Source organism: Gluconobacter sp. P1D12_c (genome assembly GCF_018812105.1).
GTDB classification, from domain to species: domain Bacteria; phylum Pseudomonadota; class Alphaproteobacteria; order Acetobacterales; family Acetobacteraceae; genus Gluconobacter; species Gluconobacter oxydans_A.
In genome coordinates, this window is record NZ_JACSIQ010000007.1 from 113,325 (window position 1) to 170,995 (window position 57,671).

Sequence of the window (57,671 nt, forward strand, 5' to 3'; positions counted from 1 at the left end):
CGGTCAATGAGCAGAACCCGTACACCTTCGGCTGCCAGGCGACAGGCCAGTGTCGCGCCAACAGGACCAGCTCCGTTAATGCACAGGTCGTAATGTGTCTTGGTCATCGTGCTCATCTCCCTGCCCCTGTCCTACTCCTGTGACGTGTGGAGCGGAAGAGGGCAGAAAGGGGCAGAAAAGATCAGAGATCGAAGCGTGCGTTCAGGAAGACAGCGCGCGGTGTCCCGACAAAGAAGTAATCAGAGGCCAGAAAGCCCCAGTAATGAAGGTTCGTGGCGTTATCGAGTTCAGCGCGTAGCGTCACCTTGTGACGGCCGATGCTGGTGCGATAGCTGGCCCGCAGATTGAGCAGCGTATAGCTCGGGACATGGAAGCTGTTGGAACTGTCCCCCCACATTGACGCGGTATAATGAACTTCCGCAGTTGCCGAGAGACCCGGCACGCCCGGGATACGGTCCGTCAGCTGAAAGACATTCTGGAACAGCGGAATGCCCTCGATCTTGTTCCCTTTAACGCTGGCATCTGCCTTGCTGTATTTTCCGCCTTCGGCACCCAGACTGTCCGTGAGGGTAATGCCAAACGGCAGATCGACATGACCACTGAGTTCTGCGCCCTGATATGTGACGGTGCCGTTCGACACATAAACATTGTCCGCATTGGCATACTGCGCCCCTCGCGTGATGCGATAGAGCGCGCCTGTCAGGTCCCAGGTCTGGCGCGCAATCTTTGCACCCACTTCAACCTGATCGGAACGGATGGGCGGAAGGGTCTCGCGTGCGTTCTTATAGGTGTCTCCCACGGTCCCACCGTTTTCCAGCGCCTGAACGTAGCTGGCGTAAATGGTGGTGTCTTTCCATGGATGGAACATCAGGGCGGCAGTTGGTGTCAGTGGCGTAGTGCGCAGCGCTGTTTTTGTCCCGGCGGACGTCCAGGTCAGCTGGTGGAAATCGGTAAAGCGAATGCCGGCGAGCAGTGACCAGTGTTTGTCAAATGTCAGGGTGTCGCTGCCGAAAAGACCGACCTGATCGGAACGATAATTCCGATAGGTCGCGGTGTCCCAGCTTCCGCTATAAGAACGGCTAGTGATCGGCGAGTAGAGGTTCTGGCCTCCGATATTCACGTAATCAGAGTCATATGGCAGATATTTGCTGAGTCCCTGCCAGGCCGCTCCCATCGTGAAATCATGCCGGATAAAACCCGTCCGGAACTTGCCTTCCAGAATGGCCTGAACCTGATCATATTGTGCCCAGCTTCCAGGATTGGTGCTCATATAAGTGTCATAGTTGCCACCCTGATCCTGCAGGGACATCCACTCTCCGCGGTAGCGGCGATAGTCCATGCTGTGGCTGTAATCGATGCGCGCCGTCCAGTTTTTTGTAATATCCCAATGCAGCCCGGTTGAGACAAACAGGGTGTGGGACGTAAACATACTTGCCGGAGATGCCGTCAGGTTCTTATGTCCGCTGATGGCATCGGGAAGACGGTTGCTGCCATAGGCGGACGGATCATCAATAAAGAAGTCCTGCACGCCACCACGGACCTGACGGTCCTGATAAATGGCGTCAGCTGTCCACAGAAGGTTGTGAGCGAGCCGCACATCCGTGGATAGGGAGCCTGAAAAGCGCGTGACGTGCGATCCGTTATAGGTTTCGCCATTTTCATGGGTGAGGTTGAGGCGATATCCAACAATATCGTTTCGGAAAAGGCGCCCACCCGTGTCGATGTGCTGACTGCCCACGGCGCCTGAGCTGTATCCGGCATCAAAGGAAAATGTGCGGGCGTCGGTTGGCTTTTTCGTCTGGAAATCGATGATGCCGCCGGGCGCGTTGAAGCCGTACATGAAACCGGAAGCACCCTTGAGAAGCTGCACCGCTTCGAATGATTCAAGCGGGAGTTCCACGGTTGTCATGAAGAAGGGCGTACCGTTGATCTTGTAGCCGTTGTAATCGTCAAGCGGTACGCCCCGGACCGTGACGGAATAGGCGTTGAACGAATACGTGTCGCCGTTTGAAATGACCGATGCATCCTGTGAAAAAACGCGTGCCAACGATTTGACCTGCCGTTCCTGAAGTTCTGCTGCCGTCACGACCTTGATCGAAAATGGCGTATCCAGAAGGCGGCGCGTCCCTAGCGCTCCGCCGTCAGCCTGATGGGCATGACCGAGAACCGTCACGCTTTCGCTTTTTGCACTGGGCTGCTTATGGGGCGTGGGGACTGGTTTGGAATGTCCGTTATGATGGGGTGCGACAGAGGGTTTTCGCTCGGATTGAGAATGCTCGTCCTGAGCGTCTGCTGCCAGGGCAATGGCCGAGGTCCCTGACATGAGCAGAGCAAACGAAAACACAGATGACAGAACGGAAGTGGCGGCGGCCATAAAACTACACCAAATAGTTATAATATGAAACAACCACTAAAATATGTTTATAATTATAAATTACAACATGAATCGGTGTTTGTAGTTTGTTGTGATAAGGAACTGAAAAGGCTTAAAAATACTGATTTTCTCTTAAAATTTTCGCTTCGGCTGTTTGGTATCTGTGGGGCCGAAAAGACGGGTAAATCAGTGTCTCATTTCGGCAACATAAATCGTACAACAATATAATAACAAATTAAAATAGTGAAAATGGAACTGTTCGTATTTCGGGAACAGTTGGGTCTGCCTGCTGTTGTAGTCTGACGTCCTTGGCCAAATGCGGGCTGGTGGACGCCGCTTACAGCATTTCATTCGCTCAGGATGCAGCCTCCGCGTGACCTGATGGTGGATGACAGGTGATCGTCTAGGGAGACCAATGTTCAGACAGAATTATGTGGACTCAATGTCCAGCCTTCGTCACCAGTTCGACTGGCTGCCTGACCCGCTGGGTTCTGTTCTTCTGCTGATTGCAGCGGCGCTGATTGCTCTTCTGTTCAGCCGGATCATCACGGATGCGCTGCCCCGCCTGCCGGGCCTGAGGAAGATCCAGTTCATTCATGCTTTAACCATCAGGTTAAGGATGAATGTCCGCTATTTTCTGATGATCATAGCCGCCAGCGCAGCTTTGCCAGCGACGGAGGGCTTCTCTCCCGAGACTGAAAAGCTTCTCGCGCACGTGCTCGCTTGCCTGTTCATTATGAACCTGGGCTTCGGCATTATCAGGGCGTTTCGTCTGGCGACCGATCAGTACCTGAACCGGATCAGTGCCAAGGAAAACGTGGATGACATCACGGTCCGGTCTCATCAGACGCAGATCCGGGTGCTCCGTCGTCTGATTGAGATCACCTTCGGGGTGCTGACCGTCGCTGCGTCTCTGATGGTTTTCAATTCCGTTCAGAAATTTGGCGTTTCGCTCTTTGCCTCTGCCGGTGCCGCCTCCCTGATCGTGGGTCTCTCCGCCCGACCGGCCTTGTCCAATCTGATTGCAGGTATTCAGATCGCCATTACGCAGCCGATCCGTATGGAAGATATGCTGATCCTGAACGGAGATTGGGCCTGGGTTGAGGAGATTAATGCGACCTATGTCGTCCTGCGGACATGGGATCGCCGCCGCTATATCGTGCCTATTTCCTATTTCCTCGAAAATCCGTTCCAGAACTGGACGCATAGTTCACAGTCTTTGATCGGCTCCATCTTTCTCTGGTTGGATTACCGGACACCGATGGATCGCTTGCGGGCAATGTTCATGGAAGAAATCGAGCATTGTCCGGACTGGGACAAGGATCGTTCCTCCATCGCCTGCCAGATTGCAGACAGTAATGCTCAGGTCATTTCCATCCGCATGATCGCAGGGGCGGCGGATGCAGGAAACATGTGGAACCTGTCGTGCGATATCCGCGAACGCATGCTGCGCCGTATCCAGGTAGAAATGCCGGAATGTCTGCCGCGCGGACGGACTGCGGTCGTATCGGATTCTCCGTCTGACACGCCGTGGCCCGAAAGCCTCATGTCGCCGCCCGTCAACCGGCCAGGCGACGGAAAATATCGCGGACCGGACCTGAACACATCAGCGGTTTCCTGAAATTTCTCAGTGCCATACTTCTGGGTTCAAAAATTTCGTTTTGAACCCACAGGAGTGTGGCATTTATGCACTGGAAATCCTGTGATACATTCTGACAAAGGAATAATCGTAGACACATTTTAAAACGTTTCTAATCTGAACCGAACACCGGATCTGATTAGGACTGCCTGAATGCGCCTCAAGTCACTTCTTCTCGCCACTACAATCGTTACGGTTTTGCACCCAGCACATCAGGCCTCTGCTGCCGTGCATAAAACGACCAAGGCCACGGCGCCTGCAAAGGTGACGGCCAAGACCACAGGGAAGAAAACAGTCGTCCGTCAGGCTGCCGCCACGCCGCGTCGCCCTCATGCCGTTGATAGCAATACAAATGAGCAGATGATCGTGACGGGAACGCATGCGTTCAACCGCCGCGCCCGGGATTCGACGAGCCCTATCAGTGTTCTCACGGCTGCGACGCTGCGCCGTTCAGGGCAGATGAATCTTGCAGACGCTATCGTCCGTACGGACCCGTCCATCACGGTCAACGCCATGGGAGCCGATGCCGGTGCGCTGACGTCTTCAATCCGTATGCGTGGTCTGAACCCGAACGAAGTTCTGGTTCTCGTGGATGGAAAGCGTCGTCATACGACTGCCAACATTTACGCCGATGCCGGTCCGCAGCAGGGCTCAACGCCGGTCGATCTGAATATGATCCCGGCTTCTGCAATTGATCACATCGAAATTCTGCGTGATGGCGCGGCCGCCATGTATGGCTCAGACGCCATTGCAGGTGTTGTGAACATCATTCTGAAAAAGACGCCGCATGGCCTGAACATGACCGCGCAGACGGGTGCAAACGCCTATAACGGCGATGGCTGGCAGTATCAGCTTGGCGCGGATGGTGGCTTCGGCTTCCTGGGGGACGGGTATGTCCACATCAGCGGACAGATGTACCACACCGATCACATGGTCCCGAACACGACGGACGTGCGAACTGTTCCGGGGAATTCTGAATACAAGGGCTATAATGTCCCGCACGATTCCAACAAGATCCTGAGCACACCAGAAGAAACCCGCGAAAATCTCAGCATCGAGTTTGGCAAGACGCTGACGGAAGGTGTGAATGGCTATGGCCTCATCACCTATGCTCACCGTCATTCCGAGGCTTACGAAAACTATCGTATGCCGTCTGTTGCCCCGACGCTGTATCCTTATGGTTTCTCTCCGCTCGAAACCATTGAAGAGAACGATTATGCTGCGACCCTGGGTCTGAAGGGGGATAATTTCTTCGGTTTCTCCTGGGACCTGAGCTCCACTTATGGTGCGGATGAAGACGATATCGGCAACAAGAACACCGCCAACCCGAATCTGATTGCAGCTACGGGAACATCCCCAACGACGGTTCGTGCCGAGACGTATCGCCTGTCCCAGTGGACCAACAATCTGGATTTCCGCCGGCAGTTGAAAATCGCTGATCTCGTACCGGTCACGGTGGCTTTCGGTGGCGAGCATCGTCTTGAAACCTACCAGATCTGGCCAGGCGAAGTTGGGTCTTATGCTGACGGTGGAACGCAGGGTTATGCGGGCCTGATGCCAGAGAACGCCGGTAAGTGGAGCCGTGACGTCTGGGCTGCCTATCTTGATGGTGACTTCCATCCGCTGAAGCACTGGGATCTCGATTTTGCAGGCCGTTTTGAGCACTACACGGACGTTGGCAATACCGAGAATGGCAAGGTTTCCACACGGTACGACATCACCAAGCGCATTGCCGTTCGTGCCACGATCAGCAACGGTTTCCGTGCGCCAACGCTGCCGGAAGAAAATTTCAGCTCTCTGAATGTGTCGCCGACGGGTGCATCCGGTCTGCTGTCCACGTCCGGTGCGGCTGGCAAGAGCCTTGGCGCGCAGCATCTGAAGCCTGAACGCTCCACGAGTGCCGAGGGTGGTATTATTCTTGAGCCCGTTGATGGCTGGCATCTCTCGGCGGACGTCTATCAGATCAACATTCGTGATCGGATTTCCGGCGCCGGTTCTGTTTATGGTGACTCCGCCATCTCGGCGATTGCAATGACGGGCGCAACACTGCCAACGGGTATTACGACGTCTGACGTGTCTGCCAATTACTTTGCCAACGTTGGCAGCACCCGGACCCAGGGCCTTGATATCCAGTCTGACTATCTGCTGCACATGCATCAGTATGGCAACCTGGACCTGACCATGGCTCTCAACCTCAACCGGACCCGTGTCAGCCACATCAACACGAACTCTCAGGGCAATCCTTATCTCAACGAACAGAGCATTGCGTATCTGACGTCCACCTCTCCGCGCAGCAAGATCATCCTGAACGCGTATTGGACGATCGGGAAGTGGGATGTGAACCTCCGTCAGACGCGCTACGGCGAAACGACGTCCATGCTGACCTATCAGGATCAGACGCCTGCCAGCCTGACCTGCAAGGGGCAGAGCCTTCAGTATTCCAACGTCTGCTGGGGACAGTTCAAGAATACGCCAGTCTGGCTGACGGATCTTGAGGTTGGGTACCGTCTCAATCACATGTGGCACTTCGCTGTGGGCGCTAATAACATCTTCAACCAGCGTCCGCGCCGTCTGACCAAGTATCTGAACTACCTCGGGGCGAATGCTTACGACACGGACTCTTCCGGTATTGGCATTGCTGGCGGTTATTATTACGGCCGTATCAACGCCACGTTCTGATTGTCCTTCAAGACCCAGACGGAGCAGAAATGCCCGGAGGTGCCGGTTTTCCGGTGCCTCCGGGCCGTTTCGTATATTGTTGTTGAACTGGTACAATCTGGGCCATACTGGCCACCAGTCTTCTGATTCCCAACGAGGATATGCCGTTCGTGAAGCTCGTCACCGCAATTATCAAACCCTTCAAGCTTGACGATGTCCGGGAGGCGCTGACGCCACTGGGCGTGCAAGGTCTGACCGTGACGGAAGTCAAAGGTTTTGGCCGTCAGAAAGGCCAGACGGAAATCTACCGCGGCGCCGAGTATCACGTCAGTTTTCTTCCGAAGCTCAAGATCGAGATCGCAGTGGCGGATTCCGTTGTGGAAGATGTTATTGAAGCAATCATGACGGCAGCACGTACCGGGAAGATCGGGGACGGCAAGATCATGGTCTCCAATCTCGACCAGCTCATTCGCATCCGCACGGGAGAGACCGGGGAGGGCGCTCTGTGATGAGACGTTCCGGTCTTTCGATCATGGCTGCTGGCGCACTTCTGCCAGTATCCGCGATGGCTGCTGATGCGCCTGCGGCCATCGACACAGGTGATACAGCCTGGATGCTGATCAGCACGGCACTTGTTTTGATGATGACGGTGCCTGGTCTTGCATTGTTCTACGGCGGCATGGTTCGCAAGAAGAACGTTCTTGCGACCCTGATCCAGTCTTTTGCCATCTGTTGTATCGCCAGCCTCGTCTGGATGGTTGCGGGTTACAGTCTGGCCTTTTCGAACGGTACGCCGTGGATTGGTGATCTGTCCCGCGCGTTGCTGAACGGTGTGGCAGCAAACTTCCACAACGGCGTTGATTCCGCTTTCACACTTGGGGCAGGGACGACAGCCGCTGTTCCGATGACGATCCCGGAAAGCGTTTACATGATGTTCCAGATGACGTTCGCCGTCATCACGCCAGCCCTGATTACAGGGGCCTACGCGGAACGTATGAAGTTCTCTTCCATGTGCGTTTTCACGATCTTTTGGCTACTGCTGGTTTATGCACCTGTCGCTCATTGGGTCTGGAGCCCAACGGGCTGGGTCGCTGGTCTGGGCGCTGTGGACTTTGCCGGTGGCACGGTGGTGCACATCAACTCCGGTGTGGCTGGCCTTGTCTGTGCGTATGTTCTTGGCAAGCGCCGGGGCATCGGAACGGATGACATGTCTCCGTTCAACCTGACATACGCCATTATCGGTGCGTCCCTGCTTTGGGTCGGCTGGTTTGGCTTCAACGCAGGCTCCGCGCTGGGCGCTAACGGCCGTGCAGGCATGGCCATGCTGACAACGCAGCTTGCTGCCGCCGCTGGTGGTGTCGCCTGGATGGCTGTCGAGTGGGCACGGACGGGTAAGCCGACGGCACTTGGTATCATTTCCGGCGTGGTCGCAGGGCTGGTCGCCATTACGCCTGCTGCGGGCTTTGTCCTGCCGGGCGGCGCTGTGGTGATTGGTCTGATTGCCGGTGCAGTCTGCTTCTGGAGTGCAACATGGCTCAAGCACGCTCTCGGCTATGATGACAGCCTCGATGCATTCGGTGTTCACGGTACGGGCGGTATCATTGGTGCTCTGCTGACGGGCGTTCTGGCCTATGGGCCGCTCTCTGCAACAGACGCCAATCCGGCTGGTACGGTTGGCAGCCTTTCACAGCTTCTGGCTCAGGCGGAAGCCGTCTGCGTGACGATTGTCTGGTGTGTCATCATGACATTCGTGATCCTGAAGGTTCTGGATCGTGTCATGGGTCTGCGTGTTTCTGCAGAAGAGGAACTTGAAGGCCTCGATACGACCATGCATGGTGAACGCATCAACTGATCGTAGTCACCGGCGTTTCTGAACCGGGAGGCTGCGACTTCCCGGTCGACAGACAAGGATGTTTTTCATGGTTTCCAGCCGTATGTTGTCCCGCCTCTCCCTGGCCGCTGTTCTGGCTGCCGGTCTTGCCTCGGTTCCTGCACACGCGATGACAGCCAAGGAATGCCATGCTGCATTCCAGTCCGCCAAGAAGGGCGGCACCCTGAACGGTCAAAGCTACAAGGCTTTCAAGGCTGCAAGCTGTGGTAGCGAAACGGCTGAAGCCGCGCCTGTGACAACTGCTGCCCCGGCAACGGCTGCGGCAGCACCAACAACGACGGCGCCTGTTACGACGGGTAAGGCGAACCCGCCTGATTCGTCTGTTGCAGGCACGAAGGCACCGATTGCGTCCAAGAGTGCCCCGGTCACGTCTGGAAACGTTGTATTCCCAACGGCTGTGTCGTCTCAGTTCTCCAGCCTATCCGCTGGCAAGGCTCGCATGAAGACCTGTGTTGCACAGTACAATGCGAACAAGGCGAACGGCGGCAACGGCAGCCTGAAGTGGATCCAGAAGGGTGGCGGGTACTGGTCCCAGTGCAACAGCCGCCTCAAAGGCGAATAATCCCCTACGTTCCAGTGGGTGTCAGAAACCTCCGTTCCTTTACCGGGACGGAGGTTTTTTTTATGCCGGTCATTCAGGATTGAGAATGCTGTTGGAGAGTTTCGGTGTAAGGGAAATGGTCAGGCGTTGGTGTCATCATGAGGTGTCATGTTCTGGTCGCGTTCGGAAAGTCACGATCAGTGATCAATAGAGGCTTTCTCTTTATTGGGCTGGTAGCTCTTACGGTCATCCTGGGACTGATGCCGCCTGCGTCTGCGGAAGAGCAGTCGGACTGTGTCACTGCACCAGTTATTCTCCCATTACTGGGAGGCGAGGGAGATGCGCCGCTGATACCAGTGAAAATCAACGGCAAACCCGCTGCGATGTATGTCAGCCCGGCCTTCGATTACATTTACGTCCGGAATTCTGAAGGAATACAGTTTCCCAAGGGCTATGATGACGCCAAAGTCGTCATTAACGGCACCTATAAGGAAAGCGCCTTTCATTCCAAAATTAATGAACTGGTTCTGGATGATATTCCGCTGAAAGATGTAGACGTTGTCTTGCTTGCGAAGGCCAGTACGCAGATGGTTGACGGGCGACCGATTGTGGGTGTGCTCGGACGTGCGGCGTTATCCCGCCTGGCAGTTCTGATAGATATTCCGGAAAGACAGTTCGCGTATCTTGATGTCAAAGATACGAAAGCCTGCAAGCTGGCGTTTAAAACATTCCTGGGAAATGACAGTCATTCCGTGGACATGGAAGACGACTTCACAGTGCATATTCGGGTTGGCGAAAAGAAGAAGCGCGTCAGCCTTGATCCTGATCTGACATACACGACATTTCCGTCTTTCTGGATTTCATCACTAAAGGAAAACCTGGAAGGTCTGGGGGATCAGAAGAAATTTACTCACTATGATGATTTTCTGAGTGTGGGGCAGGGCGCGCTTGTCAAAAACCTTTTTATGGGTGGCGCGCCGATAGAGAAAGAAAAAGTTGTCTTTCAGGATGAAGTAGAAATTGGAAGTCTGGGACTTCCGTTCTTTACGGACAAAATCATCATCTGGAGTCTGGAAAACAACCGGATGTATTTCGCCATCCCGGCCCATATGCGCCCTCTTTCCAAAGGGCAGGGGCTGCATTTCTTCGCCACACGTTCAGGAAACGTCTCCGTGCGGGACCGGCGCGGAGACGTGCAGTAATGTTTTGTAGATCAGCTCATAGGGAATGGTGGCTGCCCGTTTGATGCGGTCACGCCGCCATCAACAGGCATAATCAATCCGGTAATGTAAGCCGCGTCCTCACTGGCTAGGAATGTGATTGCTGCGGCCATATCTTCAGGCTCTCCCAGACGCCGCAACGGGACGCGGTCTTCGACGCTTTTGACGAAAGCTGGATCTTTAAGGGCATCAGCCGTCATGGCAGTGCGTGTGACCGATGGACAGATGGCGTTGACGCGAACGCCGTCCTTTCCGTGATCCATCGCCAGAACACGCGTCAGGTTCACAACGCCGCCTTTGGCAACATCGTAATAGGCCGTGTTCCAGTCTCCCCGCATTCCAGAGACGGAGGCCGTGTTGACGATGTTACCTTTGCTCTGGATCAGCAGGGGCAGAAAGGTGCGGCTGACATTCAGGGTTCCGGTCAAGGTTGTGGCACACACGGTCTGCCAGGCGTCCAGATCGCTGTCCAGAACCGTGCCGATTGTGGTGACACCGGCGTTGTTCACCAGCACATCCAGTGTTCCAAACGTCTGTTTGGTTAGGCCCAACAGTTTCTGAACTTCGTCGGGTTTTGAAATATCTGTCAGAGAGGCCGTAGCTTTGTTCGGGTCGAGGCTCTTCATGACCTCGTCGAGCTTTTCCTGATCCCGGTCCACAAGAATGACATGAGCGCCTTCGTCAAGGAAACGAAGGGCTGTCGCGTGACCAATACCCGATGCCGCCCCCGTCACGAGAACCTTGCGGCCAGTGAAACGTGATAGTCCCTGCGTCGCCATGAATAATGTCCTTTTGTTGCTAGGACTTTAAAGTGCTGCTCGCTACAATGGTTGCCTCAAATAAAGGGCGAGCAGGCATGAGTGATCTCACAATGCTGAAGAATGTTGGCAAAGCAGCACTCGCAGATTTTGCCATATTGGGGATTACCTCAACTGCGCAACTGGCATCCTGTGAGCCGGACGATCTTTATCTGAAGCTCTGTCACCTAACGCAGCAACGCCATGATCCCTGTGTGCATGACGTGTTTGCAGCCACCATCCATCAGGCAAAAACAGGCGAAGCCCTGAACTGGTGGGCTTTTACCACCGCCCGCAAGGAATGGATGAAAGCCGGGACGTTTTGTACGCCGCAAGCGCCTTAGCGGACGAAAATCTGGCTTGTGGCGTAAGAGAGCCAGATGTCATGTTTGGCGAACCAGTCTGAACCGAGCAGCATGTCGGCCTGATCATGAACCGGCGCCACGGTCAGGACCGGATTGACCCAGACTGTGCCTCCCATGGAAAAGCGCTTGAAGCGATGCCAGTGGTATCGGCGTTCATGCAGGTCCACACCGGCAGTGATACCGCCAGGATCGAGCGCGAGCAGTTCATCCGTGAGACCGAGGCGATAGGCGAAGTCGGTGCTGACAATATGGGAACGCGCCCCGCTATCGAGAAGCGCTGTTCCGCGCGTTCCATCAAGCGTGAAGGTTACCATCAGGCGCTCGTCAACCTGTCGGGCCGGAACCGTATTCCATTGGCCTTTCCACGTGGGCTGAAGCTGGCAGGACGAGCTGTTTGAGGAAACTTTCCAGAACATGAGCTTCTGATGGGGAACGTCAAACTCCAGATCATACCCATCCAGAACATCTGCCCCGAGAAGCCCCAGAATAGGTGGATGAATCATCGGGGAACCAGGGAGAGAGCCTATAGGCATGGACCCGGCGCCCAGCGAAAGGTGGCCCAGTTGCAGATCGGCAATACGGACGTTGGCAACAAGACGAGGTGTTCCGTTGGGGCCCTGCATAACAGTGTGAAGGTCAGGGTCCTGAGGTAAATGAAGCGCTGCAACGCCCTGCGGTGTCATCAGGCTACCCTGTGAGCCTGTGTCTACGATCATGGAGACCGCATGACCGTTGATCTGGGCTGGAATGCTCAGATATCCACCATCATCGCGCAGCGGCAAAACGGCCGCTTGTACCGTGTGGCATGGCACTGCTTCAGCCTTCCCGGTCAGAGCCATAAGAGCAGCCAGAATGCCCCATGTCAGTCTTTTCATTCCTGCTTCGCCCGTGGGTGTGCCTTGCGCCAGACGTCCAGCAGGTGCTTTTCGTCTGCCAGAGTATAAGCCTGGGTGGTGGAAAGACTGGCATGGCCCATGAGTTCCTGAATGGCACGCAGATCAGCGCCACCTTCCATCAAATGGGTCGCAAAAGAGTGGCGAAGAGCATGCGGTGTGGCAGAATCCGGCAGGCCTTCTCCCTTGCGCCATTCGCGCATGGCCCGCTGGGCGACGCCGGGGTTTAGGCGGCCTCCCCGCACACCGCAGAACAGCGGAGCGTCCGGGGCCGGAGAAGGGTGAACGCCTTTCCATAACTCCAACGCGTCACGGACAGCCGGAAGCAGTGGGACCAGACGTTCTTTCCCCCCTTTGCCCACCACGCGCAGCATTTTCTCACCAGCGTTGGTCAGGTCCCGCACATCAAGGGCCAAGGCTTCACCAATCCGCAAGCCCGTCCCGTACAGAAGTGTAAAGAGTGCTTTGTCCCGGATGGCAGCAGCGCTCGTAAAAGCATCATCGGAAATCCCTTCCGGCGCAGCCAGGGCCTGTTCTTGCCCAAGAGGACGTGGAAGGCGCTTTTTCAGTCGAGGGGTCGTGAGGAGTCCCGGGGCAGGGTTCGAGACATCATGGCGCATGGCCAGATAGCGAAAGAACGATCGCAGGGCCGAAACATGCCGTGCTCTGGAACGAGCGCGCGCATCGGCATTCGTGGCGCGACGTGTGGGTTTTTCGCTCCGGGCAGTTTCATGAGCCAGCCACGCCCGGAGATCAGCAAGGGAGAGCTTTGCCAGAGCAGTCAGATCAACCTCGCCCCCCAGATGCTGCTCAAAGAAGGAGAGGGCCATAACGATATCATGGCGGTAGGCCTCAACCGTTCGCAGGCTGGAGCGCCGTTCATGGGTCAGCCATTCGGTCCAGTCGCGTAATGCGTCATGGGCCATCATGGCATTTCGGGCTCAGGGAGGTTAGACACAGGCATGGCATCCAGCAGCCTACCCAAGCCTGACCTCTGGCGAAAGCCACCCCCCACCGGAACGCGTGTCTCGGTGCTCGTTCCGCTGCCTTTTCCGGGTCCGTTAGACTATCTGGCACCCATGGCGCTTCAGCCGGGCGATCTGGTGTCAATTCCTCTGGGAAAGCGCGAGACGGTCGGATGTGTCTGGGATACGACCAGCACAGTCCCTGCTGACTTCGCGACGGCTCCGGGGCGCGAGGTTCCGCTGTCCCGCCTGCGTCCAGTTGTCGAAAAGCTGGACGTACGCCCCCTGCCGGGCAGTCTGCGGCGGTTTATTGATTGGGTTGCGGCATATACCCTGACGCCGCCTGGTCTGGTGCTGGCGATGGCAACCCGCATTCACCTGAAGGACGCACCAAAACCTGCGTTGGGTTGGGTCAGAACGGAACAACCGGAAGAGGGCCTGCGCATCACTCCGGCCCGTCGATCCGTCCTCAATGCGGCGTCCGATGCACCGATGACGACGTCTGATCTTGCGGCGGCCAGCGGTGCCAGTTCCGCTGTGATCCGAGGGCTCGCGACTGCGGGGCTCCTTCGGGAAGCTGTCATCTCTGTCGCGGCTCCTTTCGCAACGCCGGACCCGACCCACGGCGCACCGCAGCTTTCTGAAGAGCAGGCAGATGTTGCCGAGCAGTTGTGCCGCCCGGTGAAAGAGCAGCGTTTTGACGTCACTCTGCTGGAGGGCGTGACGGGGTCGGGAAAGACCGAAGTTTATTTCGAGGCTGTCGCGGCCTGTCTGGCGCAAGGGAAACAGGTTCTGGTCCTGTTGCCGGAAATTGCTCTGTCAGCTCAGTGGACGGATCGGTTTATCCGTCGTTTCGGTGCAGACCCAGCCGTATGGCACTCCGACCTTGGAACCAAGCGTCGACGCGAAACATGGCGCGCTGTGGCGGACGGGACGGCGCGTGTTGTTGTGGGCGCGCGATCAGCGCTCTTCCTGCCGTTTGAAGATCTTGGACTCGTCGTGGTGGACGAGGAGCATGAGAGCGCCTTCAAGCAGGAAGAAGGCGTCATGTATCATGGGCGGGACATGGCCGTGGTTCGCGCCCGTCTGGCGAATGCTCCAGCCATTCTCGTGTCTGCCACGCCATCACTGGAGACGCTGGCGAATGTGGAAAGCGGCCGCTATCACCATGAGCTTCTGACGGCCCGGCATGGCGGAGCGACGATGCCGGACGTCTCTCTGGTCGATATGCGGGCTGATCCGCCAGAGCGTGGGCTTTTTTTATCCCCGGTGCTCTGCAATGCCATTGATGAGGCCCTGAAGAACGAGGAGCAGGCGATGCTGTTCCTCAACCGTCGTGGCTATGCACCGCTCACCCTCTGTCGTGCCTGCGGGCACCGGATGCAGTGCCCTAACTGCTCCACCTGGCTGGTAGAACATCGCGCGCGTGGCATCCTGACCTGTCATCATTGCGGTCACACCGAGAGTATTCCATCAGACTGCCCGCAATGCCACGCCGAACACTCGCTCGTACCCATTGGGCCGGGGATTGAGCGCATTACGGAAGAGGCAAAGCTACGTTTTCCGGATGCAAAGATCCTGGTCATGTCTTCGGATACACTGGGTTCCCCGGCGGCTACGGCGGAAGCCGTACGGAAGATCACGGATGGCGAGGTCAATCTCATCATCGGAACACAGATTGTCGCCAAAGGCTGGCATTTCCCGAAGCTGACGCTGGTCGGTGTCGTGGATGCGGATCTGGGGTTGGGCGGCGGCGATCTACGGGCAGCGGAGCGCACGGTTCAGCTTTTGCATCAGGTCGCGGGTCGTGCAGGGCGTGCTGAACGTCCTGGCCGTGTCCTGCTTCAGAGCTACGTGGGTGAGCACCCTGTCATGACGGCGCTTGTCTCCAATGATTTTCAGACCTTCATGGAGCAGGAAGCTGAGCAGAGACGCCCTTCTTTCTGGCCGCCATACGGCCGACTGGCGGCGCTGATTATCAGTGCTGCGACGGCAGATGCGGCAGATGCGCTGGCAAAGGAAATTGCGTTTGCGGCGCCGGAGCGGGAAGGGGTGCAGGTTCTTGGCCCAGCCCCCGCGCCTTTGGCTGTGCTGAGAGGGCGACACCGTCGGCGGCTGTTGCTGCGAACAATGCGTGGCATCGCCGTACAGCCGATTCTGCGAGACTGGCTGAAAGATATCAAGCCGACTGGCAGTGCCCGGATCGATATTGATATTGATCCAATTTCGTTCCTCTAAGGGCTGCGAGGAACGGGGAAAGGTGATCTGGCCAGCAACCTGGAGAGGTGTCTGGCCAAACCAAACTCAGGCCTTCCGGTTGCGGAAGAACTGAATGGTTGCTGCCACGACGGAAATCACGGCGAGTGCCTGCTGGAAATAAGGGCGGAAACGCTTGGGGCCGATCGTGGCCATGCCGGTCATGACTGCCAGGCTGATTTCGCGAGCGCGCCCGGCATGTTTGCAGCAGGCTTTGACTTTGCTGCAGCAACCCTGTTTTGCGGGAGCCTGATCGGCGGGAACTGTTTTGGTTTTCATGAAGGTCCTCCTGAATAGAGTGAATCAGGGAATGAACGCTGACGAATACAAGAGGTTGTGTTCGTCAGTCTTCCTGTCCGTCTTTCTCTGTCTGAAGGATTTTGAGTTGCTTGTCTGCATCAGGAGCATGCGGATCAAGCTGCATCATCTGTTTGTAAGCACGAAGGGCAGCGTCTGGCTCGTGCCTTTCCCGCTCTGCATCAGCCAGCATTCCCCATGCCGTTGCGTCACCGGGGTCTGCCTGAATAACCACCCCGAGATCGGAAATCGCACCATTGTTGTCGCCCGCGGCAAGGCGCACGGCAGCACGATAGCGGCGGAGAATGGATTGGTCAGGCTGGATGGTGATGGCGGAGGTGAGGTCGTCTTCCGCGTTCTGGAAATCGTGTTTGCCCAGTGCATCCTGCGAATCGGATAGAAGCATCCGTACAGCACCTGTCAGGCTCCGGCTGCGCAGGCTTTCAGCCTGATCAGCAAGCTGACGCGCATTTTTTTCATTTCCAGCGAGAGCGAGAGCCTTTTCCGCCTCAACAAGACGTTCCTGAACGGTCTTGTGGTGTGGATGTGTCTTGCTGGAATCGTTTTTTGCAGGGGGAGGAGCGCTGGCCGGTCCGGACGTTTGGGACGGGGCAGGGGTCGGCGGTGTGGCAGAGGAAATGGCCGGTGCACAAAGCAGAACGGCGCCAGCCATCAGCCAGCGCCGTCTGTTTGGTATCCGGCGGATCAAAGCTATTAGCCCTGACGTGCCTTCATGCGCGGGTTCTTCTTGTTGATGATGTAAACGCGTCCACGACGGCGGACAACGCGGCAGTCCTTGTCGCGGACCTTTGCGGACTTCAGGCTGTTGCGGATCTTCATGATGTTTCCAGGCTCTCGACTGTATGGCCCACAATGGACCGGATAGCGGGCCGAAACGCCCGCAAAAGGATGGCCTCGCTTAACGACCGTCCCTTAAGGAGTCAAGGTCAACAGCGTCCCGCAGCGCGGAAAAGCTGCCAGAATGCGTTCTGCAACGGTGTGTGACTATCATGCCATTAGGCTTGTCCGGAGATTATTTTCCCCTAATCATGCCGTCATGATCAAGCGTCGCTTTGTGGCCTCCCTCCTTCTGGCCGTCCCGCTCGCCTTTCCAGCCCTGGCTCACGCCGAGGATGGAGGGGCCAAAACCAATGATGACGACCCATCGATCAATGCTTTGGGCATCGGGGTCAATCAGGTCCTCAAGGTTCTGCAGACTCACCCCGATTCTGCCACGGATGCCTGCATCAACGCCCTCAAGGAAATGCACGCTGCGCAGGACCAGCTGAGCAAGGAAGAGGGCCATGAAAACAATCAGGACGTCGAGGTGGCGCGGGACGTGACATCGTCCACCATGGAAGATGTGACAACGATCTGTGGTGCGGATGCTCGGACGCTGTGCAGGGAGTCAGCGGAAAGTAATCCGAAGCTCGATGCAGCGTGTCATGCTTTGCCCCATGAAGACGACTGAGGATTCGGTACATCACGTTCAGGCGATAAAATCCGTCAAATCATGTCAGGGGCAATACAGGGCTAACCTTCTTCTAAAGTGAGGAGTAGGGTTTTCAGTCTGAGTTGATGACTGGAACTGTAAGCTGCGCCGGAATGACCCGTTTGCCTGGCAGGGATAATCTGTCTTGACCGCCACGTTACAGTCGGTCTTTCGCCCGGGATGGATCCAGTTCAGCCTCCGAACCTGGATTGCGCTCGTTCTGGCTTTGGCCACGGCGTTCTGGGCTCAGGTCGATACACCGGCCGGCGCTGGCGTGACTGTCATGATTCTTGCCCAGCCCCTGAGAGGGCAGGCCCTTTCCAAGGCATTTTATCGCTTTCTCGGGACCCTGCTGGGTGTCGGCGTTTCTATCCTTCTGATTTCCATGTTCAGCCAGGATCGTGGCCTCTTTCTGGGAGGCGTCGCTCTCTGGATGGCTGGTTGTGCCTTCGTGGGGACGCTGGAGCGCGACTTCCGGGCGTATGGTGCCCTTTTGGCTGGCTACATGGTGGCACTTGTTGCTGTTGCCAGTATCGATGCGCCCCAGAACATCTATCATGTCAGTGTGGCGCGTGCCTCAACGGTCGCTATCGGCGTTGCATCCATTGCAGTTGTCAATCTGCTGTCTGGCTCGCCACAGGCTTGGCGCAATCTCGCCAAGGGGCTCCAGAATTTGGGGCAGAGAATCCGTGGTCTGAGCCACTCCGCCATCATGGGAGAGCCGTCCCCCTCCGCGCAGGGTACTACTGCGCTGGCTTCCGAAATTCTGTCTCTGATGACGCAGATTTCTTACGCCCGGACGGAGTTGGATCGTAGCCGCCTGCGGATGGCAGGAGCCAAACTCAGCATCATCGGTATGTTGACGGTTCTCACCTGTAGCCGTGCGATTTCTACGTTGCTGAGTGAAGGTGGGGTAACGGATATTCTGGTCCGCTACGTGCGCCAGTGGCACGAGCGCGTTGAGGATGGCACGAACCGTCAGGAAACGATGGGCACCATCCTGTCTAACATTCGACGGGAAGATCCGGAGTATTTCCCAACACCTCGGGATGCCTGGTTTTTGGAACGTGCTGCGACGCTTCTGAGTAACCGGCTGCATATCCGCACGGGTATCAGTACACTCATGAAAGCAACCCCGGCAGGGGAGGCGCTGAAACTGGCGACGCTTTCAAATAATCCAGATTATATTACAGCGTTCATCAACAGCATGCGTGTGCTGCTTGGTTTCAGCTTTGTAGCGGCATTCTGTGTGGGAACGGGCCAGCCAGCTTCTGCCACCGCCCTTTCCCAGAGTGCACTCGTTCTTGTCCTTGCATCTTCGTCACTGGACACGGCCGTGTTCGGTAAAGGCGCGATGATCGGGACGCCTTTGGGAATTCTTGCTGCCGGGTTTCTGTCCTTCTGGGTCTTGCCCCACGTCTATACTCTTCAGGGGCTGGCTTTCGTCCTGCTTCCCCAGACAGTTATTGCCTGCCTGCTTTTGATGAATCCGAAAACAACCGCTGTGGGCTTTCACTACGGTGCGTTCTTTCTCGTCTTCGTAGGCTTGGGTAATCACCACAGTTACGACCCGGGCGCGTTCCTCGAACGCAACACATTCTATTTCCTGTCAGCAGTTCTTTCATTCATCCTTCTGGTTCTGCTGTGGCCCCCAACCGCGCGCCGACATCGATTCCGCATTGCCGTGACCATCTCTTCGGATCTGGAATCGCAACTCAGCGGCCATGGTGAAGCCATGGGTCCCGCGTTGCTCAGCCGGAAATATGATCGTCTGAGCCAGCTTCTGCTGTGGACAAAGCGCCTCCCGAAGCGCGGTACAGCCTCCGAGCATGTCTTTGAGCGCCTCGTCGCACTGGAGGATCTGTCCAGCACGATTGCCCGTGTGCGTCTGTACCTCGATCAGGCGGCGCGGATGCCGTCTCTGCGGCACCTTGTGCGGCCTGCGCGTAAAGCGCTCGCACAGGATAGTCTGTCGCTGCTGGAGAGTGAATTGGCAGATATGACGCAAGCCTTTCTTGACCGTCTGCGACTTGGCGCTCCCAGTGAGGAAATTCTGATTCTCAACTGTGTCGGTGGGCTGGAAGCCGTGCGCGTCATGCTGCTGCGGAACCGGACGGCTGTTCATCATTATGGAATAGGACGCAAACGATGGTGATGAGACAGGTCGTAGACCTTGGCGGTTTGCTTGTGTCCGCGTTCGTCGTCAATCTGGCGTTGTCACTTCTGACGCTGGCCATTCTCCGCTGGCTTATGGGCTGGCTTGATCTGTGGCGTTTCGTCTGGGATCCGCCGCTTGCCCAGTTCGGCATCCTTATCTGCCTGCTCGGGCTCTATACCCTGATCCTCTGATACAAGGCCGTTTCAAGTGCTATCCAGTGCCCATCGTCTGATCCGCCTGACCATTACGATCTCCATCCTGGTGGTGGCTGCCGTCGTGGTGGTTATCCTGTGGGATTACTACACAGCCTCTCCCTGGACCCGGAATGGCCAGGTGCGTGTTCAGGTCGCCAATATCGCGCCACGTGTTTCAGGGCAGATCCTGCATGTGAATGTGCAGGATAATCAGCCTGTTCACCATGGAGACGTCCTGTACGAAATTGATCCGTTCGATTTCCAGGTTGCGGTGGATGCGGCCAAAGCCAAGGTGGCCGAACGCAAGGCAGACATGGAGTTCAAGGAAGTTCAGGCTCAGTGGCGTAAGGCCATTCCCGGTGTGGCGGTCTCACAGGAAGAAAAGAAGCAGTACGTTGCACTGTCCCAGCAGGCAGCGGCGCAATACGCCTCTGCTCAGGCAGACCTGCGTCAGGCAGAGATTAATCTGGACCGTACAAAAGTCCGCAGTTCCATAGACGGTATTGTCACAAACCTGATCATGCGACCGGGTGACTTCGCAACGGCTGGCGTCGTGAACATGCACGTCATTGATACCAACTCATACTGGATCGACGGCTATTTCGAAGAGACCAAGGTCCATGATCTGGACGAGGGCGATCTCGTTCGCATGGATCTGATGGGCTACCACGACCCGCTTTTCGGACATATCGAGAGTATTACGCGCGGTATTGCCAGTAACAATGCACTGGTGAATGAGCAGGGTCTGCCAACAGTCGATCCGGTTTATACGTGGGTGCGTCTGGCACAGCGTATTCCTGTGCGCGTGAAAATCGACAAGGTCCCGTCCGATCTCACATTGGCTGCCGGCATGACCGCAACCGTGACGGTCGTTTCAGAGACGGGAAATCGTCGTCATCGTTCAACGCAGGATGCATTTCAGCATTTCGGTGATGATGTTCGTCATCTCTTTGGTCACAAATAACGGAAATTCCACTATCCGGGGCGAAAAGGCCCCGATTTTGGTTGGCACAAGATTTTCACACAACTTTTTCCGCCAGAACCCGTACCTTACTTCGTCCGGCCCACAGAGCATTTCAGGTAAGGAAAAATTGTGCGCGTATCTTTTTCCCGTAAGACGATCAGTCTGGTTATGGGTGGCGTTTGTATTGCTGCCATCTCAGCGCAGGCGAATGCCGCATCTCAGAACAGCGCACAGAAGCCGGGTGCTCTGCTGAACTCTGCTCCGTTGGCAGAGACCCTGAGCCTTCCGAATGCTGCTCGTTCCCTGCGCATTACCTATCTTTCCACAGATGGTGTTACGGGGAAGGGGCTTGTCCCCGTGACTGCCGAAGTCATTGTTCCTGCTGGCGAAGCTGCTGCAGGCGGGTGGCCGATTGTTGCCTGGGCACATGGCACGGTTGGAAATGATGACAGCTGCGCACCGTCTCTGAACCCCTATAGCGAGCGCAATACTCATTACCTGTCCGAATGGATGAAGCGCGGTTTTGCGATTGTCGCAACGGATTATCAGGGGCTGGGAACACCGGGCGTGCACCCTTATCTGAATACACGCGCTGAAGCTTACAGCGTGTTGGATTCTGTGCGGGCGGCGCTCAAGTCTGTACCGGGCCTGCAGAACAAGGTGATGATCGTCGGGCAGTCTCAGGGCGGCGGTGCTGCTTTCGCCTCTGCGGCGTTTGCATCGACTTACGCTCCGGATATCAATGTGCGCGGAACTGTGGCCACAGGCATCCCGTACGTGACGCCGGAAATACTGTCTGGCCTGTTGCAGGAAGCTGGCAAGTCCTCGGGATATAGCCCTCTGGTGGCTTACACGTTGCTGATTGGTTCGTCCTATGCCGGTCTGCATCCGGCCTTCCGTCCCGAAGACGCCTTTACGTCCAAGGCTATGCCAGCGTTCAAGGCCGCGGCTGAATCTTGCCTGACGGGCCTGTCAGACACGGCGGAGAAAGACGGTCTGACGCTTGCGAATGCGCTTCAGCCTACATTTGTAAAGGCCATGACACCCGCATTCAAAACAATGACGTACCCGACCTTGAAACTGGCCCAGCCACTTTTTGTTGGAACGGGCACTGCGGATCAGGACGTTCCGCCACAGCTTCAGGAAGGCCTGGTCAAGGCAGCTTGTGCAGCTGGATCAACAGTTCAGGCGCATTTGTATAAAGGGCTGGACCACTCTCAGACAGTCAATGCGTCCCTGCCGGACTCTGCAGCCTTCACAAAAGCTGTGATGGCGGGTGAGCCTGTCACACCGCAGTGCACGCCGATTCCTCAATAATCAATTAGATCACCCTGAGGGAGAGCAGTCTTCCTCAGGGTACTTAGACGTTGTTCATAAAACTGACGATTGCGTCAGCCGCTCTCTGCGATGCCCCGAGCAAGGGCTCCCCAAACGTTTCCCTGAACAGTTTTTCCTGCACTGGCCGATAGAACGCATGACGTTCCTCCGCCCTTGCAACCGCAGGCATGATGTCGGCGGGGTCATCGACCACCTCTCCGAGTGTCCAGTGTAAAAAATACGGGTCGTCACGCCATGGGAGCTTGTGAGGATTCAGGAAAATACAGGGGCGCGGGATGGCTAGAAACTCATAAACCTGACTGCTGACATCCCCAATATAAAGGGCCGCCTGAGACGTGTAGGTCATGTCCAGCATGGCGTTCGAGCCAGTGTCTACGAGTACCTCGGGGCTTTGCTGGCGTTGGAGCAGACGCTCCCGGATGCCGAAGCCTTTGTGAAACATCTTGATGTGAGGGGCTACGACCAGATTGTACTCGTTCTGTGCCTTAAAGCCGTTGATGATGGTGTCCATACATGCTGGTGCAGACGTCAGGACACGCTGATAGTGTGGATTATAGAGCGCGAAGGGACGTTCGTTGCTGAAAGAAACGGCATTTTCCCGGCGAACGGCTTCGAACACATCGAATTTGGGATAACCGACGATGCGTGACGCACCGTTCTGGATAAGCCCTTTGTCCCGGAAGTAAGTCTCGACTTTCGGACCGGGCACAAGCGTCAGATCAAACTCTCGAACAAGATGCTCGTCATTAACGTAACGGTCTCCGGCTCCATGCATCAGCAGTATAAGTTTCGGGCCGTTCAGCCCCATGTCTTTCAGGACGCCCGCCGTATATTCCGTTGCGACAACTACATCGTACTGGTTCAGCTCTTCAACGTTCTCCCGAAGAATGACCAGCCGCTCCTGATCCAGCCGCCGTGCGCGTTTCAGGATGTTTGCTTTCCAGGATCGGGGAAACGGCAGCAGCGGAAGCGGCGGAACATTCAGGGCTCGTCTGATGCGGGCCAGATGATCAATGGTCTCTGGAAAGCTGTAGTATTCCGTGACGTCACATCCGGGGATTGCCGCAAGTGCACTGGCGACAGAAGCGGTGTGGTAGCACTGATAAGGCTCGGCAATGTAGATGAAGGCGATTTTCATGAGCGTCTTTTGCGTCCTGCCCGGAGCAGACTGCCTGCTGCTCTTGTCCGGAACGCCGTCTGCTGGAAGGGCGCCATCCCGGTTATGAAGTGCCTCTGAAACACTTCGGAGGCTCGGAATAGGGCCCTGTTCATAGCCTTCGGGTCTTCGCTGTCAAGAACGCGGCAAAACGCAGGGATGCATGTTCCGGCATGGACACTCCCGGGGCTTTGTGGTCAGAAAGCCCGCATGTCCGCCGAGCGCTCTGTTTTCAGATCCATTTTCCGAAATGTCAGTGTTCTCACCCTTGGCCGTGTGGTCAATGCCCTGTGCAGCTTTGTCTATATCGCGTTCACCGTGCGCGCTTTGGGCCTCTCTGACTTCGGATTGCTGATCCTCATCCATTCTCTGGCTTCGACCGGATCCGTTTTGTCACGGATGCAGTCCTGGCAGACGCTGATCCGCTTTGGCAGCGACGCATTCAGCAAGAACGAAACTGACCTGCTACGGAAGGTCGTTCATTTCTGTATCCGGCTAGATACGATGTCCGCGGCAGGGTCGATTATTTTCGGGCTTGTCGCTGTGCAGATTTATGGTGTGACGGCACACTGGTCCAGACATGTCCGGTTTCTGGCGGATCTGTACGTGATCGTGAGCCCACTGATGTATTCAGGCTGGGCCAACGGTATTCTGCGAATGGCAGGGAAATTTCACCTTGTCCCGATCATTGATACCTGTGCCGCGATCGTAAAGACGGTGGGAGTTCTGGTCGGATATGCCCTGCATCTGAAGCTTGGATATTTCCTTGCAATGTGGGCGCTCGCGATCATCATCGATTACGGTTTCTACTTCTATTACGCGATGGATATCCTGCGAAAGAAGTTCCGGTTCCGCTATTTCCAAGCCTATCGCAGCTGGCGCTGGCAGATCCCTGGTATGTGGCAGTTTACGCGTGCGGCCAGCGTGAACCAGACACTCGGCAACATTTCCGGGCATGTTGCAACGCTTCTGGTCGGTAACGGCCTTGGCCCGGCGGAAGCTGCTGTTTTCCGCGTTTGTCGCCAGATTGCGGACGGGATTGTTACGCCTGCCCAGCTCATCTCGCCGGTGCTGTACCCCGAACTGGTCAAGATGCGTGATAAGCAGGACTGGAAAGGCCTCAAGCGCGTTACATGGAAAATGTTTGGCGTGCTGACCGCACTGTCCCTGCTGCTTCTGGTGTTGTCTGCATTTTTTGGCTCAAAGATTTTCCGTCTGATGCTGCATGTTCATGTGCATCACACATCGCTTTACATTTCCATCATGCTGATGGCCGCCGTTTTCAGCCTGCTGGTTATTCCGCTGGAGCCACTGCTAATCGTCGTGGGGCATGTGAAGTTCCTGATGACCAGCCGCACGGCCATCATGGCGATCTATTTTCCCGCGCTCTATGTCCTGACCATGCATTTTGGTCTCGCCGGTGCCTGCTTGACGACGGCTGCCTGTAACGCAGCTATCTTACTGTCGCGGTTTGCCGGGGTCTGGATGTTTGGCGGACGGATTGGGAAGCCGAAACCTGAGTGATGTCTGGCCCACTGCAGGTGTGGGCCAGACTGTCATCCCTTTAGCGTAGAGGCGCGCGATCCATGGCCCAGATGGCGAAGGCCTGCACCAGCGCAACTTCTTCCAGTCGCTTAAAGCGCCCGGATGATCCACCATGGCCAGCATCCATGTTGATGCGGCACAGGAATGGGCCGCCTGAGGCCACTTCACGGAGCTTGGCAATCCATTTTGCAGGTTCCCAATATGTCACTCGCGGATCTGAAAGGCCTCCCATGGCAAGAATGGGCGGGTAGGGGCGTGCCTGAATGTTGTCATACGGGGAATAGCTGGCAATGAGATCGTAGGCCTCTTCGTCTTCGAGTGGGTTTCCCCATTCCGGCCATTCTGGTGGGGTCAGCGGCAGGGAAACGTCAGACATGGTGTTGAGCATGTCTACAAACGGCACCTGCGCGGCGATCCCGGCAAAGAGGTCCGGCGCCATGTTGGCCACAGCGCCCATCAGTAGGCCCCCGGCTGAGCCCCCATGAGCCACGATGCGCCCTGCTGAGCCATAGCCCTCTTTGGCCAGATACTCTGCGGAGGCAATGAAGTCCGTGAACGTGTTGGGTTTGGTCTTGCCGCGCCCTTGCAGGAACCAGTTCCAGCCTTTCTCGGATCCACCACGGATATGCGCGATGGCATAAACCCATCCGCGGTCAACGAGACTGAAGACTGTTGTGGAGAACCCTGCATCCATCGCAATGCCGTATGAGCCATATCCATAAAGCAGAAGGGGGGCAGAGCCATCCAGCGGCTGGCCTTTCCGCATCAGAACGGTGACGGGAACCTGTTCGCCATCCGCCGCCGTCGCGAACAGACGCCGCGTTTCATACTGCGCTGGATCATGGCCAGACGGGACATCGCGAACCTTCTTTAGGGTTCGCTCGCCTGTTGCCAGATTGTAGTCATACCAGTGCGCTGGCGTTGTCGGGGATTGATAGACGTAGCGCAGAACAGAGCCGTCATATTCCAGAATGCCCTGAAGGGTCAGATCATATGCGGGTTCGTCCATTCCGATCGTGGCGGCCTGCGCACGAACATCTCCTGTTACGCCTGCCTTTACGACGCGGATATAAACGTTTCCGTCTTTCCGCTCCGCCCATGCCAGATAATCACGCGACGCCGTAGCCGCCAGAAGGTAGTGCCCCTCCAGATACGGGACAAACGGGCGCCAGTTTTCACGATCTGTGGCCGTATCTGGCGTTTGCATGAACTGGAAATCGACAGCGCCGCCCGCGTTGGTGAGAATGATGAAACGATCATTCCAGTGCGTGAAGGAATAGCGCTCTCCCCGGACCAGAGGGGCTGCAACAACAGGCATTGCCGTCGGCTCGGCAGCAGGAATCAGAAGCGTCTCATTCGTATCGTGATCCCCGCGTTCGATAACGATCCACTTGCGCGAGGCGCTGGTGCCGATGCTGAGGAAAAAGCCTGCATCGGTTTCATCGAAAACGAGTACGTCCGTTCCGCCGGTCAGAGGCCGACGATAAATCCGCGAGGGGCGGCCGTTGTCGTCCCGGAAGATCCAGAACAGCCACGCACTGTCAGGGGAAAGAGCAAAGCTTCCAGTCGTGCTCTCAACCGCTTCGGCGCAGAGTTCTCCGGTTTCCAGGTCCTTGACCTGAATGCGATAAACTTCAGAGCCCTGCACGTCTTCGGAATAGACGAAGTAGCGATGATCCGCGGAATGGGCCGTCCCGCCAAGCGCATAATAGTCAAATTGTTTGGCGCGGGCGTCTACATCCAGAAGGATCTGCTCTTCTCCGCCGTCGCGCGGGCGCCGTGCCCGGAGAGGATGCTGAGCCCCATCTTCAAAGCGGCTGTAATAGGCCCAAGGACCATCAGGTACGGGAATGGATTCTTCGGCAGGGGGAATGCGACCGATCATTTCCTGCAGAAGCTCTTTGCGAAGCGGCTCCATGCCAGAGAGCACCGCTTCGGCGTAAGTATTTTCTGCTTTGAGGTGATCGGTGATGTCTTGGCGAAGGACAGATGGATCCCGCAGAACCTGTTGCCAGTTCTCGTCCTTCATCCAGGCGTAGGAGTCAGTTCTGGTCCGGCCAAGCTGCGTTGTTGACAGGAGCTCCTGCTTTGGAGCCGGCGGAACGGGGGGGGATTGCATCGCGTCTGACATATCCGAAACCTTGGCGCAGAAATGCCGGGGACTCAATCCAGCGTTAATGGACCGCCTGAATGCGGGTCCTCATGGCGTTATAAAATCGGGAAAGATGATTCGAAAAGAAACCAAGTTGGCTTTCAAGTGTTTTTAGAGAACGGCCGTGAGATAGCCAGCAGAGTATTGCTCTGGTGATTATATTTCTGAATAGCCGCTGTGTAATAATATCGAACATGGAAAGAATCCATCCATGAATACCAATAAGTATTTTGCCGCCGTTGCCGCTCTTGGCCTCGCTGTTTCCGGTGCTGCCTTTGCACAGACAGCTCCGCAGCCTGGTCAGCCAATTGTTCCGCCAGGAACTCAGGCTGTGATTACGCCTAACCATGTGCAGGCTGTCGGTGGCATCAATGGTATTGCAACGGCATCAACCCCTGGCACGCTTGGCGAAAACGGCATGCCGTCCATCGACAATGCTCAGGCTGGCAACGTGGCAGGCCTGACATCCTATTGCATCCACAAGAAGCTCTCGTTGGGTACAGGGCCGCGCTCGGCATCCCGCAAGCTTGCCAAGCGCTCCGATGTCCAGAATGACCAGTACTACTCACTGGGTGGCCGCGGTCTGCTCCAGACCAGCAGCAACACGCCGTTCGACATCTCCACGCTCCCGAAGGACAAGCAGGTTCTGGTCTGCCGCGATCTCTTCAAAAAGGCTCAGAGCCTCGGCAACTGATTCTTCTGAGCTTTCGTCCTGAGAAAAGCCCCGGAGCAACTGCTCCGGGGCTTTTTTTTATGAGCATTGGCCTCTTAGTCGTTGCGGGCTTGCGCGGCAAAAGCATTGAGCTTGGTCAGTGTTTCATCAAACTGACCATTGGCCTCTGCAAAGCGCAGAAAGCGCACGCGTTCGACAAGAATTTCCGGTGGCGTGGGCTGTTGCGTTAGCAACGCCATGACTTCATCCGTAAAGTCCGTCAGGGGCTGATAGCCGGGGCGCGTTTCCTGACTAGGCGTGAGGCCTGTCTGCACTGCGGGGGGTACAAGTTCGATAACCTCGACTTTCCCTTGCAGAACCTCTCGAAGAGCAATCGTGTAGGAATGGATCGCGGCTTTGGTGGCATTATAGGTGGGTGTTGTCGTCAGCGGCACGAATGCCAACCCGGATGTCACATTGATCACGACGGCATCCGGCTGTTTAACCAGATGATCCGTCAGGCTGTTGATCAGGCGGATTGGCCCGAGGAGGTTGGTCGTAATCGTCGCTTCGGCGTCCGCCAGATTATGCGTCTGCGCCAAATCTTCAAATCGCATGATGCCGGCATTGTTGATCAGAACATTAAGTGACGGATATGCGCCTAGAAGCCGTTCTGTAAAATCAGCAATCCCCTCTGGGCTTTCAATATCCAGCACCAGTGCATGCATGTTCGCCCGACCGGCGATCGTCTCATCCAAAGCATTCTGGCGACGCCCGACGACGATAACCGTGTTGCCAGCATCATGCAGTCGCTGTGCAAGAGCCTGGCCTATGCCTGAGCCACCACCAGTGATCAGGATTGTGTTTCCGCTCGGTTTCATTGGAGTTGCTCCATTGAGAATTGGAACACTCTATCTAGCGGGCTATCGTTAATTCGAAAGAAGGCACCTCAAAGATTTATACGCACCGAAAAGAGAGTGACCCCTATGACGGATAACCCCTACGAAGCCTCGCCTGAACGCCGTGCCAAGCGTTTGGCCGAAGCAACGCCACCAACGGAGTGTGATGCGCGCGTTGAGCGATTGGTGACGGAGCTCATTGGTCGCGTTGCTGACAAATGGACGATGATCATTCTGGAGGTTTTGGAAGAGCACAAGGAATTGCGCTTCACGCAGTTGGCACGAAAAGTCGAGGGTATCAGCCAGAAGATGCTGACCCAGACACTCCGGCAAATGGAACGGGACGGAATGGTGACCCGTACGATTCACCCGGTTATTCCGCCACGGGTGGACTATTGTCTTACACCGCTGGGACTAAGTCTGGGCGCAGCGTTTTGTGGGGTGTGGATCTGGGCAAAGAAAAATCTGTCTGAAGTGGAAGCCGCCCGGAATGCTTTTGACAGCAAATAATCTGTTGCTGGCATCCTTTGCCAGCCACAGAGAGAGTTAGTCTGGAAGGTTCTCGACGAGTGCGATGCCTTCGGCCGTCCCGAGGACTGAGGCCTTTTCCTGTCGGGTTAGCTTGGAAAGGGCGGCCTTGATAGAGGGCGCCTCTTTAAGCTTGACCAGTCCAACCAGCAGGTTGGCATCAATCGTACTGCCAGCCTTGCGGGTTGGCGGAAGTGCGCCAAGGTGGGCGGCTAGAAGTGTGCGATCCGTCCGCAGAAGGGTGAATGCCTCGCTGGGCGGCTGATGAGGCGCGTGCAGGGCTTCTGTGCGCAGACGTTCGTTTTCTTCTGCAAGACGAAGAATAGGCGGGGGTGCCGTTTCTTCCTCGATCAGCAGAAATCCAGCCCGACGAAGTCCCAGTCCAACGTCGCGGCTGGCTGTCACGGCCGCGAGTGGAATAGCCAGCACGAGCCCAAGTAGAACCGGTGTCATCCACAGGAAGAGTGCGTGTGAAACGGACCATGCAGCTGCGGCCAGCAGAAGGCCGAACACTGTGTAAACCCAGTATCCACGTGCAACTTCACGGAGCGAAACACGCCCGTCTTCACGGTTCTGGGCATTCCAGCCAGAATCCCGGCCCAGCAGAATGGAGATGACTCCAGACGTCTGGATCAGCATGGCAATCGGCGCAATCAGGCCACCAATCAGGGTTTCCAGAATGATGGAAAGGAAAAGCCGGATAGCGCCGCCGGAACCGCGCAAGGCAGCGCGATCAAACATCATTGCGATGAACGCCAGGAACTTTGGCGCCAGAAGGATGCCCATCGTGCCGATGAATACGAACTTTGCCTGCACAGGATCGACGCGTGGCCAGTGCGGATAAAGCGTCGGCTTCGTGCCGAAATATTCCGGATGATAGAAATGCGACTGAAGGGAAATCAGGATCCCGAACAGCAGAAACAACAGCCAAAGCGGAGACATGATGTAGGAACCAATGCCCGTCAGCATGTGTGTACGGCTGACCCAGTGGAGGCCTTTGGTTCCAATGATCTTGGCGTGCTGGAGATTGCCCTGACACCAGCGCCGGTCACGGATGGCCACATCCGTGAGGGATGGAGGGCTTTCTTCGTAAGACCCGAACAGGCCAGGCACCATGTGAATGGCCCAGCCGCCGCGTCGCATGAGTGCTGCTTCGACAAAGTCATGGCTGAGGATATGGCCGCCGAAGGGTGGTCTGCCTTTTAGATGCGGCAGACCCGCCTGCTCGGCGAAAGCCCGTGTCCGGATAACAGCGTTATGGCCCCAGTAATTTCCTTCCGAGCCATGCCACCAGGCGATGCCATGGGCAATGAGTGGGCCATATACGCGGCCGGCGAACTGCTGCATGCGGGCAAATAATGTCCGGCCGCCCACAATAACCGGAAGGGTTTGGATCAGCCCGACGCCCTCATGGTTTTCCATGGCAGAAACGACACGCACGATCAGGCTGCCGTCCATCACGCTATCAGCATCAAGGGTGAGCATCTGCTGGTACGAGTCACCAAAGCGTGTCACCCAGTCGCCCAGATTGCCTGCCTTGCGATCTGTATTCTGATGGCGGCGGCGATAGAAAATGCGCCGATCGTCCCCAGTCGCCCGACGGAGGGCAAGGAAGGCACGCTCTTCCTGTAACCACACGTCCGGATTGGTCGTATCAGACAGAATGAAGAAGTCGAACGCATCAATCTGACCGGTGGCAAGAATGCTGTCATAGATGGCCTTCAGGCCGCCCAGAACGCGTTCCGGATCTTCATTATAAGTCGGCATCAGCACGGCAGTCCGTGCTTTCAGCACTGGAAGAGCACCGTCCCGATGAATGCCGAGCCCAAGGCCTCCGCGTGTGATCAGGGAGACGAACCCACCAAGACTTGAGGTGAAGGAAAGCGCGATCCAGAAACCGAGAATGGCGAACAGGATCAGCACAATCACGCCAAGCGTAGACACGCCTAACGAGTTGAAAACCTGATTGATCCTGTAGATGCCAAACCCGGTCAGCGCGAACGCTGAGCCAAATACGAAGAGCCTTCGCAGCCAGAGTGTCTTAGGCGTCGTGTCCAGAACCCTGAAAGGGCGACCATGCCGGTCAGGCTGCTGATGGAGGTTTTGAGGCTCCATCCTGAGCGGAGCCTCATGAGGCAGGAACGGCGCTTCGGACGGAGACATATTGGTTACGGCGTCCAACGGTACATCCATTTTTCTGAGATCGGACCCTGATCGCTTGCAAGCTGCGCCTGGAGTTCAGAGGCTTTGGCATCGCCCGGAACGAATTCAAAGGTTGTTCTCCATCCTTTGATGTTCGGGTTTGGCTCAACAACCACATTCCGGATGGTGCCGGGGGAGGCCTGTGAAATCAGGTGGAAATGTGCATCCTGCGGAATGTTCTGGAACGGCGCGCCCGTAAAGTCGATTACGAACATTCGTGCATCGGCGTGGTCAGTGACTGCACCGATACGGGTTCCAGCAACACGTGCCAGCGGTGTGGGCCACGGTGTATCCCAGCCCCAGTACATCCGGTAGGTAAAGTTGTATTCCTGACCGGCCTTAAGCGCGTCTTTAGGTCGCCAGAACGTCACGATGTTGTCGTTGACCTCATTGGGCGTCGGAATTTCGACGAGATCAACCGCTCCATCACCCCAGTTGCCAATGGGCTCGATCCACAGGGACGGGCGCTTCTCGTAGTTGAGGGCAAGATCTTCGTAGTCATGGAAAGAGCGCTTGCGTTGCATCAGGCCAAAGCCGTGCGGGCTGCTATCCTGGAAGGCCGAAAACTGGAGGTCCGTCGGGTTGACCAGTGGACGATAGAGCTGCTGCCCAGATCCGGTCCACACCTGAAGAGCCTCGCTGTCATGGGCGGCCGGGCGCCAGTCATCGACGTGATTATGTTCGTTGGCATCGAAATAGAACATGCCCGTGAGAGCCGCGATACCAGATTCGGTAATATCCTGCCGGGGGAAGAGCGATGACTGCACATCGAAAACAGTCGTGTCGCCGGGGCGGATCGTGAAGCTGAAAGCTCCCGTGACGGATGGACTATCCAGAAGGGCGTGAATGACAACAGACTGCACGCCGGGTTCCGGCTTTTCCAGCCAGAATTCGCGGAACAACGCGAACTCCTCGCCTTTTGTGTTGCCAGTGCCGTTGGCGAACCCGCGAGCGGACAGACCGTAGTTTTGCCCCTTGGCCACTGCACGGAAATAGGATGCGCCAAGGAACACGGCGCATTCTTCCATTTGACCCGGTGTATTGATGGCGTAGCGCAGACGAAGGCCGGCAAATCCCAGATCATCGGTGACACGCAGCATCGGGTTGGCGTAGCTGAACAGATCAGGGTCATAGGCAATCGGTGTCGATTGGCCACCGATGACTTCATTCATTGCGATCCGGGGCTTGTAGAGAAAGCCACGCGGGAAAAATTCGACCTCAAATGCCAGGCTCTGTCCATGCCAGAGGGCGCGGTCCGGGTTGAATGTAATGCCCCGGAACTGGTCAAAATCCAGATTGGAAATGGCAGAAGGCAGACTTTGCGGAGGTGGAGCGTAAGGAGATCTGGCCAGTTTCTGCGCAATGGCGCGGACAGTTCCATTGTCGAACGGAACAGTCTTCGGAGCCTGCTTGGCAGCAGGCGGCGCGGACTGGGCATAAGCGAAGCGGCCAGACGTTCCCATCAGGGACAGGCCTGCCCCAAGCTTTACCAAATCACGACGCAGGATACTCATACTTTTCCCAACAGTCCCAGTTGTATGCCTCCCTCTGAAATCAGAGGGCGGTCTTTGATCAAGCGATACGCCGGATGCACTTCGTTGCGAAGAGACGTTCTATGATTACGCAGCCATTTCACAAGGGTCGGATGTGTTCTTTTCATGGCACACCCCAAAAAGAACACATCATTGTGAATTCTGTTGCTGCAAGACACAAAGCGGCGGTACACGGCCAGAAATTTCAGAAACGACGGTTTCATTTATGCTCTCTAGACGTGGAACGCTGAAAAGGATCCGAACGTTCCCGAAATGAGTAATGTCGCGTGCATTTCCTGGATTTTCGGGCCCGCTAAGGACGACACCCAGAACGGGAATGCCTCTGCGACGAAGCGCTTCGAGACTCAGGAGCGTATGGTTGATGGTTCCCAGCCCGCTGCGCGCAACCAGAACGACGGGAATATCCAGCCGCTGCATGAGATCAATCATCATCATGTCGCTTCGGACAGGCACCATCAGGCCGCCCGCACCCTCAACGACAAGGGGTGCTTTGACAGCGGGGAGAACAAGGCGTCCGGGATTGATTGTAACGTCTTCCAACGCTGCCGCTGCGTAGGGCGCGAGAGGGGCCTGAAGAGCATATGCTGGAGGGATGATCCGATCAGGCGAAAGGGCAGCCAGAGTTCTGACAGTAAAGGTGTCGCCTGATTCATCAGCTAGACCGGTTTGCAACGGCTTCCAGTACGTCGCAGTCCAGGCTTTCGTCAGGATCGCACTGACAAGCGTCTTGCCGATTTCGGTGTCCGTCCCGGTGACGAACACACCGCGAAAGCTGTTCATGGCATATCCTTCCTGAAAATTCCGATCCCCAAGGCGTAGGTGACGCTGGTGTGCTCTCTGTCAAAACAGGACATGGCGCGCCTGAGTGCGTGTACTCCCGCAGGGGTGCTTCCTTTGCCAGGGAGGGACGCGCCAATCTGCTGCAATCTGCGGAGGAAGATTCTGGCATTTGGGACCGGGTCTTGCATGTTTGCCGTATGCCATTGGCCGCGCCCTCCAGAGGGCCACTCCTGCTGAAGCGTAGGGGCGCCGGGATAGGATGGAACGCCGCAAGGGGTGTCTGCTTGCTGGCAAGCTGAGCGCCATTCTTGCAGGCTGCCTTCAAGGAGTGTTGCAATCATCAGAGTGCCACCTGGCGCCAGTAAGCGGCAAAGACGTTCCAGCCCCATGCTGCGGTTTTCAAACCATTGGAAGCACAGGCTCGATGCAATCAGGTCAAATGGTCCCGTCGCATCCGGGCGCTCTCCATCCATGACCTTGAAGGCGATGTTCTTCTGCCCGTGAAAGCGCGATCTGGCGCGTGCGAGCATAGTCGGAGCAAGATCGGTGGCGAGAATAGTGCTGTTGGGGAAGCCTCTGGAGAGATGCGCTGTGAGGAAGCCCGTGCCACACCCGAATTCGAGAATACGGGTAGGCTGAGTCTCGGTCAGGTCAGCGACAATTCGCTGGGCCAGAAAAGCGGCGCAGCGGCGTTGGATATCTGCCGCAGCGTCATAGTTCTCCGCCTCATCAAACCGGGTGACGATCTGGCGTTTGCGCTCATCCATGCTGTTTGACCTGACGCAGCACAAAATCAGCACAGAGTTCAGGCTGTTCGAGAGGCAGAAGATGGCCGCCTTCAACCTTTTCACCCGGAACACTGAAACCTGCCTGAGCAGGAGGAAACGGATCTGACAGTCCTGTCATCCAGTGAAGCTGGTTCCCCCAGCGGGTCGCTGCATTTCGTTCATCGTTCTGAATCAGATGTTCCAGGCCCTGATCCAAAACGGCCGTCACAGGATCTGACGGAATGGGTTTGTCCGTTCCGCATCTCTGGCGGAAATCGTTCAGGACCGTTTTTGGGGAGCGTTGCAGCTGACGCTTCATTCTTTCCAGAACACGGAGGGGAACGCCTTCCGGAAAGTCGTTGCTCTCAGAAAACCGTCCGAATCCATTGAACATGATGAGTCCCAGACATCCGGGAAGATTCTGTCCCAACAGATCCAGTGTTCCTGCGGAATGGCCGATCGCCAGATAGGGTTGCTCCGGTCTGGGGGCTGCGTAAGGACATCCGAAATATCCCTTATCCACAACGGACGCTTTAAGGTTGGGAAGGTGCTGAAGCATTGGGTCCCAGAAAGACGCGTCAAATCCCCAGCCATGAACGAGATAAAGGGAGACGGTCATGGTGTGTACTCACATGCCAGCCGGACAACAGCTTCGCCTAATTGGGTAATCTGTGAGGCTGTCAGTCCAGCGTGGAGGGCCAGACGCAAGCGTGCCGTTCCCTGAGGCACGGTTGGTGGGCGAATGGCTACGGTGAGAAAACCTTCGTTTTCCAATGCCTTGGCAACATCAAGCGCTCGTTGGGATTCACCGATCAGGACCGGCACAATCTGCGTGGACGACTCTGCTGTCGAAAGACCAGCCGCGTTCAAAATTGTTCGAAGGTGTGCTGCCTGACCCAGCAGTGTCTGCCGTTCACGATCCATCGTCGGAATAATGTCTAGTGCGGCATCAATGGCCCCCAGGACAGCGGGTGGAAGGGCCGTACTATAGATAAAGCCTGAAGCGTGATTGAGCAGATAGTCACAGAGAGGTCTGGAGCCCGCGATATAAGCTCCCATTCCCCCGAGGGCTTTGCTGCATGTGCCCATTGTCAGATCAGCCAAACCGCCGGAAAGCCCATGCCCATGGGCCCCAAGAACGCCCGTGGCATGTGCCTCATCGACATACAGGAACGCATCGTAGCGATTGGCCAGAGCACGCAGGGCAGGAATGTCTGCGCGGTCCCCATCCATGGAAAACACGCTCTCTGTTACGATCATCCGCAAGCCAGGTTTGGCGGCTTCCCGTTTGAGCAGTGTCTCCAGATGCGCAAGATCATTGTGGCGAAAACGATGCTGTCGTACGCCCGCTGCTGCGCATCCGTGATGGAGGCTGGCATGGTTCAGCCGGTCGGAAAAAACCAGCATCGGATGACCGGTCCGAGCAGTTGAGAGGGCGCACAGGGCAGGGACCACCGAGGCATTGGCTTGCCAGCCGGATGCGAAAAGCAGCGCGGCCTCATATCCTTTGAAGCACGCCATCTTCTGCTCGACAGCCTGATGGATTTCCAGCGTTCCACTCACAAGGCGGGATGCCCGTGCCCCCGTTCCAAAGCGCAAAGCCCAGTCAGAGGCACGTTCTTTGAGCAGTGGGTGGTCGGCAAGGCCCAGATAATCATTTGAGGACACATCAATCATGCGATGGCCGTCTCGCAGGATGGTCTGTCCGTCCCGTGCAACCGGACGCAGTGTTCGCCGTGTTCCCGCAGTTTCTCGGTCGTGGAGGGCAGATGTGAAGTGGGCGTCAAACAGGCTCATGTGTTGTTCCGGAGAACAGTGACAATGCTGGCTGTCAGAAGAGAAAGATCTTCGTCGCTAATCGTGAACGCTGGCGTCAGATACACAATGTTCCGGAATGGGCGGATCCATGTCCCCTGGTTCACGAACGCGCGGCGCAGGACGTCAGGGTCTGCAATGTTTTCCAGTTCTACCACGCCGATTGCACCCAGCACGCGAACATCTTTCACGCCGGGAAGTCCGCGGCATGGTTCCAGCTCCTGTTGGAGTTGAGCTGAGATGCGAGCAACCTGTTCCAGTCTGGGCTCCTGTTCAAACAGGTCCAAGGAGGCATTTGCCACGGCGCAGGCCAGTGGGTTGGCCATGAATGTTGGCCCGTGCATGAGAGCCTTGCCAGCTTCCGTGGAGAGAAACGCTTCGAAAACGCCTCGTCTCGCCACGGTTGCAGCCAGAGCCATCGTCCCGCCGGTCAGAGCCTTGGAGAGAGCGATGATATCGGGGACGATCTCAGCCTGTTCACAGGCGAACATCGTTCCGGTTCGGCCAAAACCGGTAAAAATTTCATCCAGAATGAGCAGAATGCCGTATCGGTCACAAATTCTGCGAAGGCGCTGCAGAACGTCCGGGCTGTGGAACAGCATTCCGCCTGCCCCCTGAACCAGCGGCTCCGTGACGATGGCGGCTACTGTATGCCCTTCAGCGTCCATCAGGGCTTCAAGTCTGGCCGTGCTGTCATCATCAACTGGAAGATCCGCAAGGATCTGGCGGGGAAGAACGCCCGCGAAAAGGCTGTGCATGCCCTCTTCCGGGTCGCAGATGGACATCATGCCCAGTGTGTCCCCGTGATAGCCGCCCCGGAAAGACAGCATCTTTGTCCGGCCATGCGTGCCACGGTTGATGTGATACTGAACTGCCATCTTGACGGCGACTTCCATCGCCACCGAGCCGGAATCCGTAAAAAACGTGCGTTCAAGGTCGCCGGGCAGAAGTTCAGCCAGACGTGCTGCCAGACGCCGGGCCGGTTCGTGAACCATGCCTCCGAACATCACATGAGGCATGTCGCTGGCCTGCCGAACCAGTGCCTGCAGAATGTGAGGGTGGCTATAGCCATGGCAGGCGGTCCACCAGGCGGCGACTCCATCCACGAGTTCGCGCCCGTCTGACAGCGTAATCCGGCTTCCGGACGTGCGGATGGCCTCCACAGGAAAAGGGGCCGTCTGCATCTGGGTGTAGGGCAGCCAGAGATGGGGAAGGTCGGCAGCGGACCGGTTCGCCCCAGCGGATGATGATTTGCAGGACATGCCAGCGTTTTCCCGCATGGCTGGAGGCAAGTCCATCCCCCCGGTCATGATGCTGTCACAGGTTATCATAAAAAGGTCACGCTCTAACGGGAAACGATCTGGCATGAACCCCGTTATTGCAGCGCCCTGGCTGGTGTCAGTGGCGTGGAAAGATAGGTTCTTCCTGGGGCGGAAGGGCAACTGAGGTCAAGACTGATGCTGAATTCCAAGGTTATTCATGTGAACGGCGTGTTTCTGGGCACGGCCATCATGAATCGTGGGATGGATACTCTCCGGTTCTACGCAACGCATGAAAGTGTGCGTGCACTCCATAACACCTGCATGCCGGATCTTCTGGCTCTGTACTGTCAGGTCAGACGCCTGTTCAACAACAGTCGCCTGACATTTCAGCCAGCCTGAAGATTTTCAGGTCCCACAGAACGTATTGCGGACATGCTCGTTCGAGGCTGGTGGCAGATCGAGCCCGTCATCGGCGTCCTCGAACGGGCGAGCGAGAGCCGCGGCGAGCTGGTGGAAGAGGGTATAATCTCCAGTTAGTGCAGCTTTGATGGCTGCTTCAATCCGGTGATTACGGGGAATAATGCGAGGATTGCTCGTCTGCATGAGCGCAAAACGCACGTCAGCCGTTTGATCTTCCGTATCCAGTCTTTCTTTCCAGCTTTGTAGCCACGAAGTGGCAGCTTCCCTGTCTTTGAACTGAGCCAGAAAACCTGTGGCGTCATCTGTGCGGGCCACGGTATTCAGATGTCGGAACGTGAGCGTAAAGTCCGCCTCGTCACGATGCATTATGGTTAACAGACGAGAAATAAGGGTCGTATCCGTCCGACCTTCCGAGAACAGGCCGAGCTTTCGACGCCATCCGGAAAGATAAGCCTCCCCGAAAATGCTATCGAAACGGCTCAGCGTGTCTGTCGCAAGGCTGACTGCGTGATCAGTATCGGCATTAATGCATGGCAAAAGTGCTTCCGCCAGACGTCCCAAATTCCAGAGCGCCATATCCGGCTGTTGCCCGTAGGCATACCGGCCATTCTGATCAATGAAGCTGAAGACTTTTCCGGGGTCGTAGCTATCAAGGAAAGCGCAGGGGCCAAAGTCGATCGTTTCTCCGGCAATGGACATGTTGTCGGTGTTCATGACGCCATGAATAAATCCGACCAGCATCCATTGGGCAATCAGCCGAGCTTGGCGGTCAACGACGGCATTTAAAAGCGCCAAGGCCCGGTTTGGGCTGTCTGCTAGCTCAGGGTAGAGTCGTTCGATGACATGATCCACGAGGAGCGTCAGGCCCTCCCGATCCTGGCGTGCAGCGAAGAACTGGAATGTCCCGACCCTGACGTGGGTAGAGGCGACCCGTGCAATTACGCCCCCCGGCATAAGCGTCTCTCGAACGACGTTCTCACCTGTCGTGAGGGCTGCAAGCGCGCGTGTTGTGGGAATGCCGAGTGCAGCCATAGCCTCGCTGACCAGGTACTCCCGTAACACAGGCCCTAGAGCCGCATGACCGTCTCCCCGACGAGAGAATGGCGTAGGGCCTGATCCCTTCAGGTGCAGATCCCACACTTTGCCCTGTCTGTCCGTCAGTTCTCCGACCAGCATTGCGCGGCCGTCCCCGAGCGAAGGAACAAAATGCCCGAATTGATGCCCGGCATAGGCCATAGCGACTGGTGACGCTCCGTCAGGGCGCTGACCCTGACTCAGGAAAGCAAGACCCTCTTTCTGGTGAAGCCAATGACAATCGAGCCCGAGAAGTGTGGCGAGCGGTTCGTTAAGGGCAACCAGTTGCGGATTGAGAAACGGGCGGGGAGCCAATGCGCTCGAAAAGCGCTCGGGCAGGGAGGCATAGTGCCGTGAGATCTGCATGCAACATCCTTAGTGTGCCCGTGTGACAGAGCTTCGAGAGATAGGTTTCCCGATGGCGAAAGAAAAGAAATCAAGAAATTTTCCGGTCACTCATTTTTCGGAAAATGAGGACATCCGGATGCAGACATGTGTGGTCACAACAGTTCAGCCAACAGTTGTTGGCTTTATCTTTAATATACAACCAAGCAGATTCGGCCCGAGCGTGACTGTATTTTGTAAAGATTTTTCCATTCGGGAAGATAGGGGGAGGTGACGGAAAAGATAGTATTCTCTATTCATGAAATATGAACGGGCATTTCTGCCTTTGATGCCGCCTGTGCGGGACCACAGCATAGAGGACGTTTCGTGGATCAAACCCAGCGCGTGTCTGGCCCCGGAAGGGACGTAAGCCCGGCAGTCATCCGACTATATGCCGCTTTGGCTGCAGCCCGGTTTCATGGGCTTGAACTCGATATCCGAGATTTTGCTGCGGAGCCTGGGGAGAACACGCCGTCTCCCGCATCCCTTGCGCGCTGGCTGAACGAACAGGGTGCTGTCGCCAAGGGGATGCGTCTGAAGTGGCGCTATCTTTTGCGCCTCCAGAATTCTCCTCCTGTTGTTCTGATGTTCAAGGACGGCTCGGCCGGCCTCATGGTGGCGACAAACCCTGAAAAGGGCGTTGTCTGGCTCCGTGATCCGATGGGAGGGGACGGCGATACGCCGATCCCGGTAGATGAACTTCGTCTGTCGCAGGTCTGGACAGGCGATGTGCTTCTTGTAAAGCGTCGTCGCGATGAATCCGAGGCGGATGCCCGGTTTGATCTGCTTTGGTTTGCCAAGATGGCAATGCGAGAGAAGAAGATCCTTCGGGACATTGCTTTCGCATCCATGATCCTGAGTATTCTTCAGATCTTCCCGGCTCTGATCGTTATGCAGGTGCTGGATCGCGTCGTAAATTATCATTCCATGGCGACGCTGGTCTCGTTGTCGTCCTTCGTGTTGATTCTGACGTTCTACGAAATTCTTTTAACGTACGCTCGGCGGGAACTGTCTCTCGTCCTTTCGTCCCGGCTGGATGCAAGAATTTCGCTGCACGCTTTCAATCGTCTGCTTGCCCTGCCGCTGGAATTCTATGAACGCGAGCAGACCGGTGAAATTCTGGGGCGCTTTGTTGCGGTCTTCAAAGTCCGTGACTTTCTCACCGGCCAGTTGATGTCCACAATGTTGGACCTCTTTACCCTGGTTGTGATTCTTCCGGTTCTGTTCCTGCTGAGTTCGACACTTGCGTGGCTGACCCTCGCCTCTGCAGGTTGTATCGGCCTGATCGTGGTTCTTTTCCTCCCCGCTGTGACGCGCGTTATGGGGCGGCAGATCCGCGCTGAAATGAATCGTGGATCGACCCTCTATGAGACGGTCGCCGGTATCCGAACCGTCAAGACCCTTGCGCTGGAATCGACCCGCCGCGAAGAGTGGGATCAGAAAACCGCTGATGTGGTTCGCTGGAAGCTGGCAGCGGGACGTATGTCCAACTGGCCGCAGACGCTTGTCATGCCGTTTGATGCGTTCATCAACCGTGGTGTGATCCTTGTTGGTGCGTATCTTGTATTAACCAATGCAAGCAACATGCAGGCCGGTGCTCTCGCAGGCTTCATGATGTTGGGTGGACGTGTCGCGTCACCTCTGGTGGGGTTGGCAAAGTTGATGGAGGCCATCAACGAAGTGACGGTTTCTTTGCATGAAGCCGGTGCGGTTCTGAACCAGCCGACTGAAACGAAGGCACTGACAACAGGAATGCGCCCCCGGATCAAAGGGGCCCTGTCCTTCATGGACGTCAACTTTTCCTATCCGGGGTCGACTACGAAGGCTTTGGATAATGTGGCGTTCGAAGTTCCTGCCGGCACCATGCTGGGGCTGGTGGGACGTTCAGGTTCGGGTAAATCGACTGTTACCCGGCTCTTGCAGGGTGTCAGCCGCAATTATACCGGGTATCTGCGTCTGGACGGTGTGGACCTGCGTGAAATCAATCTGACCCATCTGCGCCGTTCTTTCGGTGTGGTTCTGCAGGATAACTTCCTGTTCCGTGGAACAGTGCGTGATAACATCACGGCAGGTCGCCCTGGCCTGACGATCGATGATGTCGTGCGTGCTGCTCGTCTCGCGGGAGCTGAGGAATTTATCGAAAGAATGCCGGCCGGGTATGATACCTGGATTGAAGAAGGCTCCACCAATATCTCTGGTGGTCAGCGACAGAGACTGGCAATTGCCCGTGCTGTTATTTGTGATCCGAAACTGATGATTCTGGATGAAGCGACTTCAGCGCTCGATCCAGAATCCGAAGCATTGGTAAATGCCAATCTTCAGCGGATTGGCAAGGGGCGCACGATGGTGATCGTTTCCCATCGCCTTTCTTCCCTTGTGAACTGTCATCAGATCGCTGTGATGGACAGAGGCAAGCTCATGGATATCGCACCGCATCATGTTCTTCTGGAACGTTGTGAAATCTATCGCACACTCTGGATGCAGCAGAACCGTCATATGAATGGTTCGGCGTCTCCCGATGATGCAGACCAACTGGCCGAAGGAGAATAAGACATGAGCTCCTCCGACATGATCACGAACAATGACCAGTCTCCTGAAGAGAATGGTAGTGAAAACTTCACCAGCCACGTGCCGCGGACGGCAACAGATCCGTTCGCTCCACAGGGCATGCCTATAGCCCTACTGGAGTTTCATTCTCCGACGGGTGGGCTGGTCAATCTGCCCGCCACGGCATCTGCTCGTTATACAATCTGGCTGATTGGAGGCCTGTTCCTCGCGTGTCTGGCAGGAATGGCTTTGTTTCCGCTTAATCGAATTGTCAGTACTACGGGGCGTCTGGTTTCTACCCAGCCGACCATTGTTGTTCAGCCGTTGGAAACGTCCATTGTTCATTCGATTGATGTTCAGGTCGGCGATTTTGTGAAGAAAGGGCAGGTGCTCGCACATCTGGATCCAACCATCACGAAAGCTGACATGACCAACATGGCCGATCAGCGAGATTCGTATCAGGCTGAACTGGATCGTCTGAAAGCGGAAGCTGACGATCAGGATTACCATGTTGATACGTCAAATCCTGCATCCGTTCGACAGGGCGCGGCTTTCTTGCGGCGCCGTAATGAGTATCGTGCTCATATCCAGAATTACGATCAGCAGATTGCCGGCCTGCAAAGTGATATGCAGGGATATCGTGCCAATGCGGCCATGTATGCCAGCAAGATGCGTGTGGCCGATGAAGTTCTGAAGATGCGCCAGCATGAGCAGGCGGACCAAGTTGGGTCACGTCTCTCCACCCTTGCCGCGCAGAACGACATGATGGAAGCGGAGCGGGCCGAAATTTCTGCCCAGCAGAATGCCAATTCTGCCGAAAACAAGCTCGCGGCCATGCGAGCGGAACGCGACAGCTACATCGAGAACTGGAAGGCGCAGGTCTACACGACCTTGACCGAGACCCAGCATCATCTTGATGAATACAACAGCTCCTACGAGAAAGCCCGTCTGCGGCAGGACCTGATTCTGCTGAAGGCACCGGAAGATGGCGTTGTCCTTACGATTGCGAAGGCATCCATTGGCTCTGTCCTTCAGTCGGCTGGTCAGTTCATGACGCTTGTCCCCACGGGGTATGGCGTTGAGATGGAATCAGTGGTTCGCGCCTCTGACGCGGCCTTCATCAAAATCGGTGATCATGCTCTCGTAAAGTTTGCTGCATTTCCTTTCACCCAATACGGCGGAGCTGAGGCAACTGTGCGGGTGATCAGCGCAGACTCCTTCGATAAGTCCAGCGCTGGAGCGGGAGGTGATGCCAGTGCGGTTTCCGGTGGCGCCAGTGATGACGTCTATTACCGGGTCCGTCTCCGGATTGATCGTTACACGCTCCACGGGCAGCCAGATTTCTTCCATCCGGCACCTGGTGTTCCGACGACAGCTGATATTGACGTTGGAAAACGGACCATTCTCCAATACCTCTTCAGTCGTCTAACCCCGACCCTGACAGAGGGTATGAGAGAGCCATAAGGCTGAGAAAACGCCCGGCCCGTCCGGGCGTTTTACATTTTTGCCGTACCCGAGTTGAGCAACATGACATTCAAGCGCCGCATTACGTCTCTCCTCTCTTCCAAAGGAAAGCTGGAACAGGCGATCCATTTGATGGAGACGGGGGAAACCGTTCGTGGTTTCGCTCTGTTGAGCCGTATGGCGGCTCAAGGCGACATGGAGGCGTCCTTTCGCGTCGGGCGGGCCTATCTGGACGGAGCTGGTGTTCCCCCCAGCCTGGAAGAAGGTGCTCGCTGGATTCTGGGCGCTGCGGAAGCCGGTCATGTCGAAGCGACTTTTGTGCTGGCCACGCTTTATACCGTTGGTCTTCCTGAAGGCTTCGAAATCCGGGCACAAACGGCAGGGCTGGATCTTTCTGCCCGCCCCGTCTCTGGAGAAAGGCATCCTGATTTTCATCAGGGCCGTCACTGGGCGCAGGTCGCCGCAGATGCGGGTTCGGCCGATGCTCAAGCTTTGCTGGGCTATATTCTTACAAATGGTCCGGAAGACCTACGAGATCTTCCTCGGGCTCGTGCTTTGTACGAACAGTCTGCTGCAGCCGGGTGCTCTCAGGGCCATCTGGGGCTGGCACTGGCTATTTTACATTCAGCAGAGACGGAGGATGCCCGGAAGATTGCTGCATCCCATTTGAAAGAGGCAACCAAGGGCGGCTTAGGCACTGCATTCGACATTCTTGGTCGCATGAGTGAAGCCGGTGCAGGTGTTCCACAGGATATGGGCGCTGCAGCCCGCTACTACCGTCAGGCTGCTGAGCGCAATATCGTCGGCGCACAGGCACGTTACGGCCTGTTTTTGCTGGAAGGCGTTGGTGTTGAGCAGCACTATGGGCGTGCTGAAACCTGGTTGCGCCGTGCTGCCCTGAACGGAGATGCAGAGTCTGCTGCGCTCTTGGGGGACCTTTATGCTAAGGGCGGAGAACTGCCACCCAATCTTATGGAGGCGGCGAGCTGGTACCGGTTGGCTGCAGAGCAGAAACATGGTGGGGCAGCCCGCGCCCTTGGGTTGCTTTACCTGACTGGGAATGGCGTCCACCGAGATCCGGATGTAGCGACGCACTGGTTTCGTGTGGCCTCAGAATCCGGAGACCACCATGCCGATGCTGATTTTGGCAATCTGATTTTGACGGGCGCGTCTGCGACAGATGATCAGAAGCAGGCCCTCAAGGAACGTTTCGAGCGCGCCGCTGAAAAGGGTGACCTGGTTGGTGCGTTTAATCTGGGCGTATGCTTTGCGGAAGGGGTCGGCAGCACGAAGGATGCAGCGGAAGCAGCCCGCTGGATGCAGAAAGCCACAGATGGCGTTGTAAATGCGCAGTTCTGGTACGGACGAATGTTGTTGGAAGGGCGCGGAGTTCAGCCTGACCCGACACAGGCAATGCATTGGATGGAAAAAGCCGCCGATGCGGGTATGGCTGAAGCTCAGGTCGCCGTTGCGCAGCTTCTGGTAACGGGGCAGATCAATGGTCGGCGTGACCATGCACGGGCTCTGAGCCTTTACCAGGCAGCAGCAGACAGCGGAAATACAGACGCAATGTTCTCATTGGCTGCAATGTATGGCGGGGGTCATGACGTTGAAGAGAACCGATCAGACGCACAGAAATGGTTTCGAAAGGCGGCCCAGCGGGGAAATGGCCTGGCGCAGCTGATGTTGGGCCGATATCTGGTGCGTGGCATTGCGGGTGTGACGGACCTCGTTGAGGGACGGAGCTGGCTGGAACGCGCCAAGGCTCAAGGCATTCAGGACGCTGAAGCCGAACTTATTAATCTCGATGATGCCCGCGCCGACGAGGACGATTGATTTTACGTGTCTTCTGACAAAGAGCGTCCAGATCTGACCGGTACGACCTCCCGCGCGGCTTTTGGTGGGTACGGTCACGAAGTTACAGATCAGGAGAGGGCCGAGTGGCGGCAGGTCATGAACGCCCGGGCGCAGACGGCTTTCAGGCGTGGTCAGGAGGCAATGCAGACCGGGCGTTTGCAGGATGGCCTCTTCTGGCTTGAACGGGCCGAGCGCATGGCCCGTCAGAGCCCGAATGTGACATGGGCTCTGGCGCTGGCTTATTTGCAGGTAGGCCGGGTTGCTGAATGTCTCACTCGTATGGAGCAGTTGTATTACGTCTTTGGACTGCGTGAGGCCGCCTTCCTGTCAGTCGTGTGTCTGGTCAGACAAAACCGGACAGAAGAAGCGGCGCCCCGTATGGGGCAAACCCTGTCACGTTTTCACATCCTGCCAGAGCTTAGGGACCTTGCGACGCAGCTCTCAATACAGAGTGGACTGGCGGGCTGGTGCACGGCTTCAAATGGGGGGTGGGTTGACGTTCAGACGTCTGGAATCTGTCGTGTTTTTCTGGATGGTGTGGTTGTTGGACGCGGGGTCAGTGGGTGTCACACTTTACCTGACGGGTGGCAGAAGGGCCGCCGTCTGGAAGTTCGGTCAGGGCGAAAGCATGTTCTGGGAAGTCCGATCGACATTCAGGCATTAACGCGCTGTGAGTCCCTTGTGCAGGCAACGGCCAGCGGTCTGGACGGTTGGATCTGGTATCCGGCCGAGCCTGATCACGTGCCGTCTCTCCGACTTTGGGACGGAGACGTTTTGCAGGTTCCGGCACTGGCGACGAACGTGGATAGTGACGTTCCCCTCTCAAGGCCTCGTGTCTTTGCCATTCCAGGGAATACGCTGCCAGCTGGGGACAACGGCCTTCTAATGGTCGAGGATGAACATGGGAGGCCGTTGTCCGGTGCGCCAGTTGATCCGATGATCGGTCAGCTCCTGGGAGGACATAATGATCTTCCAGCGCGTCTGTCCCCCGTTCCGGTCGTGCCGTGGAGCCACCGTCCGGCTTGTGATCGGGTAAGCCCCGGATGCGCGATTGTCATTCCGGTCTATCGTGACAAAGCAGGGACGCTCGCCTGTCTGCAAAGTGTATTGAAAACCGTCCCTGCGGATGTTGATGTCATTGTGGTGGACGATGCCACACCAGAACCTGCCTTGGCCGCGGCTTTGGATGATCTTGCTTTAAAAGGGAAGATTACTCTCCTTCGCCACGCCTGCAATCTTGGTTTCCCCACCTCCGCGAATGATGGAATGCGAGCAGGGTCTGGCCGGGATATTATTCTCCTGAACAGCGATACCATTGTGTTTCCGGGATGGGTCGAGCGTTTGCGCGCTCGTCTGACCACGACGGATGTTGGCACACTCACACCCTTTTCAAACGATGCCAGTATCCTGTCCTATCCCGCAGTTGACCAGACGAACGACGTCCCTGCCAAAGCTGAGGCCAGAGAGCTGGATCGTTTGTGCGCGCGTCAGTTTTCCATGGATGCCGCCCAGATAGATCTTCCGACGGGCAACGGCTTTTGCATGGCCATTACGGCGGAATGTCTGGCTGAAACAGGCTTCTTTCGCGAAGATCTGTTTGGCCAGGGATACGGGGAGGAAAACGACTTCTGCCTGCGAGCGTCGGCTCTGGGTTTTCGTCATTTGCCTGCACCTGATGTGTATGTCGCTCATGTGGGGTCAGTGTCTTTCGGAAGCAGCCGCAAGGCGCTGATGGCGCGAAACCTTGATATTCTGAATGCCCTGCATCCCGGATATGACGCGTTAGTTGCTGCTTTTCTGAAGTCTGACCCGCTTTTGAAGCTTCGCAGAACGCTGGATGTGGATCGTCTTGCGCAACGCCGAAGTAACCGGCCGTCAATCTTACTTATTCAACATGACGCGGGCGGTGGCGTAGGACGTGCTGTTCATCACAGAGCAGTCGACTTTGAGCGACGGGGCCTCTTGCCTCTCGGGGTGCGGCCGACGGAGCAGGGCTGCCTGCTAGAGTGTTTGTCGGACGAGACGAAGACTTTCCCCAATCTGAAGTTCAGGCTGCCGGAAGAACTCCCATTTCTTGTGGATGTTCTGTCTCGGTTTGGTGTGCAGAAAGTGGAATGGCATCACCTTGTCGGTCATGCCCCCTGCATTCGGACGCTGCATCAAGCGCTGAACGTTCCGTATGATATCTTCATTCATGATCATATCTGGTTTTGTCCCCGTATTTCGTTGCTCAATGGAGATGGTCGATATTGCGGGGAACCGGATGTCGCTGGATGTGAAGCCTGTGTTGCACGCTGGGGAGGCTATCTCGGGGAAAGTATAACAGTCCCCGAGTTGATTGAGCGTTCTGACCGGGAGTTTCGTGACGCAGGGCAATTACTAGTGCCATCACGAGATACTGCACAGCGCATGTCACGCCATTTTCCTGGTATGGATTTCCGTGTCACGCCACTGGAAGACGATGTCGCTCTGCTGGCCAATCTGCCTGAAAAGACAATGATTGTGCCAGGCCGTCCATTGCGAATCTGTATTGTCGGTGGGTTGAGCCAATGGAAAGGCTATGACGTTGTTCTGGCAATGGCCCATCATGTTGCAAGAATGCCGGTCCAGATTGAGCTGATACTTGTGGGGCATACGCCGGATGATGAAGCTTTAATTGCGGCTGGCGTCCGAGTTACAGGAGAATACCGGGAGGATGAGGCTGTTAGCCTTGTTCAGAAGCAATATGCCGATATAGGCTTTATTCCTTCTATTGCGCCTGAAACCTGGTGCTATGCATTGGGGTTATTATGGAAAAGCGGCTTGCCTGTGGTGTGCTTCGATATCGGTGCGCAGTCAGAGCGTGTGAAACGTAGTGGTCGCGGGGGCGTCATGCCTTTGGGTATGCCTGTTGAGTTAATGCTGGCTTTTATTTTGCGTTGCTGGCGCGAGGGAAGTTGAGATGAACGGGTTTACGCTTCGACTGGAAAGAGTAAAATATAAAACAGGAACAGAACAGATCATCCTTCCTGAAGACAGCTCATAGACTGGTCCTCCAGTTATGGAGTGTCTGGTGTAGCGCGGACCTGAAGATTTTTTTCCTCCCGATAGACGGGAACAAGTGGAGTAGGGAATGTCAAAGACGGCTGAAGCACCAACGCAGAATCGGGTCATTGACCTCAAGGCTGGTGCTCACATGATGGTGCTGGATGCAGGTATCTTCTGCATCTTCCATGCCGCCGGGCAACCTGCACCGGGTCCTGCCGGTCTGCCTGGCGTCCGTATCTCCCGCGCACCCGGGACGCCCGCCGGCATCGTAACAGTCAGCACCTTTGAGGAAGATGGCTGGATCGGTGCATCCAGTGGTGCTGCTTTGGTCCGCGTGACGCGTGGCCCTGCTGCTGTTCTGGTGACGACGTATCAGGAGCCGAATAGCCAGGCTGAAGCTCCCAAAATTCAGGTTGCTCAGCTCGCCGGTCCTACGTCGACAGCTCCTGCCGCCGTTGCTGCGGCCGAATCTGCAGCGGCTCCTGCACCGGCAGCAGCAGGCGTGGCAGAGATTTCTGCCCATGTTCAGCGTCAGGGCGACGTCGCTGCTCCGATCGGAGAGTGGATGGGCACGCCGGGCAGTCAGGCGTGGATCGAAGGTTTTGCCATCGCTCCCAAAACCAGTATTCCGACGTCCGACATCGAATATCAGGCTGTTCTCGGTAAGGGGTGGCTTTCCCCTTGGTCCGAAGGCGGCCAGTACTGTGGTTCCCGTGGAATGGCACTGCCAATTCTCGGACTGCGCGTGCGGTTGAAGGGTGAGTCAGCGCAGACGCATCACGTGCGCCTGTCTTCCACGTTCACGGATGGCACGCGTCTGGGCCCTGTAGACGGGACAGATGCACTTGAAGCAGACAGCCTTGCTCCGCTTGAGGCGTTTTTGCTTGAAATTCTTCCGAATGATGCGGCTGCAGCGGCTCCGGTGAAGGCACCGGCAAAGGCTGCTGCGAGCAAGGCTACAAAAACAACCAAGACGCCTGCCAAACGCAAGGCAAGCTCTGCAGACTGAATAGAGGCTGCTCACTCCCCGGAGTGAAAAGCCTCTACGGGCTCTTGCAAATGACAAGGGTCGCTTCGTACGGCACCTGAGGTCTTTTGTTATTTAGACCTCTTAGGGGCTAGATCTTCTCCAGCAGCCGGGATTTGGTGTGCGTTTCCTTTTTGTTCATCAGAATTTTCCCGGCCAGTTCTTACATTTCGTGCGTCACCTGCATGAACAGGGTGGCCATGAGATCGTTTTTATTTCCGAGGCAAATGCGGGTGAGGTGCCTGGAGTCAGGCGCGTCATCTATCGGGTGCCTCGTTTGCCTTCCTTATCCACGCATCCGCATCTCAGAGAATTTGAATACGGGATACTCCGAGCAGAAGCCGTTGCCACAGCGGCTAAAACCCTCAAGCAGTTGGGGTACGAGCCTGACATCATCATCGGGCACCATGGCTGGGGAGAGCTCCTGAACCTTGGAGATGTCTTCCCGGGGTGTCCGATACTAGGATATTTCGAGTTTTTCTATCACGCCGACCGGAACGATGTTGGGTTCGACCCCGAGTTTCCGTCCAGCCCGGACCTTGCGGCTGCAGTACGAATCAAGAATTCGATCAATCTACAAGCTCTGTCCCAGACCAACGGCTACGGTCAGACGCCAACACAGTTCCAGCGATCAACTTATCCTGCCTGGGCACAGGAAAAAATTTCGCTTCTTCGGGAGGGTGTAAACCTCGATCTTTGCAAGCCAGAGCCACAAGCTCGCAAGCGCAACCTTGTCATTAATGGCGTCAAGATCGGCCCATGGGATGCTCTTATTACGTATGTTGCACGTAATCTGGAGCCCTATCGTGGTTTCCACTCTGTCATGCGCGCCCTACCGCGTATTCTTGCTGAACGTAAAGATGCCCATATCATCATGGTAGGTGGTGATCAGGTAAGCTATGGCGCTCCTCCGCCGGGACGGGGAAACTGGCGCGATATCATGCTCAAGGAGCTCGAGGGCCAGCTGGACCTCAACAGAATCCATTTCGTCGGCAAGGTTGCCTATGACGATTTCCGAGCCCTGTTGAAGCGCTCAGACGCGCATCTTTACCTGACATATCCATTTGTTGCGTCCTGGTCCCTGAGAGAAGCCATGGCAACAGGCTGTCCGATTGTTGGAAGTGATACAGCGCCTGTCAGCGAGTTTATCACAGATGGCCTGACAGGGCGGCTAGTACCGTTCCTTGAACCGGATCGTATTGCGGATGTTGTTCTGGAACTGCTCGAAGACCGCAAGCAGGCGCGTCGTCTGGGGCAGGATGCGCGCCGCTATGCTGAAGCTGAGTTGTGTTTGCAAGGTTACCTGAAGCGTTATGACGCTCTGGTGCAGGAAATCGTCAGCGGGCATCACCGCTGACGATACAGCCAGTTTTTTTACTGGCTGTGCCAGGATGCATTACCTTTGTAATGCACTTCATACTCTTCAACGAAGTCATTGAAACGGGCTTGGTTATCTATCCGAAGCACGGGAAGCTGTGCCTTGAGTTCCAGGCTCTGGAAGAGTGCCCGGCTCACGGCACGGTTTAGAACGCCCGGACCGGTCTTGAAGGCAATGTACAGGCCTGGGTGGCGGAACATGTTAGCCCAAGCGGTCATGAGGGCATTGGCAATGACCGGGTGAGAGGCGGTCGCTCCAAAGAAATCGTTGTGTAGGACGTAGTTACCGGTAGTGAATAGCTGGCAAGTCGTTGGAATGGTGACGAGGGTATTCCATTCTTCATTAGACTTGATGCGCAGGTCTGCATCAATCCACCAGCCGCCTTTTGCCAAAATGACGTGCAAGCGCAAGAGATCAGCGCCTTCTGCCGGATGGCGGACTTGCTGGAAAAGATCGGATGCTTCCTTGCCGTAGTGGTCGTATAACCACTTGGTAGCTGTTTCCCGCGTGAAGATCGTAAAGCGATCTCCCAGCATGTTCTGGTGATATTCAATATTCTTGCTGATCTCTACGGGCGGGTTCGCGTCCCAGTACATGTAGAGGTGATGGGGTATTTGAGGCGACGACTTTGGAAAGCCATCTTCACCAAAAGAGCGGATCCAGCGGAGAGCGATTTCAAGATAGAGTCGATCGATTTCTTCGCCTGAGTGAAACTCCTCAAAGCAGTTTCCGATCAGTTTCAGGCTTTCATCGAAATTATTCTCACGCCATGCAGATCGAATCCCGCGGATATAGTTTGCCTGTGGAAATGAATATTGTTCTAATTCTAGTATTTCTTCTTCTGGAAGCGCTTCACCAGCCTTAAGGAGGCATAAAAGGCGAACTTGTAGTAATGATTGTGGTAAGGGATATTCTGTTTGACTCTTACTATGCAGGTCCAGGGCACGTTTATAGAAAAACGAAGCTTCTTTAACGTTGCTATGGATATGAAGAATATTTGCGATTGCAAATGAATGCTCTACCGTATCTGCGCCATGTTTCTCGAAATATGCGACAGCCTGTCCGTCACCTGCGAGGGTTGCCACTGTGATGGACGGGGCATTATCGGATTCATGGTCAATATTCTCAGTCATCAATACCACTTGCGCAAATGTGTGAGCTAATCCGTAGCTTTGTCTCCTTGCAGATAGGACTACTCTGAAGCCAGGCGCAATAGGATCTTCAATTTGATTATATCTAAGACGCGCAACTCACATTTCCTGTGATCCTCAGGCATGCTATTTTCCAAAGCTAATAAAATGGCGCCAACCCTCCGAAATAATAGATTCGGGGGCAGGAGGGAGAAAATTCTATGTCTGGCGAAATGCTTCCCGGCCTTGCAGTTTTGGTTGAGGGCTGGGTCATCAAGAAAGACGCAACGCTGGCTCCTCAGCGCATGACCAGTGACGAGATTCAAGATCTGGCCAAGGCGACCGTCGAAACCTTGAAAGAGCGTGCTCTAGGTGATGTAGAAAATGGCTGGGGTAGCTTGCAGACATTAACGGGCGGCTGGATTGTACAGCGTGAACGAGGCAAAGTACCTGCCCCGTTGGGAAAAGAAGATTTCCGGAAATTTCTGATGCTAGCCCTTGAAGGGATGGCGCGACCGCTCAAGTCTATTGCTTCAAATCATGCAACAGTTGAAAGTGAAGTTGTCGAAGAAGAAACATTATCCCCTGAGGCGGACGCTTTTCGCTTTGCAAGAGAACATCTGCAACGTTGTCTCTAAATGGTCGTTGGCCCGAGAGCTATCGCTCCGAGCCGGTTAAAAATTTAAGCTGTGCGCCAGGCTGGAAGATGAAGCTTGTAAGGAGTTTCGAATTCTTCGATTAGCTCATTAAAAACAACGTGATTAAAGACTTCGATGGATTTTGCTGGCGGTTGGCCCTGAAGGGACCGATGCGCAATACGGTTCAAGGCACGGTTAAAGATACCTGGACCTGTTTTATAGGCGATCAGAAGTCCTTGATGAAGATAGCTATTTCGATACAGCGAAAGCAGGCAGTCCGTCAGGACATCACTATTAGCGACTGAGCCAAAAAAATCATTATGAACAAAATGATTATTGGTAAGAAAGAATGTTGATCCCGCGCTTCGACGGGTCATAAATTCCAAAGTCTCGTTATTTTTTATTCGGATGTCTGCGTCTATCCACCAGCCGCCAAGTAATTGGATAACGTGGACCCGTAGGAAGTCAGCCGCCTCTGCTGGGTGGCGGGCATTAAGGAATAGAGTGCGCGCTTCAATGCCAAAATTGCTGTAAAGCCATTCTGCAGCGTCATCTTTATTGAAAATCCGAACATCGAAATTTGAGAGATTTTTGTGATATTCAAAATTTTCTTGAATTTCAGATGGTGGATTTACGTCCCAATAGAGAAAAATATTTTGAGGGATGCGATTATACTTGTTGTCGATCTTTTCGGAAGCTTCAAGCAAGGATGGTGTAGACTGAAGAGATATTTCCAGATTTATACAATCAATTTCTTCGCCCGTATGAAATTCATCATAAGCATTACTGATAGTGCTTAGCGCTTCTCTGCTAGGGATTCCACGCCATGCTTGGGCAGTACCCTCAATATAATTGGCAAAGGGAATATTGAGGCCGCGTAGTTCCAGAAGTTCGGCTTCGGGTACAGTTTGACCGGCCTTCAAGAGGCAAATTAGTCTAGCTTGCAGAAGAGACTGCGCTTGAGGATATTGGGTCGGTGACTTGGAATGCAGTTCAAATGCACGCTGATAGAATATTGCTGCCTCAGCTACACATCGATTAGTATGTAAAATATTTGCAATTGCAAAAGCATCCTCGAGAGTATTGGAGCCATGCTGTGCTAAATAGGCAGATGCTTCTGGATCAGGGAGCTCCTGCATATCTTGTAGATGGGGATTTATTGTTTTTTCTTGAAGCTCGGTGTTTTCCTCAATTTCAGAGGCATCTTCCTTTGTTGTCTCTTCTTCTCTCAAGGCTTCCCATTCGGACAGATCCCAAGCTGTGCTGTCTTGGTGTGTTGTTTGATCTTCGGAAGTCATGCCCATTGTCCCGCTTCAGGAAAGTCGTGATCAAGGCTCACCTCAGGCGGCGCCTTTTGTTCCTTTATTGGTAATCGCGATATTGTTGAGGAGCAAGTGCCACAATAAAAAACGGAGCGGCATAAGACCGCTCCGTTTTCAGGCACAGTAATGCATGCGCGTATTAAGCGCGCTTGCCTTCGTGATCACCATCACGCATTTGGCCGGTCGGCTCCTGTACGTGGGCTTCCAGGAACCACAGGTGCTTGTCCAGACCGCGGGAAACCTCGGTGAAAAGGTCGGACGTATCATCGTCGCCTGCTTCATCCGTGATCTTGATGGCTTCACGCACGTTGTTTGCAACAGTGGCGTAGCGATCAATCAGAGCTGCAATATGGTCCGCAACCCGGTAGATGTCGGTCGGATATGGCTTGCAAGATGAATTCTTGGAAACATCCTGCACAGTACCGTACGCCGTGCCGCCGAGCTGCGTTGCACGCTCTGCTGTTGTGTCTACAAAATCGTCAATGCTGGTACGGAAGCCGTCCAGCATTTCGTGGACACCGATGAACTGCGGTCCCTTAAGGTTCCAGTGTGCCTGCTTGGTGATCAGGGCAAGATCAATCAAATCGGCCAGACGGGCGTTAAGCGTTTCGATCGAAACGCTCTTCGTGTTGTCCGCTGTGTCGTTCTGCGTGACATGGCGATTGGACTTGGTGGCCATGATAGGTCTCCTGCAAGAGGGTTCGTTATCCGGATAAACGCCGAAACCTCAATTTGGTTTCACAGTGTTTCCGGGTCCACAAGATCGAAAAATGGCTGTTGATCTACCGTAAAGTAGCGAGGATATGACGGATCCCGTTCGAAAAGTGGGTTGTCACTCCAACGGGCCAGCATGGTCTGAGTTTCATGAAAGAAGCGGGCTTCATGTTCTGGGCGATCATCGCTGCCCCGGGACAGGCTCTCATGATGATAGGCCACCACTTCTGCAGAGAAGATGATCCGATAACCCGCATCGCGAATTTTCAGGCAAAGATCGACGTCGTTATAAGCGACGGTCAATTCTTTCTCGTCGAAACCGCCGACTTCATGAAAAACGTCTGACCGGACCAGCATGGCTGCTGCCGTGACGGCCGTGACTTCATGTGAAAGCATGGTGCGTCCAATATAACCATATTCCGTCAGTGGATCACCGCGGTGAACATGAGCGCCAATGCCCGCAGGCCCGACGATCACGCCTGCATGCTGGATCGTATCGTTCGGATAGAGGAGCTTGGCGCCGACTGCTCCGATATCTGGCGCGGCGAGGGCTTCTCCGATGGCAAGATGAAGCCAGTTGGAATGTTCAACGAAAACATCGTTGTTCATGAACATCAGATAGTCAGCACTGGTCTGTTCAACAGCAAGGTTGTTGAGGCGTGAATAATTAAAGGGTTCCTCAACCGTCAGGACTGACACATGCGGGTGCTTCTGTATCTCGCTGATGAACTCAATCGTCTCATCCTCGACTGACCAGTTGTTGACCAGAATAATATCAAAATTTTTGTATGCGGTTTTATTGAGGAGGGCATCAACACACTGACGCGTGGTTTCAACCTGATCTTTGAACGGAATGATAATGGTGACTTTTGGGGCTTTTTTGGTCAGCCACTCAACGCCATAGAGCGTGAGCCCTCGAATTGAAGAGACTTTGGCTTTGATCTTTCGGCGTTTGAGATGGTCATGCACACACCGGACGCCTGCTTCGATGGCATAGGTCTTGTTGGCGACATTAACGGCTGTGGAATTGGGTGTTTTACGCCAGTGATAGAGAACTTCGGGAACGTGATGAATTTCTGAAGGCGACAGGATTTCCGTCGCCCGCAGAACGAAATCGTGGTCCTGCGCGCCATCATAGTCGGACTTCAGGTGGCCGATTTTACGCATGGTTTCTGCTTCAACCATCGTCAGGTGACAGATATAGTTGCAGCCCAGAAGATAACGATAATTGAAATCGGGTTTGAGGTTAGGTTCCAGGAAATATCCGGCTTGGTCGATCTTGTCTTCGTCCGAATAAAGTAGCTTGGCCCCTGTCTCCAAAGCCGCATGAACCATCACTTCAACGGCGACATCGACCATGAGGTCATCATGGTCAAAAAAGACCACATAGTCGCCTTGAGCAGCATCCATTCCTGCATTTGTAGCGCCCGAAATGCCTGCATTTTTCTCGAGAGGCACAGCGCGGATGCGCTGGTCTGCTTTGCAGAACTGCTCAATGACGGCAGTCGTCTGCGCACATTTTCCGGCATCATCGACGATGATGAGTTCCCAATTCGAGTAGGTCTGAGACAGGACTGAATTGAGGGCTGCTTCAAAGTCGCTTTTTAAGGGTCGATAGGTCGGACAAAGAATGGACACCAGAGGTTCAGTGCGGGTGCTACCCTGAAGTTGACGCTGCTTGGCGACGCGCTCTCTCAAAAGAGGATAATACTTATGTGCCCAGCGATTGTAGTCGCCTAGGTTATAGCCGCGTCTTGGAATAAGATCCCTGACTTCCTGACGTAATTCAGAAAGCTTCCGGTGAAGCCCGTCTATGGTTTCCAGAAGGTCAACGAGGCGTGTCTCCAAAGCGTCGTCGGCGAGGGACGTGATAAAAGGACTTCCGTTCAACTCGGTTCGGTCTGGGAGGGTGACGACCTGGAATTTGTGCGGCGCGCTTCCCCGCAGACGTTGAGGAATGGGAATTTCGAAACCACAGTTCGGATCGCATCCCAAGACAGCTGCGACATCTCCTCGATATCGATCTGCTCTGGTTTGTGCTATTGGAACACCGTCAACAATGACGGAGATCATGCATCGACCGTGCTGTTCGGCGCCCGGTTTGTCAGAGCAGAGAATCCAGCCCCGAAGCGCGCCTTGCTTCACGCCGTCAACGTAACTTTGATATTGAGGTAAAGATTTTTCGGAAAAGTGGATGATGGCAGAGGGAGGGATGTCCGGGGTCGACGGGCTGGTTAACGGAAGAGCTGAGCGATCAGGAAAACGGATGGAAAATTCGTGACGCTTTCCGTCCATGAATTTTTCTGGAACAGAAAAATTGAACCCGACTTTTGGTGTTTGTAACTGAAGAGCGGACTGAACGTCTGGTCGCTCTTGGTCGCATACAATCTGTAGGACCTCTTGTTGGTCGATTAAAACGTGAAGTAGAACTGATCCCTGCCCGCGACTATCTAACGCCCAGCCGCGAGCATTGCCATTTTCGAACTGATCAAGATGTCCAGTAAATGGGCCGAACGTCGTTGGGAGTGATTGCTTCAACGCCACTGGTTTCCTGCTCCGTTCCTATGCCTTCGCAATTTACCGAAAGACAAAATTAAGACCTACTTTCTGACATGTTAAAACAATTGCCGAAACGGGTCTTGGTGATCTGATTTCGGATCGACCAAAAAAAATGTGTCGCGAGTGACATAAATCTTTCATGCCCTGCTTGGCCCCGGCCGGTTGTCCTTCTTGGTTGGGACGGCTAATGCACGGGAAGTGGCGGCATCTGTCGTCAGTGTGCACCAGTTATCACAGCCAGAGCCTTTGACGCATGACACTTGCCCCAGCCAGGCAACCCGAAAAGGTTTCCGTTTCCGAACATACGGAAAAGCGGAGTAACGCAGATACCGCATTTCAGGCGGTCGTCGGTGGATGCTCTCTGCTGGTCCTGATTGTCCTCGGTGGCCTTGTTGTGCTGATGGGTGTTGGTGGCCAGGACGCTTTCAAGACATTTGGTCTTGGGTTTGCGTTTCGGGATGTCTGGAATCCGGTTTCCAACGAATACGGCGCCTGGGCTCCTCTGTTTGGTACAATCATCAGCACTCTGATTGGTGTGCTGATTGCGACACCACTGGCATTTGGAACGGCCTTCTGGCTGACGGCCATCGCTCCTCCAAAAATTTCGGCAATTGTCGGAACGGCTGTTCAGCTTCTGGCAGCAGTGCCGTCCATCATTTTTGGTATGTGGGGCTTCTTTACGATCGTGCCTTTCATGGCGCGGCATGTTCAGCCCTTTATGATGCACCACTTCCGGCATGTTCCCGGTATTAATATGCTGATCCATGGTGCGCCTTT

The 57,671-nt window shown here is 55.5% G+C and carries 48 protein-coding genes (2 of these 48 cut by a window edge); 25 read left to right on the top strand and 23 right to left on the bottom strand.

Annotated features, from left to right (window positions below; all coding sequences use genetic code 11):
- Together KP705_RS09830 and KP705_RS09835 are read right to left on the bottom strand one after the other, a co-directional pair.
- Positions 1-116: the beginning of a UbiH/UbiF/VisC/COQ6 family ubiquinone biosynthesis hydroxylase gene (locus KP705_RS09830; RefSeq protein WP_046900682.1), read on the bottom strand. 1,102 nt of this gene lie to the left of the window's left edge; the window shows 116 of its 1,218 coding nt (coding positions 1-116); it begins with the start codon at positions 114-116; its stop codon lies beyond the left edge, outside the window.
- 65 nt (positions 117-181) lie between these two features.
- A complete protein-coding gene (locus KP705_RS09835) occupies positions 182-2,374 on the bottom strand; it encodes a TonB-dependent siderophore receptor (protein ID WP_046900683.1) in 2,193 nt (730 codons plus the stop codon).
- A gap of 442 nt (positions 2,375-2,816) precedes the next feature.
- On the opposite strand from KP705_RS09835, the gene KP705_RS09840 reads away from it, so the two are divergent.
- The 6 genes from KP705_RS09840 to KP705_RS09865 all read left to right on the top strand — a co-directional run bounded on the left by KP705_RS09840 (position 2,817) and on the right by KP705_RS09865 (position 10,305).
- Entirely contained in the window at positions 2,817-3,995 is a 1,179-nt protein-coding gene (locus tag KP705_RS09840; protein WP_249202792.1) for a mechanosensitive ion channel family protein, read from the top strand.
- 171 nt (positions 3,996-4,166) lie between these two features.
- Complete coding sequence (locus tag KP705_RS09845) at positions 4,167-6,692, top strand: TonB-dependent siderophore receptor (protein WP_215764387.1); 2,526 nt, start codon at positions 4,167-4,169, stop codon at positions 6,690-6,692.
- A gap of 149 nt (positions 6,693-6,841) precedes the next feature.
- On the top strand, positions 6,842-7,180 hold the full coding sequence (locus KP705_RS09850) for a P-II family nitrogen regulator (protein WP_029495718.1): 339 nt from the start codon (positions 6,842-6,844) through the stop codon (positions 7,178-7,180).
- The gene (locus KP705_RS09855) at positions 7,180-8,523 is read left to right on the top strand and encodes an ammonium transporter (protein ID WP_256445907.1); all 1,344 of its coding nucleotides are present in this window, start codon (positions 7,180-7,182) and stop codon (positions 8,521-8,523) included. The genes KP705_RS09850 and KP705_RS09855 overlap by 1 nt, the downstream gene beginning before the upstream one ends.
- A 58-nt stretch (positions 8,524-8,581) precedes the next feature.
- Positions 8,582-9,124, top strand: a complete 543-nt coding sequence (locus KP705_RS09860; protein WP_046900687.1) for a hypothetical protein — start codon at positions 8,582-8,584, stop codon at positions 9,122-9,124.
- 137 nt (positions 9,125-9,261) lie between these two features.
- On the top strand, positions 9,262-10,305 hold the full coding sequence (locus KP705_RS09865; RefSeq protein WP_252348324.1) for a hypothetical protein: 1,044 nt from the start codon (positions 9,262-9,264) through the stop codon (positions 10,303-10,305).
- An 11-nt stretch (positions 10,306-10,316) separates the two neighbouring features.
- Here KP705_RS09865 and KP705_RS09870 read toward each other — a convergent pair whose 3' ends face one another.
- Entirely contained in the window at positions 10,317-11,102 is a 786-nt protein-coding gene (locus KP705_RS09870; RefSeq protein WP_215764388.1) for an SDR family NAD(P)-dependent oxidoreductase, read from the bottom strand.
- 77 nt (positions 11,103-11,179) lie between these two features.
- Between KP705_RS09870 and KP705_RS09875 the strand changes: the two genes are divergently transcribed.
- Positions 11,180-11,464 (top strand): helix-hairpin-helix domain-containing protein, encoded by a 285-nt coding sequence (locus KP705_RS09875; RefSeq protein WP_215764389.1) that lies wholly within the window; start codon positions 11,180-11,182, stop codon positions 11,462-11,464.
- Here the strand turns inward: KP705_RS09875 and KP705_RS09880 are convergent.
- Entirely contained in the window at positions 11,461-12,360 is a 900-nt protein-coding gene (locus KP705_RS09880; RefSeq protein ID WP_215764390.1) for a retroviral-like aspartic protease family protein, read from the bottom strand. The two genes, KP705_RS09875 and KP705_RS09880, sit on opposite strands and share 4 nt — an antisense overlap.
- Entirely contained in the window at positions 12,357-13,307 is a 951-nt protein-coding gene (locus KP705_RS09885; protein WP_215764391.1) for a tyrosine recombinase XerC, read from the bottom strand. Before KP705_RS09885 ends, KP705_RS09880 begins: the two co-directional genes overlap by 4 nt.
- Positions 13,308-13,340: 33 nt before the next feature.
- Here KP705_RS09885 and KP705_RS09890 point away from each other — a divergent pair, with 33 nt between their 5' ends.
- Positions 13,341-15,581: a primosomal protein N' gene (locus KP705_RS09890; protein WP_046900692.1), complete on the top strand. Its 2,241-nt coding sequence runs from the start codon at positions 13,341-13,343 to the stop codon at positions 15,579-15,581.
- 66 nt (positions 15,582-15,647) lie between these two features.
- On the opposite strand, the gene KP705_RS09895 is transcribed toward KP705_RS09890, so the two are convergent.
- From KP705_RS09895 to ykgO, 3 genes are all read right to left on the bottom strand, one after another.
- On the bottom strand, positions 15,648-15,878 hold the full coding sequence (locus KP705_RS09895) for a hypothetical protein (RefSeq protein WP_046900693.1): 231 nt from the start codon (positions 15,876-15,878) through the stop codon (positions 15,648-15,650).
- A 64-nt stretch (positions 15,879-15,942) separates the two neighbouring features.
- Positions 15,943-16,569, bottom strand: a complete 627-nt coding sequence (locus KP705_RS09900) for a M48 family metallopeptidase (protein WP_235271760.1) — start codon at positions 16,567-16,569, stop codon at positions 15,943-15,945.
- Positions 16,570-16,610: 41 nt separating this feature from the next.
- The gene (gene ykgO, locus KP705_RS09905) at positions 16,611-16,736 is read right to left on the bottom strand and encodes a type B 50S ribosomal protein L36 (RefSeq protein WP_007281615.1); all 126 of its coding nucleotides are present in this window, start codon (positions 16,734-16,736) and stop codon (positions 16,611-16,613) included.
- Between the two features lie 142 nt (positions 16,737-16,878).
- On the opposite strand from ykgO, the gene KP705_RS09910 reads away from it, so the two are divergent.
- The 5 genes from KP705_RS09910 to KP705_RS09930 all read left to right on the top strand — a co-directional run bounded on the left by KP705_RS09910 (position 16,879) and on the right by KP705_RS09930 (position 22,021).
- A complete protein-coding gene (locus KP705_RS09910; protein WP_235271761.1) occupies positions 16,879-17,367 on the top strand; it encodes a hypothetical protein in 489 nt (162 codons plus the stop codon).
- Positions 17,368-17,533: 166 nt separating this feature from the next.
- Complete coding sequence (locus KP705_RS09915; protein WP_046900696.1) at positions 17,534-19,543, top strand: FUSC family protein; 2,010 nt, start codon at positions 17,534-17,536, stop codon at positions 19,541-19,543.
- On the top strand, positions 19,537-19,737 hold the full coding sequence (locus KP705_RS09920) for a DUF1656 domain-containing protein (protein WP_046900697.1): 201 nt from the start codon (positions 19,537-19,539) through the stop codon (positions 19,735-19,737). The genes KP705_RS09915 and KP705_RS09920 overlap by 7 nt, the downstream gene beginning before the upstream one ends.
- A gap of 16 nt (positions 19,738-19,753) precedes the next feature.
- Positions 19,754-20,704: an HlyD family secretion protein gene (locus tag KP705_RS09925; RefSeq protein WP_046900698.1), complete on the top strand. Its 951-nt coding sequence runs from the start codon at positions 19,754-19,756 to the stop codon at positions 20,702-20,704.
- Positions 20,705-20,833: 129 nt separating this feature from the next.
- On the top strand, positions 20,834-22,021 hold the full coding sequence (locus KP705_RS09930; protein ID WP_308267361.1) for a lipase family protein: 1,188 nt from the start codon (positions 20,834-20,836) through the stop codon (positions 22,019-22,021).
- Positions 22,022-22,064: 43 nt separating this feature from the next.
- Here the strand turns inward: KP705_RS09930 and KP705_RS09935 are convergent, their stop codons facing one another.
- Entirely contained in the window at positions 22,065-23,180 is a 1,116-nt protein-coding gene (locus KP705_RS09935; RefSeq protein ID WP_046900699.1) for a hypothetical protein, read from the bottom strand.
- 228 nt (positions 23,181-23,408) lie between these two features.
- Here KP705_RS09935 and KP705_RS09940 point away from each other — a divergent pair, with 228 nt between their 5' ends.
- Positions 23,409-24,722, top strand: coding sequence for a lipopolysaccharide biosynthesis protein (locus KP705_RS09940; RefSeq protein ID WP_046900700.1), 1,314 nt, complete (start codon positions 23,409-23,411; stop codon positions 24,720-24,722).
- 40 nt (positions 24,723-24,762) lie between these two features.
- On the opposite strand, the gene KP705_RS09945 is transcribed toward KP705_RS09940, so the two are convergent.
- Positions 24,763-26,862, bottom strand: coding sequence for a S9 family peptidase (locus KP705_RS09945; protein ID WP_235271762.1), 2,100 nt, complete (start codon positions 26,860-26,862; stop codon positions 24,763-24,765).
- 244 nt (positions 26,863-27,106) lie between these two features.
- On the opposite strand from KP705_RS09945, the gene KP705_RS09950 reads away from it, so the two are divergent.
- A complete protein-coding gene (locus KP705_RS09950) occupies positions 27,107-27,589 on the top strand; it encodes a hypothetical protein (RefSeq protein WP_046900702.1) in 483 nt (160 codons plus the stop codon).
- Positions 27,590-27,663: 74 nt separating this feature from the next.
- On the opposite strand, the gene KP705_RS09955 is transcribed toward KP705_RS09950, so the two are convergent.
- Positions 27,664-28,428, bottom strand: coding sequence for an SDR family oxidoreductase (locus KP705_RS09955; protein ID WP_215764392.1), 765 nt, complete (start codon positions 28,426-28,428; stop codon positions 27,664-27,666).
- 105 nt (positions 28,429-28,533) lie between these two features.
- Here KP705_RS09955 and KP705_RS09960 point away from each other — a divergent pair, with 105 nt between their 5' ends.
- Complete coding sequence (locus tag KP705_RS09960) at positions 28,534-28,956, top strand: helix-turn-helix domain-containing protein (RefSeq protein WP_064274647.1); 423 nt, start codon at positions 28,534-28,536, stop codon at positions 28,954-28,956.
- Between the two features lie 36 nt (positions 28,957-28,992).
- Here the strand turns inward: KP705_RS09960 and mdoH are convergent, their stop codons facing one another.
- The 7 genes from mdoH to KP705_RS09995 form a co-directional block, all read right to left on the bottom strand.
- A complete protein-coding gene (gene mdoH, locus KP705_RS09965; RefSeq protein WP_215764393.1) occupies positions 28,993-31,167 on the bottom strand; it encodes a glucans biosynthesis glucosyltransferase MdoH in 2,175 nt (724 codons plus the stop codon).
- Complete coding sequence (locus KP705_RS09970) at positions 31,143-32,690, bottom strand: glucan biosynthesis protein (RefSeq protein ID WP_046900706.1); 1,548 nt, start codon at positions 32,688-32,690, stop codon at positions 31,143-31,145. Before KP705_RS09970 ends, mdoH begins: the two co-directional genes overlap by 25 nt.
- Before the next feature lie 168 nt (positions 32,691-32,858).
- On the bottom strand, positions 32,859-33,509 hold the full coding sequence (gene bioD / locus KP705_RS09975) for a dethiobiotin synthase (protein WP_215764394.1): 651 nt from the start codon (positions 33,507-33,509) through the stop codon (positions 32,859-32,861).
- A complete protein-coding gene (locus tag KP705_RS09980; protein WP_215764395.1) occupies positions 33,506-34,276 on the bottom strand; it encodes a methyltransferase domain-containing protein in 771 nt (256 codons plus the stop codon). Before KP705_RS09980 ends, bioD begins: the two co-directional genes overlap by 4 nt.
- Positions 34,269-34,895 (bottom strand): biotin synthase, encoded by a 627-nt coding sequence (locus KP705_RS09985; RefSeq protein ID WP_215764396.1) that lies wholly within the window; start codon positions 34,893-34,895, stop codon positions 34,269-34,271. Before KP705_RS09985 ends, KP705_RS09980 begins: the two co-directional genes overlap by 8 nt.
- Positions 34,892-36,073 carry an 8-amino-7-oxononanoate synthase gene (locus KP705_RS09990; protein WP_215764397.1) on the bottom strand — a complete coding sequence of 394 codons (1,182 nt, stop codon included), beginning with the start codon at positions 36,071-36,073 and terminating at the stop codon, positions 34,892-34,894. Before KP705_RS09990 ends, KP705_RS09985 begins: the two co-directional genes overlap by 4 nt.
- Positions 36,070-37,422, bottom strand: coding sequence for an adenosylmethionine--8-amino-7-oxononanoate transaminase (locus tag KP705_RS09995; protein ID WP_080951465.1), 1,353 nt, complete (start codon positions 37,420-37,422; stop codon positions 36,070-36,072). The genes KP705_RS09990 and KP705_RS09995 overlap by 4 nt, the downstream gene beginning before the upstream one ends.
- A gap of 126 nt (positions 37,423-37,548) precedes the next feature.
- On the opposite strand from KP705_RS09995, the gene KP705_RS10000 reads away from it, so the two are divergent.
- Complete coding sequence (locus KP705_RS10000) at positions 37,549-37,752, top strand: hypothetical protein (protein WP_046900711.1); 204 nt, start codon at positions 37,549-37,551, stop codon at positions 37,750-37,752.
- A 6-nt stretch (positions 37,753-37,758) separates the two neighbouring features.
- Here KP705_RS10000 and KP705_RS10005 read toward each other — a convergent pair whose 3' ends face one another.
- Entirely contained in the window at positions 37,759-39,213 is a 1,455-nt protein-coding gene (locus KP705_RS10005) for a YdiU family protein (protein WP_215764398.1), read from the bottom strand.
- A 345-nt stretch (positions 39,214-39,558) separates the two neighbouring features.
- On the opposite strand from KP705_RS10005, the gene KP705_RS10010 reads away from it, so the two are divergent.
- The 6 genes from KP705_RS10010 to KP705_RS10035 all read left to right on the top strand — a co-directional run bounded on the left by KP705_RS10010 (position 39,559) and on the right by KP705_RS10035 (position 50,510).
- Positions 39,559-41,781, top strand: coding sequence for a peptidase domain-containing ABC transporter (locus KP705_RS10010; RefSeq protein WP_374195562.1), 2,223 nt, complete (start codon positions 39,559-39,561; stop codon positions 41,779-41,781).
- 3 nt (positions 41,782-41,784) lie between these two features.
- The gene (locus KP705_RS10015) at positions 41,785-43,242 is read left to right on the top strand and encodes an HlyD family type I secretion periplasmic adaptor subunit (protein WP_152659218.1); all 1,458 of its coding nucleotides are present in this window, start codon (positions 41,785-41,787) and stop codon (positions 43,240-43,242) included.
- A 63-nt stretch (positions 43,243-43,305) separates the two neighbouring features.
- Positions 43,306-45,078, top strand: coding sequence for a tetratricopeptide repeat protein (locus KP705_RS10020; protein ID WP_215764399.1), 1,773 nt, complete (start codon positions 43,306-43,308; stop codon positions 45,076-45,078).
- Positions 45,079-45,084: 6 nt separating this feature from the next.
- Positions 45,085-48,039 carry a glycosyltransferase gene (locus KP705_RS10025; protein ID WP_052750035.1) on the top strand — a complete coding sequence of 985 codons (2,955 nt, stop codon included), beginning with the start codon at positions 45,085-45,087 and terminating at the stop codon, positions 48,037-48,039.
- A gap of 172 nt (positions 48,040-48,211) precedes the next feature.
- Positions 48,212-49,135, top strand: a complete 924-nt coding sequence (locus KP705_RS10030; RefSeq protein ID WP_046900715.1) for a hypothetical protein — start codon at positions 48,212-48,214, stop codon at positions 49,133-49,135.
- Between the two features lie 139 nt (positions 49,136-49,274).
- On the top strand, positions 49,275-50,510 hold the full coding sequence (locus tag KP705_RS10035) for a glycosyltransferase family 4 protein (protein ID WP_046900716.1): 1,236 nt from the start codon (positions 49,275-49,277) through the stop codon (positions 50,508-50,510).
- Between the two features lie 17 nt (positions 50,511-50,527).
- On the opposite strand, the gene KP705_RS10040 is transcribed toward KP705_RS10035, so the two are convergent.
- Positions 50,528-51,664, bottom strand: coding sequence for a hypothetical protein (locus KP705_RS10040; RefSeq protein WP_046900717.1), 1,137 nt, complete (start codon positions 51,662-51,664; stop codon positions 50,528-50,530).
- Positions 51,665-51,882: 218 nt separating this feature from the next.
- Here KP705_RS10040 and KP705_RS10045 point away from each other — a divergent pair, with 218 nt between their 5' ends.
- Entirely contained in the window at positions 51,883-52,299 is a 417-nt protein-coding gene (locus tag KP705_RS10045) for a hypothetical protein (protein WP_046900718.1), read from the top strand.
- Between the two features lie 44 nt (positions 52,300-52,343).
- On the opposite strand, the gene KP705_RS10050 is transcribed toward KP705_RS10045, so the two are convergent.
- The 3 genes from KP705_RS10050 to KP705_RS10060 all read right to left on the bottom strand — a co-directional run bounded on the left by KP705_RS10050 (position 52,344) and on the right by KP705_RS10060 (position 56,630).
- On the bottom strand, positions 52,344-53,597 hold the full coding sequence (locus tag KP705_RS10050; protein WP_235271763.1) for a hypothetical protein: 1,254 nt from the start codon (positions 53,595-53,597) through the stop codon (positions 52,344-52,346).
- Positions 53,598-53,760: 163 nt separating this feature from the next.
- Positions 53,761-54,300, bottom strand: a complete 540-nt coding sequence (dps, locus tag KP705_RS10055; protein ID WP_046900719.1) for a DNA starvation/stationary phase protection protein Dps — start codon at positions 54,298-54,300, stop codon at positions 53,761-53,763.
- A gap of 59 nt (positions 54,301-54,359) precedes the next feature.
- Positions 54,360-56,630, bottom strand: a complete 2,271-nt coding sequence (locus tag KP705_RS10060) for a glycosyltransferase family 2 protein (RefSeq protein WP_252348325.1) — start codon at positions 56,628-56,630, stop codon at positions 54,360-54,362.
- 517 nt (positions 56,631-57,147) lie between these two features.
- On the opposite strand from KP705_RS10060, the gene pstC reads away from it, so the two are divergent.
- Positions 57,148-57,671, top strand: partial view of a phosphate ABC transporter permease subunit PstC gene (gene pstC, locus KP705_RS10065; RefSeq protein WP_046900721.1) — the 5' portion only. It continues 445 nt past the right edge of the window; only the first 524 of its 969 coding nucleotides appear in the window; its start codon is at positions 57,148-57,150; the stop codon falls past the right edge of the window.

Bases quoted from the DNA above. Each gene is read 5' to 3' on its own strand.
- KP705_RS09855 (WP_256445907.1), top strand. From the start codon at position 7,180: ATGAGACGTTCCGGTCTTTCGATCATGGCTGCTGGCGCACTTCTGCCA.
- KP705_RS10040 (WP_046900717.1), bottom strand. From the start codon at position 51,664: ATGACTGAGAATATTGACCATGAATCCGATAATGCCCCGTCCATCACA.
- KP705_RS09870 (WP_215764388.1), bottom strand. From the start codon at position 11,102: ATGGCGACGCAGGGACTATCACGTTTCACTGGCCGCAAGGTTCTCGTG.
- KP705_RS10020 (WP_215764399.1), top strand. From the start codon at position 43,306: ATGACATTCAAGCGCCGCATTACGTCTCTCCTCTCTTCCAAAGGAAAG.
- KP705_RS10050 (WP_235271763.1), bottom strand. From the start codon at position 53,597: ATGACTTCCGAAGATCAAACAACACACCAAGACAGCACAGCTTGGGAT.
- KP705_RS09840 (WP_249202792.1), top strand. From the start codon at position 2,817: ATGTCCAGCCTTCGTCACCAGTTCGACTGGCTGCCTGACCCGCTGGGT.
- KP705_RS10005 (WP_215764398.1), bottom strand. From the start codon at position 39,213: ATGCAGATCTCACGGCACTATGCCTCCCTGCCCGAGCGCTTTTCGAGC.
- mdoH (WP_215764393.1), bottom strand. From the start codon at position 31,167: ATGGATGTACCGTTGGACGCCGTAACCAATATGTCTCCGTCCGAAGCG.
- KP705_RS09950 (WP_046900702.1), top strand. From the start codon at position 27,107: ATGAATACCAATAAGTATTTTGCCGCCGTTGCCGCTCTTGGCCTCGCT.
- KP705_RS09900 (WP_235271760.1), bottom strand. From the start codon at position 16,569: ATGGCTGGCGCCGTTCTGCTTTGTGCACCGGCCATTTCCTCTGCCACA.
- KP705_RS10000 (WP_046900711.1), top strand. From the start codon at position 37,549: ATGCTGAATTCCAAGGTTATTCATGTGAACGGCGTGTTTCTGGGCACG.
- KP705_RS10015 (WP_152659218.1), top strand. From the start codon at position 41,785: ATGAGCTCCTCCGACATGATCACGAACAATGACCAGTCTCCTGAAGAG.
- KP705_RS09935 (WP_046900699.1), bottom strand. From the start codon at position 23,180: ATGAAAATCGCCTTCATCTACATTGCCGAGCCTTATCAGTGCTACCAC.
- KP705_RS09985 (WP_215764396.1), bottom strand. From the start codon at position 34,895: ATGACCGTCTCCCTTTATCTCGTTCATGGCTGGGGATTTGACGCGTCT.
- KP705_RS09845 (WP_215764387.1), top strand. From the start codon at position 4,167: ATGCGCCTCAAGTCACTTCTTCTCGCCACTACAATCGTTACGGTTTTG.
- KP705_RS09910 (WP_235271761.1), top strand. From the start codon at position 16,879: ATGCGTTCTGCAACGGTGTGTGACTATCATGCCATTAGGCTTGTCCGG.
- KP705_RS09970 (WP_046900706.1), bottom strand. From the start codon at position 32,690: ATGAGTATCCTGCGTCGTGATTTGGTAAAGCTTGGGGCAGGCCTGTCC.
- KP705_RS09835 (WP_046900683.1), bottom strand. From the start codon at position 2,374: ATGGCCGCCGCCACTTCCGTTCTGTCATCTGTGTTTTCGTTTGCTCTG.
- KP705_RS09880 (WP_215764390.1), bottom strand. From the start codon at position 12,360: ATGAAAAGACTGACATGGGGCATTCTGGCTGCTCTTATGGCTCTGACC.
- KP705_RS09960 (WP_064274647.1), top strand. From the start codon at position 28,534: ATGACGGATAACCCCTACGAAGCCTCGCCTGAACGCCGTGCCAAGCGT.
- KP705_RS09890 (WP_046900692.1), top strand. From the start codon at position 13,341: ATGGCATCCAGCAGCCTACCCAAGCCTGACCTCTGGCGAAAGCCACCC.
- KP705_RS09920 (WP_046900697.1), top strand. From the start codon at position 19,537: ATGGTGATGAGACAGGTCGTAGACCTTGGCGGTTTGCTTGTGTCCGCG.
- ykgO (WP_007281615.1), bottom strand. From the start codon at position 16,736: ATGAAGATCCGCAACAGCCTGAAGTCCGCAAAGGTCCGCGACAAGGAC.
- KP705_RS10060 (WP_252348325.1), bottom strand. From the start codon at position 56,630: ATGGACGGAAAGCGTCACGAATTTTCCATCCGTTTTCCTGATCGCTCA.
- KP705_RS09990 (WP_215764397.1), bottom strand. From the start codon at position 36,073: ATGAGCCTGTTTGACGCCCACTTCACATCTGCCCTCCACGACCGAGAA.
- KP705_RS09955 (WP_215764392.1), bottom strand. From the start codon at position 28,428: ATGAAACCGAGCGGAAACACAATCCTGATCACTGGTGGTGGCTCAGGC.
- dps (WP_046900719.1), bottom strand. From the start codon at position 54,300: ATGGCCACCAAGTCCAATCGCCATGTCACGCAGAACGACACAGCGGAC.
- KP705_RS10030 (WP_046900715.1), top strand. From the start codon at position 48,212: ATGTCAAAGACGGCTGAAGCACCAACGCAGAATCGGGTCATTGACCTC.
- bioD (WP_215764394.1), bottom strand. From the start codon at position 33,509: ATGAACAGCTTTCGCGGTGTGTTCGTCACCGGGACGGACACCGAAATC.
- KP705_RS09860 (WP_046900687.1), top strand. From the start codon at position 8,582: ATGTTTTTCATGGTTTCCAGCCGTATGTTGTCCCGCCTCTCCCTGGCC.
- KP705_RS09875 (WP_215764389.1), top strand. From the start codon at position 11,180: ATGAGTGATCTCACAATGCTGAAGAATGTTGGCAAAGCAGCACTCGCA.
- KP705_RS10045 (WP_046900718.1), top strand. From the start codon at position 51,883: ATGTCTGGCGAAATGCTTCCCGGCCTTGCAGTTTTGGTTGAGGGCTGG.
- KP705_RS09895 (WP_046900693.1), bottom strand. From the start codon at position 15,878: ATGAAAACCAAAACAGTTCCCGCCGATCAGGCTCCCGCAAAACAGGGT.
- KP705_RS09940 (WP_046900700.1), top strand. From the start codon at position 23,409: ATGTCCGCCGAGCGCTCTGTTTTCAGATCCATTTTCCGAAATGTCAGT.
- KP705_RS09945 (WP_235271762.1), bottom strand. From the start codon at position 26,862: ATGCAATCCCCCCCCGTTCCGCCGGCTCCAAAGCAGGAGCTCCTGTCA.
- KP705_RS09865 (WP_252348324.1), top strand. From the start codon at position 9,262: ATGAGGTGTCATGTTCTGGTCGCGTTCGGAAAGTCACGATCAGTGATC.
- KP705_RS09980 (WP_215764395.1), bottom strand. From the start codon at position 34,276: ATGGATGAGCGCAAACGCCAGATCGTCACCCGGTTTGATGAGGCGGAG.
- KP705_RS09995 (WP_080951465.1), bottom strand. From the start codon at position 37,422: ATGATAACCTGTGACAGCATCATGACCGGGGGGATGGACTTGCCTCCA.
- KP705_RS09885 (WP_215764391.1), bottom strand. From the start codon at position 13,307: ATGATGGCCCATGACGCATTACGCGACTGGACCGAATGGCTGACCCAT.